The sequence below is a fragment of the Pseudomonas sp. FFPRI_1 genome (assembly GCF_055384485.1).
The window spans coordinates 1,405,924-1,463,594 of record NZ_AP029168.1; the positions used below are offsets into that span (position 1 = coordinate 1,405,924).

45 protein-coding genes (2 of these 45 only partly in view) are annotated in these 57,671 nt (G+C 63.8%); 16 read left to right on the top strand and 29 right to left on the bottom strand.

Features of this window, described 5'->3' with window-relative positions:
- From ACZ5BO_RS06325 to ACZ5BO_RS06360, 8 genes are all read left to right on the top strand, one after another.
- Positions 1 to 222, top strand: partial view of a FecR family protein gene (locus ACZ5BO_RS06325; protein WP_025131661.1) — the final stretch only. Its footprint begins 768 nt before the window's first position; only the last 222 of its 990 coding nucleotides appear in the window; its start codon lies beyond the left edge, outside the window; it ends in the stop codon at positions 220 to 222.
- A gap of 170 nt (positions 223 to 392) precedes the next feature.
- The gene (locus ACZ5BO_RS06330; RefSeq protein ID WP_025131660.1) at positions 393 to 800 is read left to right on the top strand and encodes an ExbD/TolR family protein; all 408 of its coding nucleotides are present in this window, start codon (positions 393 to 395) and stop codon (positions 798 to 800) included.
- A gap of 4 nt (positions 801 to 804) precedes the next feature.
- Positions 805 to 1,569, top strand: a complete 765-nt coding sequence (locus ACZ5BO_RS06335) for an energy transducer TonB family protein (RefSeq protein WP_025131659.1) — start codon at positions 805 to 807, stop codon at positions 1,567 to 1,569.
- Between the two features lie 43 nt (positions 1,570 to 1,612).
- Positions 1,613 to 3,853, top strand: a complete 2,241-nt coding sequence (locus ACZ5BO_RS06340) for a TonB-dependent receptor family protein (protein WP_464698780.1) — start codon at positions 1,613 to 1,615, stop codon at positions 3,851 to 3,853.
- Between the two features lie 28 nt (positions 3,854 to 3,881).
- The gene (locus tag ACZ5BO_RS06345; RefSeq protein ID WP_464698782.1) at positions 3,882 to 4,526 is read left to right on the top strand and encodes a MotA/TolQ/ExbB proton channel family protein; all 645 of its coding nucleotides are present in this window, start codon (positions 3,882 to 3,884) and stop codon (positions 4,524 to 4,526) included.
- Between the two features lie 133 nt (positions 4,527 to 4,659).
- Positions 4,660 to 6,363 (top strand): bifunctional metallophosphatase/5'-nucleotidase, encoded by a 1,704-nt coding sequence (locus ACZ5BO_RS06350; protein ID WP_464698784.1) that lies wholly within the window; start codon positions 4,660 to 4,662, stop codon positions 6,361 to 6,363.
- Between the two features lie 286 nt (positions 6,364 to 6,649).
- Positions 6,650 to 9,085: a TonB-dependent siderophore receptor gene (locus ACZ5BO_RS06355; protein ID WP_464698786.1), complete on the top strand. Its 2,436-nt coding sequence runs from the start codon at positions 6,650 to 6,652 to the stop codon at positions 9,083 to 9,085.
- Positions 9,085 to 10,134 carry a hypothetical protein gene (locus ACZ5BO_RS06360; protein ID WP_464698788.1) on the top strand — a complete coding sequence of 350 codons (1,050 nt, stop codon included), beginning with the start codon at positions 9,085 to 9,087 and terminating at the stop codon, positions 10,132 to 10,134. The genes ACZ5BO_RS06355 and ACZ5BO_RS06360 overlap by 1 nt, the downstream gene beginning before the upstream one ends.
- On the opposite strand, the gene ACZ5BO_RS06365 is transcribed toward ACZ5BO_RS06360, so the two are convergent.
- The 3 genes from ACZ5BO_RS06365 to ACZ5BO_RS06375 all read right to left on the bottom strand — a co-directional run bounded on the left by ACZ5BO_RS06365 (position 10,131) and on the right by ACZ5BO_RS06375 (position 13,655).
- Entirely contained in the window at positions 10,131 to 10,841 is a 711-nt protein-coding gene (locus ACZ5BO_RS06365) for an acid phosphatase (RefSeq protein ID WP_464698790.1), read from the bottom strand. The two genes, ACZ5BO_RS06360 and ACZ5BO_RS06365, sit on opposite strands and share 4 nt — an antisense overlap.
- Positions 10,842 to 11,010: 169 nt before the next feature.
- Complete coding sequence (locus ACZ5BO_RS06370; RefSeq protein WP_464698792.1) at positions 11,011 to 12,285, bottom strand: OprD family porin; 1,275 nt, start codon at positions 12,283 to 12,285, stop codon at positions 11,011 to 11,013.
- 494 nt (positions 12,286 to 12,779) lie between these two features.
- On the bottom strand, positions 12,780 to 13,655 hold the full coding sequence (locus tag ACZ5BO_RS06375; RefSeq protein ID WP_025131650.1) for a helix-turn-helix transcriptional regulator: 876 nt from the start codon (positions 13,653 to 13,655) through the stop codon (positions 12,780 to 12,782).
- 153 nt (positions 13,656 to 13,808) lie between these two features.
- Between ACZ5BO_RS06375 and ACZ5BO_RS06380 the strand changes: the two genes are divergently transcribed.
- Positions 13,809 to 14,708 (top strand): DMT family transporter, encoded by a 900-nt coding sequence (locus ACZ5BO_RS06380; protein WP_025131649.1) that lies wholly within the window; start codon positions 13,809 to 13,811, stop codon positions 14,706 to 14,708.
- A gap of 55 nt (positions 14,709 to 14,763) precedes the next feature.
- Here ACZ5BO_RS06380 and ACZ5BO_RS06385 read toward each other — a convergent pair whose 3' ends face one another.
- The 3 genes from ACZ5BO_RS06385 to ACZ5BO_RS06395 all read right to left on the bottom strand — a co-directional run bounded on the left by ACZ5BO_RS06385 (position 14,764) and on the right by ACZ5BO_RS06395 (position 17,958).
- Entirely contained in the window at positions 14,764 to 15,132 is a 369-nt protein-coding gene (locus ACZ5BO_RS06385; protein ID WP_025131648.1) for a hypothetical protein, read from the bottom strand.
- A gap of 230 nt (positions 15,133 to 15,362) precedes the next feature.
- Positions 15,363 to 16,340, bottom strand: coding sequence for a 2-hydroxyacid dehydrogenase (locus ACZ5BO_RS06390; protein WP_464698795.1), 978 nt, complete (start codon positions 16,338 to 16,340; stop codon positions 15,363 to 15,365).
- A 649-nt stretch (positions 16,341 to 16,989) separates the two neighbouring features.
- Entirely contained in the window at positions 16,990 to 17,958 is a 969-nt protein-coding gene (locus tag ACZ5BO_RS06395) for a LysR family transcriptional regulator (RefSeq protein ID WP_025131646.1), read from the bottom strand.
- 265 nt (positions 17,959 to 18,223) lie between these two features.
- Between ACZ5BO_RS06395 and ACZ5BO_RS06400 the strand changes: the two genes are divergently transcribed.
- The 4 genes from ACZ5BO_RS06400 to ACZ5BO_RS06415 are packed head-to-tail and all read left to right on the top strand — an operon-like array spanning position 18,224 to position 23,015.
- Positions 18,224 to 19,735, top strand: coding sequence for an efflux transporter outer membrane subunit (locus tag ACZ5BO_RS06400; RefSeq protein ID WP_464698797.1), 1,512 nt, complete (start codon positions 18,224 to 18,226; stop codon positions 19,733 to 19,735).
- Positions 19,736 to 19,746: 11 nt separating this feature from the next.
- Positions 19,747 to 21,954 (top strand): FUSC family protein, encoded by a 2,208-nt coding sequence (locus ACZ5BO_RS06405; protein ID WP_464698799.1) that lies wholly within the window; start codon positions 19,747 to 19,749, stop codon positions 21,952 to 21,954.
- On the top strand, positions 21,944 to 22,144 hold the full coding sequence (locus ACZ5BO_RS06410) for a DUF1656 domain-containing protein (RefSeq protein WP_007930063.1): 201 nt from the start codon (positions 21,944 to 21,946) through the stop codon (positions 22,142 to 22,144). Before ACZ5BO_RS06405 ends, ACZ5BO_RS06410 begins: the two co-directional genes overlap by 11 nt.
- A gap of 10 nt (positions 22,145 to 22,154) precedes the next feature.
- Positions 22,155 to 23,015 carry an efflux RND transporter periplasmic adaptor subunit gene (locus tag ACZ5BO_RS06415; protein ID WP_464698803.1) on the top strand — a complete coding sequence of 287 codons (861 nt, stop codon included), beginning with the start codon at positions 22,155 to 22,157 and terminating at the stop codon, positions 23,013 to 23,015.
- Positions 23,016 to 23,458: 443 nt separating this feature from the next.
- Here the strand turns inward: ACZ5BO_RS06415 and ACZ5BO_RS06420 are convergent, their stop codons facing one another.
- From ACZ5BO_RS06420 to yaaA, 18 genes are all read right to left on the bottom strand, one after another.
- Entirely contained in the window at positions 23,459 to 24,484 is a 1,026-nt protein-coding gene (locus ACZ5BO_RS06420; protein ID WP_464698805.1) for an SEL1-like repeat protein, read from the bottom strand.
- Between the two features lie 234 nt (positions 24,485 to 24,718).
- Positions 24,719 to 25,747: a sel1 repeat family protein gene (locus tag ACZ5BO_RS06425; RefSeq protein WP_464698807.1), complete on the bottom strand. Its 1,029-nt coding sequence runs from the start codon at positions 25,745 to 25,747 to the stop codon at positions 24,719 to 24,721.
- Positions 25,748 to 26,033: 286 nt separating this feature from the next.
- A complete protein-coding gene (locus tag ACZ5BO_RS06430; protein ID WP_464698809.1) occupies positions 26,034 to 26,858 on the bottom strand; it encodes an SDR family oxidoreductase in 825 nt (274 codons plus the stop codon).
- A 36-nt stretch (positions 26,859 to 26,894) separates the two neighbouring features.
- Positions 26,895 to 27,359: a hypothetical protein gene (locus ACZ5BO_RS06435; RefSeq protein ID WP_011059362.1), complete on the bottom strand. Its 465-nt coding sequence runs from the start codon at positions 27,357 to 27,359 to the stop codon at positions 26,895 to 26,897.
- 700 nt (positions 27,360 to 28,059) lie between these two features.
- Positions 28,060 to 28,335: a short-chain dehydrogenase gene (locus tag ACZ5BO_RS06440; protein ID WP_258718188.1), complete on the bottom strand. Its 276-nt coding sequence runs from the start codon at positions 28,333 to 28,335 to the stop codon at positions 28,060 to 28,062.
- A gap of 342 nt (positions 28,336 to 28,677) precedes the next feature.
- Complete coding sequence (locus tag ACZ5BO_RS06445) at positions 28,678 to 30,129, bottom strand: mannose-1-phosphate guanylyltransferase/mannose-6-phosphate isomerase (protein ID WP_464698811.1); 1,452 nt, start codon at positions 30,127 to 30,129, stop codon at positions 28,678 to 28,680.
- Positions 30,130 to 30,341: 212 nt separating this feature from the next.
- Positions 30,342 to 31,010 carry an alginate O-acetyltransferase AlgF gene (locus tag ACZ5BO_RS06450; RefSeq protein WP_464698813.1) on the bottom strand — a complete coding sequence of 223 codons (669 nt, stop codon included), beginning with the start codon at positions 31,008 to 31,010 and terminating at the stop codon, positions 30,342 to 30,344.
- Positions 31,011 to 31,025: 15 nt separating this feature from the next.
- Entirely contained in the window at positions 31,026 to 32,201 is a 1,176-nt protein-coding gene (locus ACZ5BO_RS06455) for an alginate O-acetyltransferase (protein ID WP_464698815.1), read from the bottom strand.
- An 11-nt stretch (positions 32,202 to 32,212) separates the two neighbouring features.
- Positions 32,213 to 33,778 carry an MBOAT family O-acyltransferase gene (locus ACZ5BO_RS06460; RefSeq protein WP_464698817.1) on the bottom strand — a complete coding sequence of 522 codons (1,566 nt, stop codon included), beginning with the start codon at positions 33,776 to 33,778 and terminating at the stop codon, positions 32,213 to 32,215.
- A 203-nt stretch (positions 33,779 to 33,981) separates the two neighbouring features.
- Positions 33,982 to 35,097 (bottom strand): mannuronate-specific alginate lyase, encoded by a 1,116-nt coding sequence (locus ACZ5BO_RS06465; RefSeq protein WP_025131634.1) that lies wholly within the window; start codon positions 35,095 to 35,097, stop codon positions 33,982 to 33,984.
- A gap of 8 nt (positions 35,098 to 35,105) precedes the next feature.
- Entirely contained in the window at positions 35,106 to 36,566 is a 1,461-nt protein-coding gene (locus tag ACZ5BO_RS06470) for an alginate O-acetyltransferase (RefSeq protein ID WP_464698819.1), read from the bottom strand.
- A gap of 11 nt (positions 36,567 to 36,577) precedes the next feature.
- Positions 36,578 to 38,167 carry a mannuronan 5-epimerase AlgG gene (gene algG, locus ACZ5BO_RS06475; protein WP_161755382.1) on the bottom strand — a complete coding sequence of 530 codons (1,590 nt, stop codon included), beginning with the start codon at positions 38,165 to 38,167 and terminating at the stop codon, positions 36,578 to 36,580.
- Positions 38,168 to 38,193: 26 nt separating this feature from the next.
- Positions 38,194 to 39,726: an alginate export family protein gene (locus tag ACZ5BO_RS06480; protein WP_464698822.1), complete on the bottom strand. Its 1,533-nt coding sequence runs from the start codon at positions 39,724 to 39,726 to the stop codon at positions 38,194 to 38,196.
- A complete protein-coding gene (algK, locus tag ACZ5BO_RS06485) occupies positions 39,723 to 41,228 on the bottom strand; it encodes an alginate biosynthesis TPR repeat lipoprotein AlgK (protein WP_464698824.1) in 1,506 nt (501 codons plus the stop codon). The genes ACZ5BO_RS06480 and algK overlap by 4 nt, the downstream gene beginning before the upstream one ends.
- Before the next feature lie 9 nt (positions 41,229 to 41,237).
- Positions 41,238 to 42,407: a PilZ domain-containing protein gene (locus ACZ5BO_RS06490; protein WP_464698826.1), complete on the bottom strand. Its 1,170-nt coding sequence runs from the start codon at positions 42,405 to 42,407 to the stop codon at positions 41,238 to 41,240.
- A 35-nt stretch (positions 42,408 to 42,442) separates the two neighbouring features.
- On the bottom strand, positions 42,443 to 43,924 hold the full coding sequence (gene alg8, locus ACZ5BO_RS06495) for a mannuronan synthase (RefSeq protein ID WP_161755376.1): 1,482 nt from the start codon (positions 43,922 to 43,924) through the stop codon (positions 42,443 to 42,445).
- Positions 43,925 to 44,018: 94 nt separating this feature from the next.
- On the bottom strand, positions 44,019 to 45,335 hold the full coding sequence (locus tag ACZ5BO_RS06500) for a nucleotide sugar dehydrogenase (RefSeq protein ID WP_025131627.1): 1,317 nt from the start codon (positions 45,333 to 45,335) through the stop codon (positions 44,019 to 44,021).
- Between the two features lie 812 nt (positions 45,336 to 46,147).
- The gene (gene yaaA / locus ACZ5BO_RS06505; protein ID WP_464698829.1) at positions 46,148 to 46,927 is read right to left on the bottom strand and encodes a peroxide stress protein YaaA; all 780 of its coding nucleotides are present in this window, start codon (positions 46,925 to 46,927) and stop codon (positions 46,148 to 46,150) included.
- A 211-nt stretch (positions 46,928 to 47,138) separates the two neighbouring features.
- Between yaaA and ACZ5BO_RS06510 the strand changes: the two genes are divergently transcribed.
- Together ACZ5BO_RS06510 and ACZ5BO_RS06515 are read left to right on the top strand one after the other, a co-directional pair.
- On the top strand, positions 47,139 to 48,263 hold the full coding sequence (locus ACZ5BO_RS06510) for a polysaccharide deacetylase family protein (RefSeq protein WP_025131625.1): 1,125 nt from the start codon (positions 47,139 to 47,141) through the stop codon (positions 48,261 to 48,263).
- A gap of 345 nt (positions 48,264 to 48,608) precedes the next feature.
- On the top strand, positions 48,609 to 50,003 hold the full coding sequence (locus ACZ5BO_RS06515; RefSeq protein WP_025131624.1) for a PhoH family protein: 1,395 nt from the start codon (positions 48,609 to 48,611) through the stop codon (positions 50,001 to 50,003).
- Between the two features lie 60 nt (positions 50,004 to 50,063).
- Here the strand turns inward: ACZ5BO_RS06515 and ACZ5BO_RS06520 are convergent, their stop codons facing one another.
- Genes ACZ5BO_RS06520 through ACZ5BO_RS06530 form a run of 3 tightly spaced genes read right to left on the bottom strand, consistent with a single transcriptional unit; the run spans position 50,064 to position 54,718 of the window.
- Positions 50,064 to 53,126, bottom strand: a complete 3,063-nt coding sequence (locus tag ACZ5BO_RS06520; protein WP_464698832.1) for a MexW/MexI family multidrug efflux RND transporter permease subunit — start codon at positions 53,124 to 53,126, stop codon at positions 50,064 to 50,066.
- Complete coding sequence (locus tag ACZ5BO_RS06525) at positions 53,123 to 54,274, bottom strand: efflux RND transporter periplasmic adaptor subunit (protein ID WP_025131622.1); 1,152 nt, start codon at positions 54,272 to 54,274, stop codon at positions 53,123 to 53,125. Before ACZ5BO_RS06525 ends, ACZ5BO_RS06520 begins: the two co-directional genes overlap by 4 nt.
- 30 nt (positions 54,275 to 54,304) lie before the next feature.
- Positions 54,305 to 54,718 (bottom strand): VOC family protein, encoded by a 414-nt coding sequence (locus ACZ5BO_RS06530; protein WP_025131621.1) that lies wholly within the window; start codon positions 54,716 to 54,718, stop codon positions 54,305 to 54,307.
- A 46-nt stretch (positions 54,719 to 54,764) separates the two neighbouring features.
- On the opposite strand from ACZ5BO_RS06530, the gene ACZ5BO_RS06535 reads away from it, so the two are divergent.
- Positions 54,765 to 55,691 (top strand): LysR family transcriptional regulator, encoded by a 927-nt coding sequence (locus ACZ5BO_RS06535; protein WP_025131620.1) that lies wholly within the window; start codon positions 54,765 to 54,767, stop codon positions 55,689 to 55,691.
- On the opposite strand, the gene ribD is transcribed toward ACZ5BO_RS06535, so the two are convergent.
- A complete protein-coding gene (gene ribD / locus ACZ5BO_RS06540; RefSeq protein ID WP_464698835.1) occupies positions 55,670 to 56,776 on the bottom strand; it encodes a bifunctional diaminohydroxyphosphoribosylaminopyrimidine deaminase/5-amino-6-(5-phosphoribosylamino)uracil reductase RibD in 1,107 nt (368 codons plus the stop codon). The genes ACZ5BO_RS06535 and ribD overlap by 22 nt on opposite strands.
- Positions 56,773 to 57,671: the 3' portion of a WD40 repeat domain-containing protein gene (locus ACZ5BO_RS06545; protein WP_464698837.1), read on the bottom strand. 805 nt of this gene lie beyond the right edge of the window; 899 of the gene's 1,704 nt are visible here — the last part of the coding sequence; the start codon falls outside the window, past its right edge — the gene reads right to left on this strand; the stop codon is at positions 56,773 to 56,775. The genes ribD and ACZ5BO_RS06545 overlap by 4 nt, the downstream gene beginning before the upstream one ends.

Here is a 57,671-nt window from a genome sequence, read left to right on the forward strand (position 1 = left end):
CAGGGCTGGCTGAACTATTACCACGCGCCATTGGCGGTGGTGGTCGAGGACCTGCGCCGCTATTTCCCCGGACGCATCCTGCTGCTGAACGACGATCTGGCAGCCCGCCGGGTCAGCGGCAGTTTTGCCAGCAAGGACCCGCAAGCGGTCCTCGACTCCCTGCAGGCAGCCCTCGGCTTCCAGCAGCACAGGGTTTTCGGACGATTCGTCGTCCTGCGCTGAGAACCCCGTCCCAGAGCTCCCGAACATTCATCGATATCACCCCGTTCTGTCACTAAAGCGTTACATGAGACGCGGATGATCTGCGCATTCCTGAGCACATGGTCAGGATCGGCGAGGGTTGTGATTCAGCTCTCACAAGGGAGGGAAGGCTGAAGCAGGGGAGCAAGACGATGCGCAGCTGGGATATCGCTAAAAAGAAGAAGGCCCACATCGAAATCATCCCGATGATCGATGTGATGATGTTTCTCCTGGTGTTCTTCGTACTCATCAGTCTCAACGTGATTCCCGCCGTGGGGATCAAGACGCAGTTGCCGGTGGCCAGTACCGCGCAGCAATTGAAGCCGCAAAACAAGGCGGTGATCACCCTGGGCCTGCAAGAGCGCCTGCAACTCGATGGCCAGGACCTGGATGAAGGTGCGCTGCTGGCACAACTCAAAGTGCTCAACGATGGCAGCGAGAAGTTGGTGATCATTATCAACAGCGACCAGGGCGTTGAAGTTAAGCGCCTGGTATCGGTGATGGATTTGCTCAAGGGCAATGGCTTCTCTTCCGTCTCCATCGCTACACGCAAGTCCTGACGCCATGTTTGCCTTATATAAAACCCGCAAGTGGGTAGCGTGCTTGTTGCCGGCTGTTTTACTGGCATTGGTCATCTACGCCAGTCAGTTGCAACGCCTGCAGATCAAGCCGGTGTATGACGAGAGCACGGTGGAGATCGCGCTGATCGACTCTGCCGAGCTGGTGGCCGCGGTCGAGCCGCCACCGCCTGAGCCCGAACCGCTGCCGGTCGAGCCCGAGCCAGAAGTGCTGGTGCCGGACGAAGAGCCGCTGGTGATCGAGCCGCCCAAGCCCAAGCCGGTGGTCAAGCCCAAGCCGCCCGTGCCCAAGCCGCTGGTGGCCAAGCCCCAGCCACCCAAGCCGGCTCCGGTCGAGGTGGCCAAGAGCGTCCCGGTGCCGCAGCCCGCCGTGGCGACGGCGCCGAAACCGCCGGTGGCAACACCGGCCCCTGCACCGGCGCCGGCCCCCGCGGCCCCGGCCAGTGCAATCAAGGAAAGCCTGTACACCGCCGCTTTGCGCAAGGAACTGGAAAAGCACAAGCAATACCCCAGCGGCCGCGAGGCCTCGTTGCAACGTCCCCAGGGCGATGTAGTGATCTGGCTGGAAGTCGATCGGGCCGGCAACGTGCTCGACAGTGGCATCGAAAACAAGGCGCCGAACATGTTGCTCAATCGCGCCGCGCAAACCAGTTTGCGCCGCGTGGAGAAAGTTTCACCGTTTCCTTCGGACGCGTTCTCCGGCAAGAACAAGCAACGTTTTACCGCGACCTTTAGTTACAACGTGGAATAAACCCATCACCTATTAACGAAAGTTGTAAGCAAGGGATTGACCCGTGAAGATCAATAAACTTTATGCCCTGCTTCTGGCATCGGGCCTGGGCAGTTTTGCGCCACTGGTTCTGGCTGACGATTCAGTGGACGTTGGTGCGGTAAACGTGGCCGGTAAACAGACCTTGGGCAATGGCCACATGATCAAGGAAGAGAGCGCCAAAGGGCGTTCCACCGTGACCAAGGAAGCCATGGATCAGATGGCCCCCACCGCCAACGCCGTGGACAAGCTCAAGTACACCCCGGGGATCAACGTCTCCAGCACCGACGCCTCGGGCCTGAGTGGCACCAACTTCACCATGCGCGGGATGAACTCCGACCAGGTGGGGCTTTCGGCCGACGGTTTCCCGATCAACGATTCGGGGGACTACAGCATCTATCCGAACCTGATGGGCGACCCGGAAAACTTCAGCGAAGTCTTCGTCACCCAAGGCTCCTCGGAAGCCGACGGTCCGCACATTGGTTCCAGTGGCGGCAACATCGGCCTGGTGACGGTACGTCCGACCAAGGACTTCGGGGTGTTCGCCAAGCAGTCGGTGGGTTCGAACAACCTGCGCAAGTCCTTCGCCCGTTTGAACACCGGCGACCTGGGCGGTTTCAAGACCTGGGTCTCGGCCTCTCACACCGAGGGTGACAAGTGGAAAGGCAAGGGCACCCTGCGCGCCGACAAGATCGAGTGGAACACCCTGTTCGAAGACGGCAACGGCAACTCCACCAACGCCATCGTCAAATACAACCTGCAGGAAAACTACAACTACAACAGCGTCAGCAAATCGCAGTTCCAGACCCAGGGCCGGCGCCTGGACTACTCGGAAAGCACCGTGTTCAAGAACGGCAGCGTGTCCCAGTCCTACAAGCTCAATCGCAACCCCTTCGAGAGCGTGACCGCCTCGGTGACCCAGCGCTTCCAACTGCGCGATGACTTGAGCCTGACCTTCAACCCCTACTACGTGTGGTCCAACGGCGGCAGCTTCAGCGGCCAGACCGCCACCACCCTGAGCAGCACTTCGAGCAAGGCCGGCAACTACGATCTCCGTGGCCTGCCCAGCGGCACCTACTACCGGCCATCGTGGACCGAGACCTGGCGTCCCGGCATGACCACCAAGCTCAAGTGGGACCTCAACGAAGAACACAGCCTGGACGTCGGCTACTGGTACGAGCGCGCTCGCCAGCGCCAGACCCAGCCCTTCATCGGCATCAAAGGCAACGGCGCACCGGAAAACGTCTGGGGCGACTACAACGGCTCCGACCAACTGGTGGATCGCAACGGCGCCACGGTCCAGGGCCGTCATCAATACACGGTGACCCCGGCGCAGAAACTCTGGGTGCAGGACACCTGGCAGGCGACCCCGGACCTGACCCTCACCGGCGCCCTGGCGTACCAGTACGTGGAGCGCGACGGCAACAACCTGGGCAGCCTCACCGACAAGCCGGAAAAACGTGACGCCAAGTACCACGAGTTTTTGCCGAGCTTCAACGCCAAGTACCAGGTCGACCCGAACAACCAGGCGTTCTACAACGTCACCCGCAACATGCGCACGCCACCCAACTACGTGCTCTACAACAAGGGTGACTCCATCAGCCTGAAACCCGAGCTGAGCTGGAACCAGGAACTGGGCTGGCGCTACAGCGAAGAGAACATGGCCCTGAGCGCGACCCTGTTCTACATCACCTTCAAGGACCGGCAGATCTCCACCACCGACCTCAATGGCGACTATGTAGTGGCCAACGTCGGCGAGGTGAAGAACCGCGGCCTGGAACTGGAGTGGAGCGGCAAGCTGCCGCACGACTTCAACTACTACGCCTCGTACACCTACACCAAGTCCGAGCAGATGGATGACCTGACCAACAAGAACGTGCTGCTGCCCACTTCCGGCAAGCAACTGACCAACGTTCCGGAAAACATGTTCAACCTGAGCCTGGGCTACGACGATTCGCGCTACTACGGCAACGTGGTGGGCAAGTACGTCGGCGCCTTCTACGGCGACCTGACCAACGACGAGAAGATCTCCGGACGCACCGTGTTCGACCTCAACGCCGGTATCCACCTGCCGGTGGACAAGAAGGTGCTGAAGTCCGCGACCCTGCGCTTCTCGATGCTCAACGTGTTCGACAAGGAATACCTGGCGTCGGTCCGCACCGTGTCTTTCAACTCGGTGAAGACCAATGGCCTGGCGCCAAGCACCGCCTACTACAACGTGGGTGAAGAACGCACCGCGATGGTCTCTCTGGAAGCGGCGTTCTGATTCGACTCAGGCACAAGAGGAAATGACGATGGACATGAATCTGCTGCACGACATCACCTTCTACACCATGTACGGCGCGGCCGCGATTGCCGCCTTCATCGCCGTGGAGCGCGGCATCTACTTCAGCTTCAGCCTGCGCCAGGCGAAGAAACTGGAGACCGTGCTCAACCCGAAGATGCACAGCGTCGACGACCTGCCCGCCGAGCTGCGTGAGCGCAACAGCCTGCCCCTGGAAATGGTCGCCGAGCTGTTCGCCCACAAGCAGGGGCTGGCCAGCCACAAGGACCTGGAAGACCTCAGCGAGTCGATCTACATCGCCACCCGCAGCAAGCTGATGCATGGCCTGTGGCTGCTGGAAACCGTGGTCACCGCGGCGCCCTTGCTGGGCCTGCTGGGGACCATCCTGGGGATCATCGACACCTTCAAGGCCTTGGCCGAGACCGGTGTTTCCGACCCGGGCGAGGTGTCCAAGGGCATCGGCACGGCGCTGTACGCCACGGCCCTGGGTATCGCCATCGCCCTGGGCAGCATGATCTTCCACAACCACTTCCAGGATCGGGTCGAGCGCATCACCGACCACTTGAAGATCCTGCTGCTGCGCGCCGGCATGGGCACCGCCCTGAAGGCTCCGCCAGCGCCACAGACGGTCCACGGCAGCCTGCAACCTGCCTGATGGTCTAACCTGCTGCCGCTGTTGCAGGCCTTGATCGACGGCGAAGCCGGCGCTGTTCCCCAGCGCCCTTCGTCGACTGACCGAGGCCTGCGCCAGCGGCTTTTTTTTCGTCGACTTCCCAAGGATTTTTTCCATGTCCCGTCTTCGTCCCATGCCGCGGCTGCTGGGGGCACTGACCCTGGCCCTGGTCACCCTGGCCGGTTGCAGCTCGCTGTCTCAGCCGCCGCAACCGGTGGCGGTGAACATCGTCGCCATCAACGACCTGCACGGCTACCTGCAAGCCAACCCCTTCAGCTACAAGGACCCCCAGGCCCCGGGTGGCGTACGTAAGTTGCAGGCCGGCGGCATCGCCACCCTGGGCGGCATGCTCGGCCAGTTGCGCCAGCAGGACCCGCAGCTGTTGTTCATCGGCGCCGGTGACCTGGTAGGGGGCAGCCCACCGCTGTCGGCCATGTGGGCCGACGAACCGACCCTGGACGCCCTGCGGCAGATGGGCATGAAGCTCAGCGCCATCGGCAACCACGAACTGGACAACGGCAAGGCCGAGTTCCTGCGCCAGCTCAACGGCGGCTGCCAGTCGTCGCGGCCGGACAAGGCCTGCCAGTTCCGCCCGGACTACCCGGGCAGCGGCTTCCCCTACCTGGCGGCCAACCTGATCGACAGCGACACCGGCAAGCCGTTGTTGCCGGTCTACCGCATCGAGGAGGTGCGCGGGGTCAAGGTGGCCTTCGTCGGCGCGGTGTTGCGGGACGTAGCCTCGGTGGTCAGCGCCAAGGGCATGCGCGGCTTGCAGGTCAAGGATGAAGCCGACTCCATCAACCAGCTGATTCCCGAGCTCAATGCCCAGGGCGTGAATGCCATCGTGGCCGTGGTGCACCAGGGCGGCGCGACCCCGGAGCCCTTCGACAAGCCCGACTGCTCGCAACTCGGCGGTGATATCGTCGACGTGGCCAAGCGCCTGGACCCGGCGGTGGACGTGCTGATCAGCGCCCACTCGCACCAGGGCTACCTGTGCAAGGTCGGGCCGTTGCTGGTGACCCAGGGCAACTCCTACGGCCACCTGCTGACCCACCTGACCCTGCAAGTGACCCCGGGCCAGCACCGGGTGGCGAGCATCCAGGCGGTCAACCTGGTGGCCGATCCGGCCCGTTATCCACAGGAGCCGGCCCTGGCCCGGTTGCAGCAGGAAGTCGAGGCCCGCAGCAACCAGGTGCTGCTCAAGCCGGTCGGGCGGATTGCCGCGTCGCCGATTGCCCGGCGCACCGATGCCGCGGGGGAAACGCCCCTGGGCGACCTGATCGCCGATGCGCACCTGGCCGGCGGCCGGGCCAATGGCGCGCAGATCGCCTTCATGAACAACGGCGGGATCCGCAGCGACCTGGCCCTGGAGCCGGGGCAGACCCAGGTCAACTACGGACAGCTGGCGACCCTGCAACCTTTCAACAACAACCTGATCGCCTTCGACCTCAGCGGTCGGCAGATCGAGCAGGTGCTCAACCAGCAGTGGAAGGGCGCGGAGGATGCCAACATCCTCCAGGTGTCCCAGGGCTTCAGCTATCGCTGGGATGACCGGCGTCCGCTGGACAGCCGGGTGGTGCCGGGCAGCGTGCGCCTGAACGGCCAGCCGCTGCAGCCCGCAGGCACTTACCGCCTGGTGATGAACGGCTTCCTGGCTGACGGCGGTGATCGCTTCAGCCTGTTCAAGAGCGGCAGCAACCGCAGCGACCTGGGGGTTTCCGATCTGGACGCGATGCTCCACTACCTCAAGGACATGGACCAGCAAGGCAAGCCAGTGGGTTCCGGCACCAGTGCCGGGCGCATCCAGCGGGTCAACTGATCTTGCGGGAAAGGCGGCGAGGCCGTTGCGCCCGCCGCCATCCCGCTGAGCGCGCCTGGGCGGCCCTGACCTCGATTGCCAACCTCAAAAACCTGCAGCGCGCCGCGCCCTTTTTGGGGCGCTGCACGGCCTGAAACAGCGATTGCCACCCGCCGGCCAGCCCTGGGCCCAGAGAAAATGAAAATATTTTCAAAAAACAGGTGAGGTCATCCCGGTCGACATCCGTGTAGTGCTTGAAAGTGCGATTCATTCGCATCAACGGCGTTTCTACACACGAGTCTCCAGCATGAAGTCCAGGGCACAATCGGCGGCAAACGGTTCGGTAAAACGGTGGTTCGGCGCCTCGGCGCTGGCGGTTTCGGGGTGGGCTCTGCTGCCCCAGGGCGTGGCAGTGGCGGCCCAGGCCGGCGCTGAACAGCACAGCGCAATGTTCAACTTCGCCATCGCGGCCAAGCCGCTGCCCCAGGCCCTCAGCGACTTCACCCGGGTCACCGGGATCAGCGTGGTCTACACCGACGAGGCGCCCTACAGCCTCAAGGCGCCGGCGCTCAGTGGCCAGTTCAGTGCCGAGCAGGCCCTGCAACGCCTGCTGGGCAACTCCGGTTTCACCTACCGGCGCAGCGACGATCACACCCTGATCCTCGAAGCCTTGCCAAAAAATGGCGGCTTGAGCCTGGGCACCACCAGCATCACCACCCAGGGGCCCAACGAGAACACCAGCTACCAGCCGCCGGCCACCACCTCGGTGGCACGTTCCCAGGCGCTGAACCAGGAAATCCCGCAGATCATCAACGTGATCCCGGCCCAGGTGCTGCGCGACCAGACCCCGCGCAACCTGGACGACGCCCTGAAGAACGTCAGCGGCATCACCCAGACCAACACCCTGGGCGGCACCCAGGACGCCGTGCTGCTGCGCGGCTTCGGCGACAACCGCAACGGCTCGATCATGCGCGACAGCATGCCGGTGGTGCAGGGCCGCTCCCTGAACGCCACAGCCGAGCGGGTGGAAGTGATCAAGGGCCCGTCGTCCCTGCTGTATGGCATCCAGGACCCGGGCGGGGTGATCAACATCGTCAGCAAGAAGCCCGAGTTGCAGCAGTCCACGGCCCTGACCGTGCGCGGCTCGACCTACGGCTCGGGCAAGAACGGCAGCGGCGGCGCCCTGGACACCACCGGGCCGCTGGGGGATTCCGGGCTGGCCTACCGGCTGATCGTCGACCATGAAGACGAAGACTACTGGCGCAACTTCGGCACCCACCGCGAATCCCTGGTGGCGCCGTCCCTGGCCTGGTACGGCGAGCGCACCAAGGTGCTGCTGGCCTATGAGCACCGCGAGTTCCTGACCCCGTTCGACCGTGGCACGGCCATCGATCCCAAGACCAACCACCCGCTGGACATCCCGGCTACCCGGCGCCTGGACGAACCGTTCAACAACATGGAAGGGCGCTCGGACCTGTATCGCTTCGAGGTCGATCATGAACTCAGCGATGACTGGAAGGCCCACTTCGGCTACAGCTGGAACCGTGAAACCTACGACGCCAGCCAGGTGCGCCTGACGGCGGTGAATGCCAACGGCACCCTGACCCGGACCATGGACGGCACCCAGAATGCCCTGACCACCGACCGCTACGCCACCGTCAGCCTGGAAGGCAAGGTGCAACTGGGCGGCATGCAGCACGACCTGGTGTTCGGCCTGGATGACGAGTACCGCAAGATCTACCGCGCCGACCTGATCCGCGGCAAGAACACCAGCTTCAACTACCGCAACCCGGTGTATGGCCAGCAAGTGGCCGGGACCAACGTCAGCGCCCCGGACAGCGACCAGACCGACCTGCTGCGCAGTGATTCGCTGTTCTTCCAGGACGCCATCCACCTCACCGACCAGTGGATCCTGGTGGCCGGCGGGCGCTTCCAGGAATACGACCAGTACGCCGGCAAGGGCCGGCCGTTCCACGCCAACACCGATAGCAACGGGCAGAAGTTCGTGCCCCGCGCCGGCCTGGTGTACCGCTACACCGACCAACTGTCGTTCTACGGCAGCTACACCGAATCGTTCAAACCCAACTCCAGCATCGCCCAGCTGGCCGGCGGCAGCGTGGTGCTGGACGGTTCCATCGCACCGGAAGAAGCCAAGTCCTGGGAGCTGGGAGCCAAGCTCGACATGCCAGGGCGCATCACCGCCAGCGCGGCGCTGTTCGACATCACCAAGCGCAACGTGCTGGTGACCACCGCCACGGCTTCCGAGACCGTCACCAGCGTGGCCGGTGAAGTGCATTCCCAGGGCCTGGAGCTGGACCTGACCGGCCAGCTCACCGACCAGTGGAGCCTGATCGGCAGCTACGCCTACACCGACGCCGAAGTGACCAAGGACACTCAGTACAAGGGCAAGCAACTGCAGAACGTGGCCAAGAACACCGGCTCGCTGTCGGCGGTCTACGACTTCGGCAGCCTGATGGGCGGCGACCGCCTGCGGGTCGGCGCCGGTGCCCGTTATGTCGGCGAGCGCGCCGGGGACGCGCCCAACAGCTTCGACCTGCCGGGCTACACAGTGGCCGACGCCTTCGCCACTTACGACACCAAGCTCGAAGGGCAGAAGGTCAAGTTCCAGCTCAACGTGAAGAACCTGTTCGACAAGACCTACTACACCTCCTCGGTGAGCAAGTACTTCGTGTCCCTGGGGGATGCTCGCCAAGTGTCGCTGTCCAGCACCCTGGAGTTCTGATGAGAGCCTTGACCCTGGGTGTACTCCTGGCGTTCTGCGGCGTGGCCCAGGCGGCCGCGCCCGTAGATGAACGCCTCTACCATCGCGAGCAGCAAGTGCAGTTGCCGGGTTCCGGCAGCAGTTGGGGCTTCATCGCCCTGGACCCGACCCGGCCCTATCTGTTCCTGGCGCGGCGGGAAAACAGCCTGAGCGTGTTCGACGTGGACAAGCAGCGCCCGCTGCGGACCATCGAGCATTCGGAGGGCGCCAATGGCGTGGTGTTCGTCCCGGAGCTGGACCGGATGTTGGTGCTCAACACCGACGGCAGCCTGGGGCTGGTGGAGTTATCCACACTCAAGCTGCTCAAGCGCATCGCCGTGACCCAGAGCAACCTCAACAGCGCGGTGTATGAACCGCGCACGGGGCAGGTGATCATCGTCAGCGGGCGTCGGGCCGATCGTTCGACCCTGTTCGTCTTCGATCCCAAAGAAGAGCGGATTACCGCCGCCCACGAGCTGGCGGTGAAGAAGATCGACCCCTTGTTGCTCAAGGGCGATGGCAGTTTCTTCTTGCCGATGCGCGATGAGGGAACGCTGGCGCGGCTGTCCTCCAGCAGCTTCAAGGTCCTGGATCGCTGGCAGTATCCCGACTGCCAGCGGCCCAGCGCCCTGGCCCAGGATGAACAGCGGGGGCGGTTGTTCGTCGCTTGCCGTGGTGAACGGCCAGTGCTGCTGGTGCTGGATCGCGACAACGGCGCGCTGAAAGCCAGCCTGCCGATCACCCGGGACGTCAACGCCCTGGCCTACGACCCGCAGGCCCGGCGCGTGCTGATTGCCAGCGGGGTGGACGCCAACCTCAGCGTCATCGCCCAGCTCGATGCCGACCGCTACCAGGCCCTGGGCACCGTCAGCACCCAGCCCATGGCTTACAACATGGCGTTCGACCCGCGCCGCCAGCGGGTCTATCTGGCGGCGATGGACTTCACCCAGCCGGCGGCGAGCCCGGCCGAACCCAAGCCGGACCCGCTGTTTCATGCCAATACCTTCAAGGTCCTGACCCTGGCGCCCTAGTCGGCGCCAAGTGCCAGGGCTTGCGCTTGCGCCGCACAGTCGCCGCTGGCGCTCAGGCCCTTGGCGCGAATGGCCAGCAGCTCTTGCCGGGCCAGGGCGAAATCGGCCTGGAAGGTCGGGTCGGCGTGCAAGCGTGCCACGGTGGTCGCGCCGATCTCACGGCCTTCATGGATATCGCTGTACCAATGCACGTTGCACACCATGCGGCTTTCCGAATAGGCCCGGCCACGGGCCCACAGTGCGTTGCCGTACTCGGGGGCCAGTTCGCTCAACAGCAGCGCCCAGGCCCAGCCGATTGCACTGTGGCCCGACGGGTAGGAACCATCTGCGGCCAGCTTGGCCTCATCTTCCGGGGTGCAACTGGGCTGCTGGTTGTAGACGAAGGGCCGGGTGCGCTGGTAGCGCTTCTTTGCGCTTGAAGTGGCCAGCCCGGCATCGGCCAGGGTGCGCCGCAAGACTCTGTACAGCGCGGGTGTTTGCTGTTCGCTGATCGGCGCATTCAGCGCACAGGAAAACGTCTCTGCGGCGGCGGGGAACTTCAGGTTGGCATCAATGATGGCCAACTCCCAGCGCTTGCTGCCACGCAAGGCCTGGCTTTTTTCAGCCATGCTCTGGTCCAGGGCGAAGGCTGGAGTCCCCACCGCAGGCGGTGGGGGTAACAGCGCCAGGCTGTTGGGCAGGTCCTGCTGTTCCAGATAACCGATCAAGTACCCCGGTCGGAACTCCGGGATGCTTTGCGGCTGAGCGGTTTGTTTGGCTTCGACTGGGTTGATCAGGCTTAAAAACAATAGGCTGGCCAAACTTTTCGATAGTAGACGTTGCATGTGGATATCACCTCTAAGTGTTTTATTTTTTATGATGCTTCCAGTTGCCCGGTTACTTGATGTTCCAGGTGTAGTTGAACATCAGTCGTGTATCGTCAGTGTCGCGAATGAAGTTCTTGGCGTAGTTGGAGCGATAGAGTGCGCTGCGCAGGCGTACACTTAAATTCTTCAGCGGGCCTTGTTGCACGACATAGCGCAATTCATTATCCAACTCCCATGACTTGCCAATTTTTTGGGTGCCGATAATTTCGGCATGGCTGCCGGATATATAACGGCTGTTGAGACTCAGGCCCGGAAAACCCAGGTTGACGAAGTCATAGCCATAACGAAGTGCCCAGGAACGCTCCTTTGCATTGGCGAAGTCACCCAGTACGGATAAGTTGATCAGGTTGGCATCGGCACCCAGGATGTTGGCATAGCCGGTGTCTCCCAACATTCGCTGATAGCTCACGCCAAGGCTGTGGCCTTGATAGGCGTACCCGAGCAACCCCTGCAGGGCGCGGTTGTCGATCTTGCCGCCTTTGGCATTGCCGTAGTCGTTCATCAGGCTCAAGCGCAGATCGCTGCTGAACGTCCCCGCGCCCCAGGGGCTCTTGTTGGCCAGGGTGAAGACCTGCTGGCGGTAGATATCCTCCAGTTGGGCGACATGTGCGCGAGCCAGCCATTGCTTGTGGAATCGATAGTCGACGCCCGCCATGTCGAAGTGTTCAGCCGTTGCCCCCAGGCCCTGAAAGCGCCGGTTCAAGGGGCTCAGGGTCAGCGGCGTGTATTGCGTGGCGTTGCGCTGCAGGACCCGGCTCAGACGCCCGGCGGTAACCTCCAGGTTGTCGATTTCATTGGAAGTCAGCAGCCCGCCCTGGAAAATTTGCGGAAACAGGCGGCCGTCATTGGGCCTCAGCGTCGGCAGTACCGGCGGCACCAGCTCGCCAAGCTTGAACAGGGTCTTGCTGGTCTTGAGCTTCCCGGCCAGGGCCAGTTTCGAATAGTCATCCTCTGCCCGGCCATTGCGTGCCACCTTCAACAGCCCGGTGCCGGTTCGACCAGGAGCGGAATCCAGCTTGATCCCGAGCATGCCGATGGCGTCGGCACCGACAGCGACGCTGCCTTCGGTGAACCCCGAGTCCAGGCGCAAGAGGAAACCTTGCGCCCATTCTTCGCGGGTGGGCGCCGTGCCTTCGCGATAGTCCCGATTGAAGTAATAGTTGCGCAGGTCCAGGCGTGCGCTGCTGTCGTCAAGCAGTTTGGCGTTTACCGGAATGGCCAGCATCGAGGCACACAGCACCGGCAAGTGTCTGACCCATTGCCGTGGCCAACTTCGTGAAAGCATTTCATCGTCCTCTGTTTTTGTTGTTTTGGAGTAAGGCGATTAACAGCTGAGTTATTGCAGGTTTTTTAAAGCCTATAAGCGAATATCGGGTTGTCTTGTTGGGGTTAAAGTTTGGGTTGATTACTGTGGGTATGGATTTTTCGGCTGCTTCAGTTAATGAGGGCCAGACGGCTTGCACCTTGAGTCTTTGTGTAATCCCTGGCGCTCAAGGCCTAAAGACTAAGTTGAGCCTGGGGTTAAACAAGAACCATCAACTCCATGAATGAAGTGATAAATGAAATTTAAGAATAATTACCTTCTTGTGATCTTGGTTGTCATATAAGAGCTTGTGGGGAAGTGCTCTTTTTGAAAGATGTATGTAAGAGGGTTTTAATTTGTTTGTAAGAATTATCTTTTTTAAGTAAGAAACTTGAACCGCTTACTGATTCAGGCGTGTAAGGGCGGGTGGCATAAGGAAGGGGGCATGCAGAGGCGGGTTTTCGGCAACCCTGACCTCAGCGCAGGAACGCCAGGCGGTAGTCTCCCGGCGTGCCCCCCAGGGCCTGGCGGAAGCGATTGTTGAAGTGGCTGGCACTGGCAAAACCGCAGGCCAGTGCAATCTCGCCCAGGGGCTGGGCAGTGGTGCGCAGCAGGTCACGGGCCCGGCTCAGGCGCCGGGCCAGTACATATTGGTGGGGCGGCAGGCCGAAGCTGGCGCGGAACATGCGCGCGAAGTGGTATTCCGACAGTGCGCACAACCCCGCCAGTTGGCCCAGGCTCAGGGGCGCTTCCAACTGGCAGTCGATGTAGTCCACCAACAGCCGCCGCTGGTGCGCGGCCAAGCCACCCTTGAGCCGGGCCCCCTGGCGCAGGCCCACCTGATGGAGCAGGGCATGGCTGAGCATCTCGTGGGCCAGGCTGCTGGTCAGCAGGCGTTCGCCGGGTTCGTCCCAGTTCAGGCGGACCAATTGGGCAAAGCGCCGGGTCTGCTCGGGGTCGTCGAGAAAGGTGCTTTCGCGCAGTTGCAGTTCCCGGGGCTCGCGATCCAGCAGGGTGACGCAACCCAGGGCGAACTGTTCCGGGCTGAAGTACAGATGGGCCAGGCGAATATCGCCGTTGATCACCCAGGCCGACTGGTGCTCGGCGGGCAGGATGCACAGCTTGCCCGGGCCACCCTTGCTGCCCGGCTGGTCGCGGCGAAAGGTGCCGGTGCCGCCGGCCAGGTAGCAGGACAGGGTGTGGTGGCTGGGCGCCTCATATTCCTGGGCGTCGTGATGGTTGCTCCACAAGGCTGCGGACAAGCCGTCACCGAGCTCGGCGCTGTGCTCCAGGCGAGCATTGGGCGAGCGGTTGAGGGCTTGGAAGACTTGCAGGGTATCCAGTGCGGGCATGGTGGGGCGTCAACATGGGTGCGGTTGCCGGTGTTTTGCATCCTACTCCGTAGCACCCGCGCTGCCAGCCCGGCACCGATAAAAAGCGCAAGTTTATGCAAGCGCGGGCAAGGGGGGCGCTGGAAACTGTGTTCCTTATAGAGGAGTCGCGCCATGAACCTATCGCTGTATCTGCTCACCGTGCTGATCTGGGGCACCACCTGGATCGCCCTGAAACTGCAACTGGGGGTGGTGGCGATTCCGGTGTCCATCGTCTATCGCTTCGGCCTGGCGGCGCTGGTGCTGTTCCTCATCCTGTTGCTCGGTCGCAAGCTGCAGGTGATGAACCGGCGCGGGCACCTGATCTGCCTGGCCCAGGGCCTGTGCCTGTTCTGCATCAATTTCATGTGCTTCCTGCACGCCAGCCAGTGGATTCCCAGCGGCCTGGTGGCGGTGGTGTTTTCCACCGCGACCCTGTGGAACGCGCTGAATGCCCGGGTGTTCTTCGGCCAGAGGATCGCGCGCAATGTGCTGATGGGCGGGGCCCTGGGGCTGTTGGGCCTGGGCCTGTTGTTCTGGCCGGAGCTGGTGGGCCACAGCGCCAGCCCGCAAACCTTGCTTGGCCTGGGGCTGGCACTGCTTGGCACCTTGTGTTTCTCGGCGGGCAACCTGCTCTCCAGCCTGCAGCAGAAGGCCGGGCTGCGCCCCATGACCACCAACGCCTGGGGCATGGCCTATGGCGCGGCGATGCTGTCGATCTACTGCCTGTTCCAGGGCATTCCATTCGAGATGGAGTGGAACACGCGCTACGTCGGCTCGCTGCTGTACCTGGTGATTCCGGGCTCGGTGATCGGCTTCACCGCCTACCTGACCCTGGTGGGGCGCATGGGACCGGAGCGGGCGGCCTACTGCACCGTGCTGTTCCCGGTGGTGGCGCTGAACGTCTCGGCGTTCGTCGAGGGCTACCAGTGGACGGCGCCGGCACTGGCCGGGCTGGTACTGGTGATGCTGGGCAACGTGCTGGTGTTTCGCAAACCCAGGGCCTTGGCGGCAATTCCCGGGAAGCTGGCCTGATTCTCCACGCCGGCCTGTTGCCGCCGGCGGGTTGGCGATCACCGCGGTGGGCGCGTTACTGGCAAGGATCGGACCCATAGTCCTGATGGCCCCGGCCCGGGTAGCATTTCACCTGGGTCGTCTTGTCGGTCACGGTCCAGCGCTCGTTCTCGATGGACAGATTGAATATTGTCTTTTGCGCGAACACCGAGTCATCCAGCAACCCTGACTCCTCGATCTCAACCACTGCCTCGGTCGGGGATTCGCCGGTGACTTTCTGATTCACCATCACGTTGCTGGGTTCTTGCTGGAAGTGGCTGCCCATGGACTCCAGGGCCACCACCAGCGGCGACTTGGCCGTGGGGCTGGTCGCCTGTGCTGGCGATTGCTGATCGCAGGCCGCGAGGAAGAACGCTGGGGCCAGGAGTAGGTATTTCAACTTCATGCAGGGTCTCTTTGGTGGAGTGGCCAGCCTGCGGGCATTGCCTTGAGGGCTGCGCTGGCGGAGATGCATTGGCCGCTGCCAGGCATCGCCGCCGCCTGCAGGTTGGCCAAGCGGGCTTGGCCATCTGACTGGTGGCGCGGGTTTTCGTTCATCGCCCGCCGGCTGCGCCTATATGCGGTTGTGGGTGCGAAGCGGGCCAGTGCTGGGCCGGGGGTATCGTTTGCCGGCTGCTACTGGGGTTTCCACACCTGCGGGTTGACCAGGTCCTGGGGGCGCTGGCCCAGCAGGGCGCTGCGCAGGTTGCTCATGGCGCGCTCGGCCATGGCGTCGCGGGTCTCGGTGGTGGCCGAGCCGACATGGGGCAGGGTCACAGCGTTGGACAATTGGAACAGCGGCGATTCGGCCAGCGGCTCCTTCTCGTAGACATCCAGGCCGGCGCCACGGATCTGGCCCTTCTGCAAGGCTGCGATCAGCGCCGGCTCATCCACCACCGGGCCCCGGGAAATATTCACCAGTATCGCACTGGGTTTCATCAGCGCCAGTTCGCGGTGGCTGATCAGGTGCCGGGTCTTGTCGCTCAATGGCACCACCAGGCAGACGAAATCCGCTTGCGCCAGCAACTGGTCGAGGCTGCAAAACTGTGCCCCCAGTTCCTGTTCCAGGGCGCTCTTGCGGCTGTTGCCGCTGTAGAGGATCGGCATGCCGAAACCCAGGCGCCCACGGCGGGCCACGGCGGCGCCGATATTGCCCATGCCGACGATCCCCAGGGTCTTGCCGTGCACATCGCAGCCGAACAGCGCCGGGCCGACGCTGGCCTGCCAGTGCCCGGCCTTGGTCCAGGCGTCCAGCTCGGCGACCCGGCGGGCGCTGCTCATGATCAGGGCGAAAGCCAGGTCGGCGGTGCTTTCGGTGAGCACGTCCGGGGTGTTGGTGAGCATCAGCCCGCGCTGGTTGAAATATTCCAGGTCATAGTTGTCGTAGCCCACCGAGATGCTCGACACCACTTCCAGCTGCGTGGCGTTTTCCAGCTGCGCGCGGCCCAGCTTGCGGCCGACGCCGATCAGGCCATGGGCCTGGGGCAGGGCTTCGTTGAATTGGGCGGCGATATCCCCGTGCTTGGGGTTGGGGACGATGACCTCGAAGTCCTGTTGCAGGCGTTCGGTCATCTCGGGGGTGATGCGGCTGAAGGCAAGTACAGTCTTTTTCATCGCGTGAAGGCTCGTCAGGCGGGGAGAATGCCAAGCAAGCTAACATTTTTGCCGCCGCTGCCAAAGGGTGCCGGCTCAGGCCGCACAGGCACTGGCTTGTGTAGGCGCTGGCTTGTGTAGGAGCTGGCTTGCCAGCGAAGGCGTCGGCCGGGGCGATGCACGTCTTGCGGGCCTCTTCGCCGGCGAGCCGGCTCCTACGGGAGGGGGCTGGAGGACGGAGGGCGCAAGCGCGTCACCTCGTCGGCGCTGGCTTGTGTAGGAGCTGGCTTGCCAGCGAAGGCGTCGGCCGGGGCGATGCACGTCTTGAGGGCCTCTTCGCCGGCAAGCCGGCTCCTACGGGAGGGGGCAGCAGGACGGAGGGCGCAAGCGCTTCACCTCGTAGGCGCTGGCTTGTGTAGGAGCTGGCTTGCCAGCGAAGGCGTCGGTCGGGGCGATGCACGTCTTGCGGGCCTCTTCGCCGGCAAGCCGGCTCCTACGGGAGGGGGCAGGAGGACGGAGGGCGCAAGCGTGTCGCCTCGTAGGAGCTGGCTTGTGTAGGAGCTGGCTTGCCAGCGAAGGCGTCGGTCGGGGCGATGCACGTCTTGCGGGTCTCTTCGCCTCGCCGGCAAGCCGGCTCCTACAGGGGCGGTTGGCGAGGCCGCCCCTCGGCTCAATTGGCCAGGCGGGCGCCGGTCAGGCTGCTGCTCAGCTCGTAGGCCGCCAGTTCCGCCTGGTGCGCCGCGAGGATTTCCGGCAGGGAGCCGCGCAGGTACTCGACCCAGGTCTTGATCTTGGCATCCAGGTACTGGCGCGACGGGTAGATGGCGTACAGGTTCAGTTCCTGGGAGCGGTACTGGGGCATCATCCGCACCAGGGTGCCGTTGCGCAGGCCCTCGATGGCGGCGTACACCGGCAGCACGCCAACCCCCATGCCACTGATGATCGCGGTCTTCATGGCGTCGGCAGAGTTCACCAGGAACGGCGAACTGTTGATGGTGACCATCTCCTGGCCTTCCGGGCCGTCGAAGGTCCATTTCTCCAGGGGAATCACCGGGCTCACCAGGCGCAGGCAGGCGTGGTTCAGCAGGTCGCTGGGCTTGTGCGCGCAGCCGTTGGCTTTCACGTAGGCCGGCGAGGCGCAGACGATGCTGTAGGTGATGCCCAGACGCTGGGAGACGAACCCCGAATCCGGCAGTTCGCTGGCGAGCACGATGGACACGTCGTAGCCCTCGTCCAGCAGGTCCGGTACGCGGTTGGCCAGGGTCAGGTCGAAGGTCACGTCCGGGTGGGTCTTGCGGTAGCGGGCGATGGCGTCGATCACGAAGTGCTGGCCGATGCCGGTCATGGTGTGCACTTTCAGCTGCCCGGCGGGGCGGGCGTGGGCGTCGCTGGCCTCGGCCTCGGCTTCTTCGACGTAGGCCAGGATCTGCTCGCAGCGCAGCAGGTAGCGCTTGCCGGCCTCGGTCAATGCGATGCGTCGGGTGGTGCGGTTGAGCAGACGGGTTTGCAGGTGCGCCTCGAGGTTGGAGACGGCGCGCGAGACGTTGGCGGTGGTGGTGTCCAGCTGTACCGCGGCGGCCGTGAAGCTGCCGGCTTCGGCAACACAACAGAACGCGCGCATGTTTTGCAAGGTGTCCATGGGGTGCTCTCAGGGGAGATGGCAAATTGTGACACGAAGTTACGGGGGCTTGGATAGGCGACCAAGGGATTATCGCGTTTACGGTAACAAAGATTCACAGGAATCCCACCTTATCGCCGACCGGAGCCCACCCTAGAATTGCGCCGATCTATAGGACCCGGCTTGCCGGTGAAGCGCCTCCAGGCCCATCGCGGTGTCTGGAACGCCGGCCAGCGGGTGCCTAAGAGAGATGTACTTCTCCCCCCGATCTCAGGAATTCGCAGCAGTGCCGCGTCGCATCAGCAGAGGGTTCAAGACCCTCAGTGTTTGGACTTTATCGTTAGCAATCAGCGGCTGCATCGGAACCGGAGGCATTGCCCCACAGGGCAAGACACTTCCCGCTAATACATTGGCCACCGACGAGGCGATCCAGAGCGCCGCGCAGGACGCCCACTGGCCCAGTGCCCAGTGGTGGCAGGCCTATGGCGACCCGCAGCTGGACCGCTGGATCACCCTCGCCGTGCAGGGCAGCCCGAGCCTGGCCATGGCCGCCGCCCGGGTCCGCCAGGCCAAGGCCCTGGCCGGCATTGCCGAGTCGGCCGAGTCGCTGCAGATCAAGGGCGACGCCACTCTCAAGCGCCACAACTGGCCCACCGATCAGTTCTACGGCCCCGGCGCCCTGTCCAACAGCACCACCTGGGACAACAACGCCGCCCTGGGCATGAGCTATGCCCTGGACCTCTGGGGCCGGGAAAGCAACAGCACCGAGCGCGCCGTGGACCTGGCCCACATGAGCGTGGCCGAAGCCCGCCAAGCGCAGCTGGAACTGGTGAACAATGTGGTGCGCAGCTATATCCAGCTGTCCCTGCACTTCGCCCAGCGCGACGTGGTCCAGGCTACCTTGAAGCAACAGCAACAGATTCTCGAACTGGCGCAACGGCGCCTGGACGGCGGCCTCGGCACCCATTTCGAGGTCAGCCAGGCCGAGGCACCGCTGCCGGAAACCCATCGCCAGCTGGACGCCCTGGACGAAGAAATCGCCCTGACCCGCAACCAATTGGCGGCCCTGGCCGGCAAGGGCCCGGGGGAGGGCGCGCAGTTGCAGCGGCCGACGCTGTCCCTGGGCGCGGCGCTGAAACTGCCCTCGGCCCTGCCCGCCGAACTGCTGGGGCAGCGCCCGGACGTGGTCGCCAGCCGCTGGCAAGTGGCGGCCCAGGCTCGCGGCATCGATGTGGCCCACGCTGGCTTCTACCCCAACGTCGACCTGGTGGGCAGCATCGGGTTCATGGCCACCGGTGGCGGGGCCCTGGAGTTCCTCACCGGCAAGAAGCTCAACTACAACGTCGGCCCGGCCATCAGCCTGCCGATCTTCGATGGCGGGCGCCTGCGCTCGCAGCTGGGTGAAGCCGCGGCCGGCTACGACCTGGCTGTGGCCCGGTACAACCAGACCCTGGTGGAGGCGCTGAAAAGCATTTCCGACCAGCTGATCCACCGCGAGTCCATGGACAAGCAGCAAGCCTTTGCCGCCGAGTCGGTGGCCGCTGCGCAGAAGACCTACGACATCGCCACCGTGGCCTTCCAGCGCGGCCTGACCGACTACCTGAACGTGCTCAACGCCCAGAGCCTGCTGTTCCATCAGCAGCAGATCCAGCAGCAGGTACAGGCCGCGCGCCTGACGGTCCAGGCGGACCTGGTGACGGCCCTGGGCGGCGGGCTTGAAGCCGGCCGCGACGTCCCCACGCAAGACCGCCTTGAGGCACCCAAGACTCCCGCGGCCCTGGCCGTGTTCGACCACTGAAGCAGGCTCCCATGACTTCCTTGCCCGCCCCTTTGCGCTGGCTGTACTCCCTTGAATGGCGCCGGGGTTTCTTCGACTGGGCGCGCAGCGACGGCGTGACCTGGGTTTATATCTTCAAGGTCCTGGCCGCCGCGTTCCTCACCCTGTGGCTGGCCATGCGCCTGGAATTGCCGCAACCGCGCACCGCGATGATCACCGTGTTCATCGTCATGCAACCGCAGAGCGGCCAGGTGTTCGCCAAGAGCTTCTACCGCTTTCTCGGCACCCTGGCCGGCTCGGCGGTGATGGTGGCGCTGATCGCCCTGTTCGCCCAGAACACCGAGCTGTTCCTCGGTTCCCTGGCGATCTGGGTCGGCATCTGTTCGGCCGGTGCCGCGCGCTACCGCAACTTTCGCGCCTACGGTTTCGTCCTCGCCGGCTACACCGCGGCCATGGTCGGCCTGCCGGCCCTGGCCCACCCGGAAGGCGCTTTCATGGCGGCGGTGTGGCGGGTGCTGGAGATTTCCCTGGGGATTCTCTGCTCGACCCTGGTCAGCGCCGCGATCCTGCCGCAAACCGCCAGCGCCGCCATGCGCAACGCCCTGTACCAGCGCTTCGGGGTGTTCGCCCTGTTCGTCACCGACGGCCTGCGCGGGCGCAGCCAGCGCGACAGCTTCGAAACCAGCAACGTGCGCTTCATTGCCGAAGCCGTGGGCCTGGAAGGGCTGCGCAGCGTCACCGTGTTCGAAGACCCGCACATGCGTCGACGCAACGGCCGCCTGAGCCGCCTGAACAGCGAGTTCATGGGCATCACCACGCGCTTCAACGCCTTGCACCAGTTGCTTGAACGCCTGCGCAGCAGCGGCACCGATCACGTGGTGGCGGCCATCAAGCCCGGCCTGCAGGACCTGGCGGAACTGCTCGACGGCTTCTCCGGCCGCGCCCTGACCAGCCCCGACGCCGCGCGCCTGGCCACGGCCCTGGCGGCCTACAAGGCCGAGCTGCCGGCGCGGGTGCGCAGCTTGCGGGCGGCCTTCCAGGAGAGTGGCCCGAGCGACGCCGAGCAGCTGGATTTTCACACTGCCTACGAGCTGCTCTACCGCTTCGTCGACGAGATGCACAGCTACGCCCAGACCCACGCCTCCCTGGCCGACCACAGCCACGAACGCGAGCGCTGGGACGAGCCCTACACCCCGCAGACCAACTGGCTGGCCTGCGCCGCCTCGGGCATCCGCGCGGCCTTCGTGCTGGTGGTGCTGGGCAGCTACTGGGTGGCCACCGCCTGGCCCAGTGGCGCCACCATGACCCTGATCGCCGCCGCCACCATCGGCCTGTCGGCGGCCACGCCGAACCCCAAGCGCATGGCGTTCCAGATGGCCTGCGGGACTTTCATCGGCGCCCTGGTGGGCTTCGTCGAAATGTTCTTCGTGTTCCCCTGGATCGACGGCTTCCCGCTGCTGTGCCTGATGCTGGCGCCGGTGATCGTGCTCGGTTCATTCCTCGCCTCGCGGCCCAAGTACGCCGGGGTCGGCCTGGGCCTGCTGATCTTCTTCAGCACCGGTTCGGTGCCGGACAACCTGACCATCTACAACCCCTACACCTTCATCAACGACTACATCGCCATGGTCATGGGCATGCTGGTCTGCGCCGCGGCCGGGGCGATCATTTTGCCGCCCAACAGCCGCTGGCTGTGGCGGCGGCTGGAGCAGGACCTGCGCGGCCAGGTGGTATACGCCATCAGCGGCAAGCTCAAGGGCCTGGCCTCAAGCTTCGAGAGCCGCACCCGCGACCTGCTGCACCAGGCCTATGGCCTGGCGGTGGGCCAGCCGAAGGTGCAGAGCGAACTGCTGCGCTGGATGTTCGTGGTGCTGGAAGTCGGCCACGCCATCATCGAGCTGCGCAAGGAACAGGCGATTCTCCCGGTGCACCCGGCCTATGCCGAATCCCAGCCCTGGCGCCAGGCGATTCGGGTCATGGGCCGCTCTCTGGTGCGGCTGTTCCTGCAACCGAGCCAGAGCAACCTGGAGCGCGGGCTGATCGCCGTGGACCACGCCATCAGCCGGGTCCAGGCCACCGACGAGCCCTTCGCCCCGCACTTCGACACCTCGGCCCTGCGCCGGGTCAAGAGCTACCTGCACTTCATCCGTACCTCACTGCTCGACCCGCAATCGCCGCTGGCGGCCTATGCCGTGGCCAAGCCGGCGCTGCCTGCACCCCAAGGACTTGAACATGCCTCGTGAAATCGCCTTCCACGGCGTTTACATGCCCACCATGACCCTGATGTTCTTCATCGCCGCGGCCCTGGCCTGGGCCCTGGACCGGTTCATTTCCGGCTACGACCTGTATCGCTTCTTCTGGCACCCGGCGCTGCTGCGCCTGAGCCTGTTCTGCTGTCTGTTCGGCGCCATGGCGCTCACTGTCTACCGTTGAGACCCCCGCGATGAAAAAGTTTTTCAGCCTGCTCGCCACCCTGCTCGTGCTGGCCCTGGCCCTGTGGATCGGCCGCACCCTGTGGGAGCACTACATGTACACCCCCTGGACCCGTGACGGCCGGGTGCGCGCGGACATCATCAACGTCGCCGCCGACGTCACCGGCGAAGTGGTGGACGTGCCGGTCAAGGACAACCAACTGGTGCGCAAGGGCGATCTGCTGATGCAGATCGACCCCGAGCACTACCAGATCGCGGTCAAGCAGGCGCAGTCCCTGGTGGCGTCGAAAAAGGCCACCTGGGAAATGCGCAAGGTCAACGCCCGGCGCCGCGCCGACATGGACAACCTGGTGATCTCCAAGGAAAACCGCGACGACGCCGGCAACATCGCCGACTCGGCCCTGGCCGACTACCAGCACGCCCAGGCCCAGCTGGAAGCGGCGGAACTCAACCTTGCGCGCACCCAGGTGCGGGCGGCGGTGGATGGCTACGTCACCAACCTCAACGTGCACCGCGGCGACTACGCACGCATTGGCGAGGCGAAGATGGCGGTGGTCGACATGAACTCGTTCTGGGTCTACGGCTTCTTCGAAGAAACCAAGCTGCCCCACGTGCGCGTGGGCGATAAGGCCGACATGCAACTGATGAGCGGCGAAGTGCTCAAGGGCCACGTGGAAAGCATTTCCCGGGGCATCTACGACCGCGACAACCCGGAGAGCCGCGAACTGATCGCCGACGTCAACCCGACCTTCAACTGGGTGCGCCTGGCCCAGCGCGTACCGGTGCGCATCCACATCGACGAAGTGCCGGACGGCGTACTGCTGGCGGCCGGCATCACCTGCACCGTCGTCGTCAACCAAGAGCCTCAATAGGCGCGATCTGGCACGTGTAGGAGCTGGCTTGCCAGCGAAGGCGCCAGCCCAGGCGATGCAAGACTCAAGGGCCTCTTCGCCGGCAAGCCGGCTCCTACAGGGAACTGCACGGTCTATCTAACTGCTGTAGGAGCTGGCTTGCCAGCGAAGGCGCCAGCCCAGGCGATGCAAGACTCAAGGGCCTCTTCGCCGGCAAGCCGGCTCCTACGGGGAGCTGCACGGTCTATCTGACTGCTGTAGGAGCTGGCTTGCCAGCGAAAGCGTCGACCCAGGCGATGCAAGACTTGCGGGCCTCTTCGCCGGCAAGCCGGCTCCTACAGGGAGCTGCACGGTCTATCTGACGGCTGTAGGAGCTGGCTTGCCAGCGAAGGCGCCGGCTCAGGCGATGCAAGACTTGCGGGCCTCTTCGCCGGCAAGCCGGCTCCTACGGCAGTGGGGCGCGGTTATTTGTAGCTTTTCTGCATGATCGCCAGGGACTTCTTCGCCGCCGCTTCCAGGCCGTCGTCAACGTGGTTGATGGTGGCCACCAGCTTCGGGTTCTGCAGCACGTCGACACCGGGGTAACGCTGCTGGGCCAGCCGCGAGACGATGATGTACTGGGTCACCGCGTAGTGCAGCTTGAACTGGCCGCTGTCCCGGGCCTTGGCAATGGCCGCTTTGACAAAGGCCTGGCGCTCGGCCGTGGTCATGCCCTGGAACAGGTCGGGGAGATCGAAATGGATCTCGGCGGAGAAAATCGCCACTTCCTCATCCCGTGCCTCGTCGTACATCACCTGCTTGCTGGTCACGCGCTTCTTGAGGTCGGCAAAGCGCTGTTCGCCTTCGGCCAGTTGCTCCGGGCTCATCTTGCCTTTCAAGGCATCCAGCTGGCTGGTGTCTTCGGTGTTGTCGATGATCTTCAGCCAGGCATAGGCCTTCACCAGGTCGCCGGATTCTTCGGCGGCGTCGGCCAGGCTCTGCTGCGGCTCCGGGTTGCCGTGCAACGCCGAGCGCTCCAGCCAGCGCACCGCCAGGTCCCGGTCCTTGGGAATGTCCTTGTCGCCGAACCAGTAGGTGGCGTACATGCCGTACTCGGCGCACCAGTCGTTCTGCGAGGCCGAGTAGGCGATGTAGTTGAAGGACTCGCGGTCGCGCTCGGCCTTGGGCTTGTCGGTTTCCTGGTCGGTGGTGGTGGACAGGTAGCAGAAGGCCCGGGTGTAGTGCGGCGCGGCCATGGCGAAGCAGCCCTTGGCGTTCTTGTAGTCCTCGATCTCGTTCAGCTTGTAACCGATGCCGTACAGCAGATCAGCCTCCATGGCCGGGTTGCAGTATTCGTTGGCAGTGACCTTGGGCAAGACGCTTTCCAGGGTCAGCTTGGGCAAGGTGTCATTCAGTTCGGGGACTTTCGGTTCGGTGTTTTCCGGAGCCGTGGAGGCGCAGGCCGCCAGCAAGGCAGCCAATGCCAGTGGCAGCGCGTTGAACAATTTCAATGGATATTCCCTGATCGGCGAATGAAAAAGACGCGCATGAAATCAGGCAGGGACAGGACGGGAGAGGGTGGAGCGTTAGCCATTCCGTGCTTGGGTGTCGACGCCAGCGATTCCATGCTGCATGAGCCCGGGGGCTCAAGGTCGCGCATTCTACTGGGATTGAGAGGGCGTACAACCGAAACCGCAGCAGCTGTTGGGCCGCGGCTGAAAACCCAGTAGCGTCAGGCGCTCCGGTTATGGTTTGCGCTTGGCCAGGATGGCCTTGGCCTTGGCTACGGTGTCTTCCACGCTCAGGTCATCGTCCACCAGCAAGGCCTGCAGCGCTGGGTTCTGCCACAGGTCCACGGCAGGTCCGGTGCTTTGCACCAGGCGCGAGATCAAGGCGTAGGACACCAGTTGGCCACGTGTGTGGAATTTCGGGTAGAGCTCCTGCATGTCCACCAACTGGGCCACGAAAGCATGCCGTTGCGCAGGCGACATGCCCGCGAACACCTCCGGGTAGCTGTAGTACAGATCCCCCGTGCCCAGGGCGATGAGGTCCTGGCGCAGGGCCTGCTCAATATCCTTTTTGGGGGTGAGTTGGCTGAGTAGCCGGGTGTAGTGCTGCTCGCCTTCGGCCATCTGCTGAGGGCTCATCTTGCGTTTCAGCGCGTCGAGCGTTTGGGCGTCATCCAGGGTACGGGCCCAGGCGTAGGCCTGCGGGAGATTGTCCTGTTCGCTGCTACGTACCATCTCCTGTTGCGAGTCCTGGTCGCCGTGGCGGGCGGCGCGTTCCAGCCAGGCCATGGCCAATTCCTTGTTCGGCGGCTGGTCCAACTTGCCGACGTTGTAGATGTCGTACAGGCCAGCTTCCGCGCAGGACTCATTCTTCTTCGCGGCGTAGGCGGCGTAGTTGAAGGCTTCGCTTTTGTCATAGTCGCGTTGCCGGGAGCCGACAATCTTGCCCAGGATGCACAGGCTGGAGGTGGAGCGGGGGGCCGCCATGATCAGGCAACTGCGGGCCATGTCTATTTCCTTGCTCGCCATCAAGGTACGGGCTGGGCCATACAGCACCTCGTCCTCATCGATCAGTCGCATACCGAGGCCGAGCAGCAATTCGCTGTCCATGTCCGGCGTGCAGTAGGGGTTGGCCTCGACCTTGGGCAGGGTCTGTTCGAGGCTCAGGTCGGGCAAGGTTCGGTTCAGTTTCTCGTCCGGTGACGAGGCATCGCAGCCCAGCAGCAAGGCGAACAGGATCAACGGCAGTGCACTACGACATTTCAATGGGGCAGATCCCTGATCGGCGAATGAACAAAGGCGCGCAGGGCCACCACTGTAGGAGCTGGCTTGCCAGCGAAGGCGTCGGCCCAGACGATGCAAGACTCAAGGGTCTCTTCGCCGGCAAGCCGGCTCCTACGGAGAGCTGCACGGTCTATCTGACTGTTGTAGGAGCTGGCTTGCCAGCGAAGGCGTTGGCCCAGGCGATGCAAGACTCAAGGGCCTCTTCGCCGGCAAGCCGGCTCCTACGGGAGGCACGCGGTACACCCGAGCTGGCTTGCATGCGTGGGGGTCAGAGCTTGGCGCTCAGGCCAAAACGCTTCATCAGTCCCTTCTCCAGCAAACCCTTAGGCAAAAGGTTGGCCAGCAGAGGCAAGGCACGGCTGCCATTGCCCAGACGCACCAGGCGCGGCGGCTTGTCCTGCTGCACGGCCTTGAGCAAGCCGGTGGCAAACTCGCTGGCCGGTGTGGGCTTGTCCTGGGAGGCCTTGGCCCGGGCGCGGATGCCGTCGCGCAACGGCCACCAGGGCGATTGTTCGTTGAGCAGTTGCTCGGCCTCATGCCCGGCGTTCTTGGCGAAGCTCGAAGCGATGGCCCCGGGCTGCACTTCCATAACCCGGATACCGAACGGCGCCAGCTCCATGCGCAGGGCATCGCTCAAGGCGTGCACCGCAGCTTTTGATGCGCAATAGGCGCCGGCAAAGGGCGTGACCAGCACCCCGGACACACTGCCGATATTCACCACCAAGCCACGGCTGCGGCGCAGCACCGGGAACATCGCCCGGGTTACCCCGACCACCGAGAACACATTGGTTTCGAACTGGCGCTGCATGGCTTGCACGCCACCGTCCAGCAGTGGGCCCATGGCACCGTAGCCGGCGTTGTTGATCAGCACATCGAGGCCGCCGTACTGCTGGTTGATCTCTTCGCTCAGGGCGCCCAGGGCCGGGCCGTCATTCACGTCCAGCTGCACTGCGGTGAAGCCGGCGGCCTGCAGAGTGGCGACGTCCTCGGCCTTGCGGGCGGTGGCGAGCACGGTGTAACCGGCAGCCTTGAACTTTTCTGCCAGGGCGCGGCCGATGCCGCTGGAACAACCGGTGATCAACGCTACGGGCATGGCGCGGTCCTTGTGCTGGGTGAGGGAGGGGGTGAATCAGTCGGAGAAACTACCCTGTAAACGCTCGGCGCGAAACTCCAGGGTTTGCGGGCGATAGCCCGGGCGCAGCGGCGGCAGCGGCAGGCAGTCCTGCCAGTTGGCACCGGCCTGTAACTCGCCGGGACCGCGATAGCGCGGGGCGCTGTACTGGTTGTCAGCAAGGTTGACCGTGTCCCCCGGAGCATAGGCGGCGACCCGCCAGCGCAGTTCGACCAGAGGCACTTTGTTGCCGTTGTTGAGCTTGAGCTGCAGCGGCCGGTCGGCGGGGCAATGTTCCGGGGCGTAGGTCAGGCGCAGCTCCAGGCGCGCCAGTTGCTGGGCTTCGCGGTTGTCCAGCCAGACCACCCAGCAGGCCACCAGGGCCAGGCCGAACGCGGCAGCGAGGGACACGGGAAGGGCTTTGGCCGGGTAGCGCAGAAGCAGGATCAGCCAGGTGATGACCAGCAGAACGCCGATGAACATGACGCGAGCCTCGGGGAAAAGGAGGGGACATCCTACCTAAGCGTAGGTGGGGTTGGCGATGGAAGATGGCTGTTGTGTGTGGGCGACTTCAAAGCCTTGTGGACTACGTACATGGGCCCCCGCTGTTACCGCAGCGGCTACAGATGAGGCGCCGCAGGCCGGGATGTTCCCAACGCCAGCGGCTTGGACATAAACTGCGACGCCTTTGTCGTTGCTCCGTATCGAACCTGGACTAGCCTCTGACCGTCGCTGCCAATTCAGCGGCCGGGCTTGGTAACCCGTTCTGATCCAGGCGCAGCAGCGCCGTATTTCACTCGTGCAATGGCAGCTGTGCGTGGGAGGGTTCGTCCCTGCCGGGCTCCTGTATCTCCGGTTTACCAACCTGCACGCAGCTGCCACCCCTTCGCTTGGTAACCCGTTTTGATAGCTGCAGCAGCGCCCCATTTCGCTATTGCAAGTTCGTTGTGCACCTGTGTACTTGTGCAATGGCAGCTGTGCGTGGAAGGGCTTCGTCCCTGCCGGGTGCCTGTATCTCCGGTCGACCAATCCGCGTACGGCTGCCCCCCATCGCAGGGCTGTGCATTTTGTGGTGCAGAGGGGCGCGACAGTGATCGATGAGGTGGGGTTGGAGATGAAGGAGAGAGGATAGGCTTGCAGATCGTTCCCCCGCGTTTGAAGGAGGGAACGATCACGGGGCGTTTTAGTTCAGATACTGACTGCCACGAATTCGCCGACCCAACACATCCAGCAGATCACAACCATCGCGCAACAGAATGGCGCTGGCGTGAGCGATCTGTGTCAGGTCGGTGGCATCGGCGTGGCGGCTGTCCATGTGCACGATGCTTTCCATCAGTTGAGTTACCGCGAGGATACGGTAGGCGGCGCTGGCATGGAGTTCGTCCAAGGGCGCTCGGGTGTCGATAAACAGGGTGGGGGTGGAGGATTCGTTGCTGGTTAACGCGATACGGTCGGCCATGGTGGGCTCCAAAGAAACAGTGTTGGAAACTGCGTTCCTGAGAAAACAACCGAGCCGTCAACCTCGATCACGAATGAGTCGTGACAGGCGCGAGGATAGGGAGCGAGAAGAGGGCGGTCAACCCGATATGTGTAGCCTCGAACGACCTTTTGTATCCACAGATGGCTGTTGATTTGGCTTGCCGCTTGAAGCTTGCCACTTGCCCCTGCTTCTGAAAAAAAATCCCCCTGTCCAACCGCCTGCGGATAGGGGACGCAGGCACCTGGAAAGGGGGAGCACAAAGGTCTTGCTAGCACGACTCCCTGCTTTTACTTGCAGCTTGCCGCTTGAAACTTGCCGCTGTTACTGAGCTATGGTCTTCACCGAAACACCACGTTCCACCGGAGTAGAACGCCCGTAGATATCCTCAAACCGCTCGATATCGTCTTCGCCCAAATAGCTGCCCGATTGCACTTCGATGATCTCCAGCGGAATCTTCCCTGGGTTGCGCAGGCGGTGCACCGAGGCAATCGGGATGTAGGTGGACTGGTTCTCGGTGAGCAGGAACACGTTCTCGTCACAGGTGACTTCGGCGGTGCCGCTGACCACGATCCAGTGTTCGGCGCGGTGGTGGTGCATCTGCAGGGACAGGCAGGCCCCCGGCTTGACCGAAATGTGCTTGACCTGGAAGCGTCCGCCCATGTCCACCGAGTCGTAGGAACCCCACGGTCGGTAGACCTCGCAGTGGTTCTGGGTCTCGCTGCGGCCTTGTTCGTTGAGGGTGTTGACCATCTGTTTCACCCCTTGGACCTTGTCCTTGTGGGCAATCATCATGGCGTCCTTGGTTTCGACGACGACGATGTTCTCCAGGCCGATCACCGACACCAGTTTGCCGTTGCCGTGGATCATGCAGTTCTTGCTGTCCTGGATCACCACGTCGCCTTTGCTGACGTTGCCGTTGGCGTCTTTTTCATGCACGTCCCACAGCGACGACCAGCAGCCTACGTCGCTCCAGCCGGCGGTCAGCGGGACTACGCAGGCGCGTTGGGTCTTTTCCATCACCGCGTAGTCGATGGAGTTGTCCGGGCAGCAGGCGAAGGTGGCGGCGTCGACGTCCACGGTGTCCGGGTCCTGCTGGCTGCGTTCCAGGGTCAAGAGGCAGGTGTCGTAGATGTCCGGATCGTGTTTCTTCAGCTCTTCGAGGAAGCGGCTGGCGCGGAACAGGAACATGCCGCTGTTCCAGAAGTAGCCGCCGGCCTGGACGAACTCGGTGGCGCGTTTTTCGTCGGGCTTTTCAACGAAGTGCGAGACCCGGCTGACTCCCTCCGGGAGCAGGGCGTCGTTGCTGGACTTGATGTAGCCGTAGCCGGTTTCCGGTTTGGTCGCCGGTACGCCGAACAGCACCATTTCGCCACGCTCGGCGGCCACGGTGGCCAGGGCCAGGGCCCGTTGCAGGGCTTTCTGGTCGTCGAGGACGTGGTCGGCGGGCAGCACCAGCATCAGTTCGTCGCGGCCTTCGTTGACCAGCATCATCGCGGTCAGGGCCACGGCGGGCGCGGTGTTGCGGCCGAAGGGTTCCATGAGGATGCGCTGGGATTCGAGGTTACGGTTGGCCAGCTGCTCGTTGACGATAAAGCGGTGGTCCTTGTTGCAGACCACGATGGGGGTGTCCATGCCTTCGAACACCAGGCGCTCCAGGGTCTGCTGGAACAAAGTGTGTTCGCCGGTCAGGGCGAGGAACTGCTTGGGGAATTGCTTGCGCGAAAGCGGCCAAAGACGTGAGCCGCTACCACCTGACAAGATCACCGGAATCATGTTGTTACTCCTTCAAATATCGTATGGGTTAGAGCTACTGCGTTCTGTCGTTTCACTCTTGTTTTTGTCGCGTGCCCGGATGCGTTGCCTGCCCTCTGTAGGAGCCGGCTTGCCGGCGAAGGGGCCTTTGAGCCTTGTGTCGGGCTTGAGGACGCCTTCGCTGGCAAGCCAGCTCCTACGAGAGGCGGGTGCGGCGCGCATCCGGAAATTCGTTAGCGGGTGGAGACGGGGCGCTTGACCCACACCGGCGACAGGCTGCTGCCGTTGCCGGTGACGTAGAGCACCGCCGCTTCGCCGCGCTCCAGGGCCACGGGCTTGAGGTCGCTGACCTTTTTCTCGCCGTCATACAGGGCGAAGCTGACCTTCACCGGGTTGATTTCGCGCTCGCCGCGGCCCTTGGCCTCCACGGACTTGACCACGTCGGTCTTGCCGTCGGCGGTCTTCAGGGTCAGGGCCTGGTCGCTGAGGTTCTGCACCCGCACCAGGGACTTCTGCTTGTTCTTGAACGGCGGCTCTTCGATCAGCTGTGGCTGGCCGCTGGCGTTGTTGACCAGGGTGTAATAGTGGTCGGCCGCGAGTTTCACCGGCACGCTCTGGCTGCCCACCTTGGCGGTGTAGTCGCCGCCGGGCATGAAGCTGAAGTCGCTGCTGGCCAGGGGCGCGACGTCGTTGACGTTGGTGCTGCCCACCGTGGCGCTGACTTCGCTGTTGCTGGCGTTGTACAGGCGCACGAAGGTCGAGCCCTTGGGCGCGGTGGGGCCGTACAGGGCGGCATCGCCACCGGCGAATACCGGAGCTGATAGCAGGCCCAGGCCCGCGGCCAATACGGCAGCTTTCAGGGATTTGGCAGCGAGACGACGAGGAGTAGTAGTGAAAGTCATGAGTGTTACCTCTTTTCAGTTTTGCGCCCGGTCGGGCGTCTCGGATTTGTTGAGTACAGCTACGTTCTGTTGGCGAGCACCGGCTTGCTTGAGCTCTGCGACCCACTGCGGGTCGGCGTCGCCGATTTCGTTGTTCACAGGCAGATAGCGTTCAGGGAATTCCCAGATCAGCACCTGGGGCGGGTTGTTCTTGAAGTCGTCGCTTTTCAGGTAGCTGAGCATCGGCAGGATCGGCCCGTGGCCGTCTTCGGCGTAGCTCAGCACGTCGCTGTGCAGGGCCTGTTTCAGGGCGCCGACGAAGTTCCAGCTGGGGTTGGCGCTGTAGCTGGTGCCCACCAGGGTCACCGGTACTTCGTGGTCGGCGAACAGTGCGTCGTCGGCGGCCGGCTGTTCGTCGCTGGCCCGGGTCACGCGTTTTTGCAGGGGCTCTTCGGCGGGCATCAGGTTCTCGAACAGCGGGTCCAGGGGCAGGAAGCGCCGCAGGTCGCCCTGGTGCTCCACGGTCTCCTGGGTTTCGGTGACGAAGCGTTGCGGCTGGCCGCTGAGCGGGCTCTTGGCGGCGATGGTCTGGGCCAGTTGCCGGGCGACGACTTCGGCGCCCGCCGGGGTCCAGTGGGTGTCGGTGCGCAGGAACACTTGCTGGCCCTGCTGCTTGGCCTGTTGCAGGGGGCCCAGCAGGTCGGGGGCGAGGATCTTGTCGGCGGCGACCCGGGCGTGGAAGTCCTGGTAGAGGTTGGCGTGAATGCGCGCCGGGCGCACCTCGTCCATGTGTTCCGGGTACAGGCGCACCTTGGCCGGAACGATGGCCATCACCAGTTTCACCCCGTGCTCTTTCAAGGTCTGGCGCACGCCTTCCACCAGGGCGTAGTTGCCCTGCAGGTTGAGTTCCTCGTTGACCACCGGGTTGAACTCTTCATCGCTGTACAGCCACTGGTCGCGGCCCAGCACCACCCCCGGGCGGCCTTCGTTGAACAGCTTGAAGTCCAGGGCGGCCCAGAGGTTGGTGCCCAGGCGCTTGATCGGGAACTGGTCGTCGTAGTGGGTTTCCACCGCCTTGGCCCAGCGCCCGTTGAGCACGGTGGCGTCATTGTTGGTGCTGAAGCCGAAGAAGCTGCGCGCCGACCACAGCCCGAGGACCATCAGGGTCACCAGGAACAGCGCGATGTAGAACACACGTAATGAGCGGGTCATGGGCAGATCCCTCAGAACTGGAAGTAAAGGAACGGCGAGAAGCTTTGCGCCGAGAGTTTGAGAATCGAGGCGATGAACAGCAGCAGCACCAGGGCGCGCATGGCGTAGCGCGACCAGTCGGCAGTCCAGTAGGCCGGCTGCACCTGGGCCTCGCGGCCGACGATGTAGCCCGGTTGGTGGATGCTGCCGGGATTGTCCCCGGGTACCGCCTTGATCAGGCCGGGCTGGGCGCTGGCCGGGCCGTCGTCTGGGCTGTCGACTTCAGGCTTGGCCTTGACCGGCGCCGGGTTGCGGTACAGGTCACGCAGGCCGAAGAACGCCAGGGTGGCGTAGGCCAGGACCAGGGTCGCCACTTGCAGGCCGGTGAGGCTGGCGCGGTTGAGTTCCGACAGCGACCAGTCGCCGAAGCTGAACATGGCGCCGTACATGCGGCCTGCCACGTGCAGGTTCTCGGCGCGGAAGATCACCCAGCCCATCACCACCAGCAGAAAGGTCAGGGCCCAGCGCACTGGGTTCAGGCTGCGCGGCGTGGTGTTGATGCCCAGGGCCTTTTCGATGGCCAGCCACATGCCGTGCCAGGCGCCCCAGACGATGTAGGTGAAGTTGGCGCCGTGCCACAGGCCACCCAGGAGCATGGTCAAGAACAGGTTGCGGTAGGTGATCAGGGTGCCTTTGCGGTTGCCCCCCAGGGTGATGTACAGGTAGTCCCGCAGCCAGGTGGAGAGGCTGATGTGCCAGCGCCGCCAGAACTCGGTGATCGACTGGCTGATGTAGGGCTGCTTGAAGTTTTCCATGAAGCGAAAACCCATCATCAAGCCCAGGCCGATGGCCATGTCGCTGTAGCCGGAGAAGTCGAAGTACAGCTGCGCGGTGTAGGCCAGGGCGCCGAGCCAGGCGTCCCCGGTGGTGGGGTTGTGCAGGGCGAAGCAATGGTCGGCGACCACCGCCAGGGTGTCGGCGATAAACACTTTCTTGATGAAGCCCTGCATGAAGCGGGTGCAGCCTTCGGAGAACTTGTCCAGGGTGTGGGTGCGGTTGTTGAACTGGTCCGCCAGGTCGCGAAAGCGCAGCACGGGGCCGGCGATCAGGTGCGGGAAGATCGCCACGAACGCCGCGAAGTCGATCAGGTTGCGGGTGGCCGGGGTGTCGCCGCGGTAGACGTCGATGATGTAGCTGATGGACTCGAAGATGTAGAACGAGATGCCGATCGGCAGCAGCACGTGGGTCAGGATGAACGGCTCAAGCCCCATGGAAGTCATGATGGCGTTGATGCTGTCGACGCCGAAGTTGGCGTACTTGAAGTAGCCGAGGATGCACAGGTCTACCGCCACCCCCAGCAGCAGCCAGCGCTGGGCGGGTTTGCTCCTGACCCCGGCGGCGCCGACTTTCAGGCCGATCCAGTAGTTCCACAGGGTGACCCCGGCGAACAACGCCAGGAAGTCCACGCGCCACCAGGCATAGAACACGTAGCTGGCGATCAGCAGCAGCAGATTGCGATAGCGTTGCCCGCTCAAGTAGTACAAGCCGAGAAAGATCGGCAGGAACAGGAACAGGAACACATTGGATGAGAAAACCATCCCGATCTCTCCATGTTTAACCAATAGTCAGAGGCCGGAGCCCCCCCAAACCCCCCCGTGAAAACCGGGGAAGCGGTACTGCGTGTAGCGCGCCCTGTGTAGGAGCCGGCTTGCCGGCGAAGGCGTCCTTGGATGTGACGGAGTCCTTGAGGGCCTCTTCGCTGGCAAGCCAGCTCCTACGGTGGGTCGTTTGCGGGTGGTGCTCAGGAACCTTTTTCGTGGGCCGGGTCGTAGACCTTGGTCAGGTCGCCCCCCAGGCGGAAGGTCTTGAACGGCTGCATCTTGTGCTTGCGCTCCAGCACATCCGGGGCGCAGGTGTAGAGGCTGCAGTAGGGTTCCAGCCAGGCGAATTTCGAATCGACCTTGAGGTCGGTCATGTCCTGTTGCTTGCCGTTCTTCTGCTCGAAGGTGTCCGGGTCCTTGACCCCGGCCAGCACCCGTTCGCCCAGGCGCTTGAGGGCGCCGTGGTTTTCCTGGCGCAGGTCCACACCGTTGACCTGGGCGAAGCTGGCAATCATCGCCAGCGGCGGCAGGGCGTAGTTGTGGTAGGCCAGGGCCCGTTGCTGGCGCTTGAGTTCGTTGGGCAAGAAGCCGTCGGCGTCGATCTGGTTGGCGCCGACCTTGTATTCCTTCACTGCCCAGTCGAACAGGTCGCGGCGGTTGGTGGCCACGGCGGTAGCCATTACCGACCAGGCGGCCCAGTAGGAGTGGTTGTTGGTCTTGTCCAGGGGCAGGTTGTCCCAGTCGCTGACCACCTGGTCGGCCATCTTGCTGAACCAGGCTTCGATCTTCTGCGCCTGTTCCTGGTGGGTGGCCAGGGGGTGGGAGTCGGAGAACTTCAGCCGCAGGTAGGCCGAGGCCATGCTGCCCAGGGCCCATTTGCGCATGGACTTGCCGGTGTGGTTGAAGTCCCTGGACATCAGCGCATCGGCCTGGGCCCAGGCGCTGAGCCAGGCGAGGGTGCAGTCCAGCTGTTCCGGGCGGCCGTCGCGCATGAACTGCATGACCCGCTTGCTGGTGCCGCGCTCGATCTTGGTGATGTCCGCGGTGGTGTCGCGAAAGGCCTGTTCGGACTGCACATTGAGGGTGGCCCGGGCCTTGTCCGAGCCTTCGTACTTGCTGCGAAACTGCAGGGCGCCGGTGTAGGGCGCCGGCATGGCGTCGCAGCCCTCGCTGTGGTCGCCGCTCTTGAACTTGTCCACCGGGGCGAAATAGCCCTGGGGCGGACGCAGCGGCGCGGCGGCCTGGGCGCTGCCGGTAACGATGGCCAGCCCCAGCAGGCTGGGGATCAACAAGCGTTTCAAGTCTGTGCTTTGCATGGGAAACCTCATTGCCCGATCTGCGCGGTGCGTTGCTCGGCGCTCGGGAATACGTTGCGTTTGCAAATTTTCGCTTCGACCTTCTGCCCCGTCGTGCCCGCTTCCGGGCCCTGGATCTCGACCGCCAGCAGGTTCTGTGCGGCCCAGTCTTGGTCCGTGCGCAGTTCGAAGGCGAAGCGCCCGTCGGTGTCGGACGTTTCCGGTTTTTCGATCTTGATGTCCTCGTGGCGCCCGTTCATGTACCAGAGGGTGGCTTGCAGGGTTTTCACCGAAGGGTCGGCGAAGCGGATGTCGACCTGATGGCCGCTGTTGCGCAGGTCCAGGTTCTTGCTGTTGACCAGCAGTTCATTCTTGCCGGGCTTGAGGGTGGTGCTGCCGGTCATCTGCGCATCCTTGCCCTCGCAGCCGTTGTCCAGCAGGGCCATCATCTGCCGGTAGATGGTTTCCTGGTCCAGGCGGTACAGCGGCGAGAATTCCCAGATGAGGATCTTCGGCGGGCTCTTCTGGAATTCATCGCTGCCCAGGTACTGCAGCATCGAGCCTTCCAGGCCGCCGCCGGGGAAGGCGACGTTGAGAATGTCGGCACCGATGGCTTCTTCAAGGAAGCCGGCGAAGTTGTAGTTCTTGCCACTGTGGCTGGTGCCCACCAGGGTGATCTGTGGGTTGCCGGAATCGCCGAACAGGTCGCCGTCGCCGGCTTCGCCCTTGGGCTCGGTGGTGAACTGGTCCATGTACTGGATGGCGTAGCTGGTGCCGCACAGCTGCCCGGCCATGTTGTGCAGGGTGCCGGTCTTGCCCATGCGCCCGGATTTGCGGGTCTCGAATTCACGCCGTGGCACGTCGGCGAAGGCCGGCAGTTGCTTGACCTTGTCGGCGACGATCTGCGCCGTGCGCTGGGCGCCGTAAGGCGTCCAGTGCTGGTCGCCGCGGAAGTAGAAGTCGTGGGCCGGCAGGGTCTCGGGCAGCTGTTCGTTGGTCAGCGGCGAGAGGTCCGGCACCACGTAGCCCATCTGCGCGAAGCGGCCGAGCATGGCCTTGTAGTTGCTCAGGGCCTTGTCGTAGTCGAAGCGGGCTTTTTCCGCCGGGTTGAGCTTGTTGCGGTTCACCAGGCCGCGGGTCGGTTGGTAGACCAGCACCAGCTCCACGCCCTTGCTCTTGAAGGCTTGGTGCAGCTGCTTGAGGCGGCGGTAGCCTTCCGGTGTGGTGTTGAACTCGGTGCGCAAATCTTCCTGGGTACGGAACAGCCAGTCGCCCTGGGCTTGCACCAGGGTGGTGAAGTTCTGCTGGTAGCGGGTCACGTAGTTTTTTGCATCGTGGGCGGCCGGGCACAGGTTGCAGCACGGCTCGGCCTTGAAATTTGGCGCGGCGCTGGTGGCGCTGCTTTCGTCGGCACGGGCGCCGGCGCTGGCGGTGAGAATCCCCGCGGTCAGGGCCGACAGGCCCAGGAGTTTGATCCAGTGTGGGTGCATGACAGTCATCCTCAATCCCGCATTTCGGTCTGGCGTTCGACGGGGTCGATCAACACGGCTTTCTGCTGGCGCACCAGCAGGTCGAGAATTTCATCCTGGCGCTCGCCCAGGACTCCGGAGAAGCTGATGCCGCTGCTTTTGGTCGGCGCCAGCATGGAGACCCGGTACAGCTCCACGCTCAGGGGCGAGTCGATGGACATCGGCCCGCTGCCGTTGGCCGCCAGCTCGCCGCCAACCACGATCAGCGAGACCTGGGCGTCGAACGGGTCGAGCTTGATGTCGCGGTCGGTGTCGGACAGGTCCTTGATGTGGCCGTAGACCCCGGTCAGGCCGTTGGCCATGGCGATGTTTTCGTACAGGCGGATGTTCACGCTGTTGCGAATGCGGATGCCGTGGCGGCGGTTGCTGATCACCTTGTTGCCGTAGATCAGGTTGTCGGCACTCTCGTAGAGGGTGATGCCGTCGGTGTGGTTGCGGTAGATCTCGTTGTAGGCGATCAGGTTGTTGACGCTGTTACGGTCGATCACCAGCCCGGAAAGGTGGTTGTCGTAGCTGCGATTGTTGAAGATGAAGCTGTCGTTCACTTCCCGGGAAATGATGATGCCGTGCTTCTTCTTGGTGCCGTGGACGCTGTTGTCGGCAATGATCAGGCCGTGGGAACGGTCGTGGGGGTCGATGCCGTAGACGATGTTGTCCTTGTAGGTGTTGCCCTTGAGCACGAAGTCCCGGGTCTCGTAGCAGTAGAAGCCGTACCACATGTCCGAGAAGGTCGAGCCGATGATCCAGCCGGTGGGCTCGGGGCGCTTGAGGACCTTGGCCATGTTCGGCGTGTACTGGGAAATGCTCACCCCGTAGGACTTGGAGTTGGCGTAGCCGAAGCTGGCCATCGTACTGTTGACGATGTAGGTCTCGGTGCCGCCCCAGGCCAGCAGGAACGGGCGGAACTCCTTGGGCGAGCGGAAAGTCGCCGGGCCGTTGTCCTTCTCGCGCCAGCCGGTAACTTTGCTGTCACGCACGAACAGCTGGCCGTCGTTGACCAGGAATGAGCCGCCTTCCTGGGACAGGCGCAGCTCCTGGGTCTGCTGGTCGATTTCCAGGATGCCGTGGCGGCCGACGACGATGGGCACGCGCGCCAGGTAGACCCCGGGCGCGGTTTCGCTGATGTACTGCTTGGGCAGCTTGCCCACCAGTTGCTTGAGGTTGACGTAGCCGTCGTCGATGAAGATCGCCTGGGGAATGCCGTGCTGGCGCACCACCCATTCGGCCATCTTGTTGTCGCCGCCGATAAAGTCTTTCAGGGCGTCTTCCTGCATCATCCGGCGCACGCTGATCTTGCCCGGCTTGCTGCGCACGATCTTCGCCGCGGCCGCTTCGGCGGTGTAGCCGGAGAGGTCGGGCAGGGTCGGCTTAGCCAGGGCCAGGGGCTCGGTGGGGGCACTGCTGACGGTGTAGGTCTTGGCCTGTTGCAGCTCCTTGGCGACGATTGGCGCCTTGGCCGCTTCAACGCTGGCGAAGGCGCTGCTGCCGGCCAGCAGCAGGGCGCCGGCCAGCAGGCTCAGGGAGCCTTTGTAGCGCTGGCTGTTGTGGGGGTAGCCATTCATGTCGGGCACTCCTTTGGCGGCTTGCATCAGAAGCGCCAGATCACGTCGATAAAGGCGCGGTGCATGTAGGAGTCGACCTCTTTGCCGTAGGCATCGCCGGGCTTGAACACGCCACCACGAAAACGCACCAGGGCCGAAGGTTCATCGATCGACTGGCTCAGGGCCGCCGGCAACAGGCCTTGCTTGAAGTACTTGGTGACCACCAGGTCCATCTCCTGGCCGAGGTCTTTCTTGCCGTCCATGAGTGGCAGCGAGGTGCTGCTGAGCAGGGCGCCGGTGGTGTCGTCGTAGTTGTTGTCCACAGCGTTGATGCCGTTGCTGCCCACCGGCTTGTTGCCGTCCACGCGCCAGAATTTGTGGTAGACCAGGCTGGCGTCGTAGTCCTCGCGCAGTTGCCAGGAGCCGAACAGGGTGGCGGTCTGGGTGTTGTTCATTTCGCCCCGGAAAGCTTCGCCGAAGCGGTGCACCCGGGAGCGGGTGCCGGTGTAGTTGGAACGGTTGCTTTGCAGGCCGTTCTGTTCGTACTCGGCGCTGGCCCGGGCATAGGCCGCGCCTACTTGCCAGTTCGGGTCCAGGCGCAGGCGCACCCCCAGGTCGGTGGCCCAGCCGTCGAGGTTGTCACCGCGCTTGGCTTGGGTCGGGCGGCTGCCGTCGGCGTTCAGCGGGTTGACCGTGTCGCGGTCGCCGCGCATGCCGGTGAGGCTGGCCCAGTAGTTGACGGTATTGGTGTTGCGCCAGTTATAGGCGTCGCTGTTGGCTTCCAGGCCGAGCCAGGTCAGGTCGCCGTTCTGTTTCTTGTCCAGCGGGTCGCTGGCCACCCCGGGCTCGGCATAGTCGAGCTTGCCGTCGTCGTGGCTGTGGTGGGCGCGGATGCCCACCCACTGGCCGGGCGTCCACTGGTAGGCGGCGTCGGCGTACAGGTGCAGGCGATCCTTGTCCTTGGGCGCCAGTTCCTTGAGGTCGGTGCGGTATTCGCTGAAGCGCTCGGCGGCCCCCAGGTTGGCCCGCAGCAGGGTGGTGTCGAAGGTCCAGTTGAGGGCTTCGATATTGGTGTCGCGCCATTGCCCGTCATCGTTGCGCAGGCGCTGGCGACCGAACTTCAACTGCTCGCCGGGGTAGGCGGTGAAGCCGCTGTAGCCGACCCAGAATTCGCGCATGGCCAGGTAATTCTTCTTGGTCTTGCGGTCGTCGTTGCTGGATTGCTGGCTGGCGTCATCGCTGGACTGTTGCAGGGTGTCGGTTTCGATCACGTCGGTGGAGGTCACCGCCTGGCCCATGGCGTAGGCGCTCCAGTTGCCGCTTTCGCCGTAGACCCAGGGCCGCAGGTCGAGGCCGATGCCGTTGACGTCGCCACCGCCTTGGGTGCCGAGGTCGCGATCGTCCTCGGACTGGCCGGTGATCTTCACTTCCAGGCCGAAGTTCTTGGTGTCGGTGAGGGCGGCCAGGGTCGGGTTGGACCAGATCATGGCAACACCCAGGGCCATGCCCAGTTTCGACAGGCTGAAGCGCTTGCCTGCGGCAGCGGCTACAGGGGCGTTGTTGAATGGGGTGAGCTTCATAGGGATTCCTCGCCGTCTTCTTCCTGCAGGGCGTGCAGTTGCAGCGTGTTCTGGGTCAGGGCGCCACGTACCGCCTGCTCCTGTTGCAGCAGGCGCTGGGCTTCGGCGCGCTGGCCGGGGGGCAGTTGTTGATCCAGCTGTTGGGCCAGTTCGTTGGCCTGGGGCGTGTCCTGGGTCTTGGCCAGCTGGCTGAAGACGTAGGCGTTGACCGGGTTGGGCGCGGTGCCGCGGCCCTGGGAAAACAGCTGGGCAATGGCGAAGTCGGCGCTGTTCTGGCCGTTGCGGGCGGCGGTCAGCAGGTGGTCCAGGGCTTTTTGCGGATAGACCTGGCCCAGGTAGCCACGGCGGTAGATCTGCCCCAGGTAGTAATCGGCGGCCACTTCCTTGCCCACGGCTTTCTGGAAGTGTTCTTCGGCGACCTTGGCGTCGGCCGGGACCCACTTGCCTTCGTAGTACAGCTTGCCCAGCAGCAGCTCGGCCCGGGGCTGGTCGGCGGCACGGCCGTTGTCCAGGTACTCCATCATCTTGTCGACGTCACCCAGCTCGGGGAAGTCGTAGAGCAGTTGCGCCAGGCTGACCCAGGACGCCGGGTAGCCGGGGGCGACCTGTTCCAGCAGGGCCTGGGCGGTCTTTTCGTCCGGCTTGCCGAGGCTGGCATCCCCCAGCACCCGGGCCACGCTGTCGACCCGCTGGGCGCTGATGGCGCCGCGGCTATAGCCGGCCTGCAACTGCTTGATCAACTCGGCCTGCTGCTCCGGTTGGCCGCGTTTCTGGTAGACGGTGGCCAGTTCTACGTAGCAGATGTCGGTGCTGTTGAGGGCGGCCTTGCAGATGCTTTCCACCTGGTCCAGGTGCTGGTCGTAGGTGCCCTGGGTGCGGTACAGCAGGACCTGGGCCAGGCCGGCTTCCGGGTAGCCGGCGGTACGCCATTGGCTGATTTGCCGCTGGGCGTCGACGTTGGGGAAACTGTGGGGGTATTGCAGGTACAGCATCGCCAGGGGGATCAGGGTGTTGCCTTCGCCATTGGCAAAGGCTTTTTTCAGCAGGCCCTCGGCTTCGTGCTGCTCGGCTTCGGTGGAGCCGGGCTTGGCCACCAGCAGCCGACCCAGGCGTGCCTGGGCCCGTGGCGAGGTGTCGGCCGCGGCGCGGTAGGTGGCCTCGGCCTGCTTGATCTGCGCCGGGTCGCGGCTTTCCACCTGGATGTCGGCCAGGCCCACTTGCGCTTCGCTGTAGCCCAGGTCTGCCAGCTGGCGGTAGTTCTGCTGGGCCAGGGCGGTGTCGCCGCGCTTCAGGGCTTCGTTGGCCAGGCGCTGGTCCGGCAGGCCGGCGCAACCGGCCAGGCTCACGGCCAGCGCCAGGGAGCACAGGGCCAGATGGCGACGGCCTGGGGCGCTTTCGCGAGCAAGCTCGCTGCTACGGGGGGCGGCGTTGCTCGGGTAGGAGCGAGCTTGCTCGCGCTCGAGTGCGCGGCACTCGCCAATCAAAAGGCTAGTCACAGGCATGTCCTCCGCTCAGAGACCGGCGGCCATGGCTTTGTCGATCAGCCAGTTCATCGAAGGGCCGCGGTCGCTGCTGACTTCCACCGGGCGGCCGGCGAAGGCGCTGCTCAGGGGGGCGTCGGGCTTGATCTGCACACGGATGTCGGAGGACAGGTCGTTGCTGTTGAGGCTGGCGCTGCTGACGATGGTGCCGCGGCGCACTTGATCCTCGCCGGCGATCTGGAAGTTGACCTTGGTGCCCGGGCGCACGTCGCCGAACTGGCGGTAGGAGAACCGCGCCTCGACGTTGGCCTGGCTGTTGCGCGGCACCAGTTGGAAGATCACGTCGCCCTTGCTGGCATACTGCCCGTCGGCCACCAGTTGCTGGGCCACGGTGCAGTCGCAGGGGGAGGTCAGGGTGCCGGTCATCTGCTTGCCGAACAGTTCCTCGACCTTGGCCGGCTGCAGCTGGTTTTCGTCCAGGTGGCCCTTGAGCACGTCCAGCATGCTGGTGCTGAAGCTGGCCAGGGGCGCGCCCTTGGCCACGCTGCCATCGGTCTGCACCAGGCTCTGTACGGTGCCGTCGCGGGGCATGGTGACGTTCATCCCCGGGACGTTGACCAGCCCGGCCTGGGCGTGGCTGACGAAGTACATGCCGTACACCGACTTGAGCACGAAGCCGAAGGCGGCGAGGCCGACGATGAAGATCCCGGCGCTGAAGGTCACGGCCCGCAGACGCCCCATCGCGGTCATGCCGCTGCCGCTGTCCTTGGTCTTGCGCGCCTTGGTGAAGTTGTCGCGCTGCAGGGTGGCGAGCACGTCGCCCATGCTGACGATGTCGCCGGCCAGGTGCGAGGTGATCAGGTGGCGCAGGGTGGAGATGTCCTGGGGTTCGAGGTTCTGGAACTGGCAACCGACGCGGCCGCTCTGGCGGTCGAAGGAGCGGATCTGCAGCTCGACGTCCATGGCCAGGCCGAGGTTGTCGATGACAAATTGCAGGCGGCCCTTGTGCACGGCGCCCACGGTCAGCATCTGCTGCCCGGCGTTGAAGCTCAGGCCGCCGGCGGAGAGGTCGTGGACCCGCACTTCAAGGGGCTTGGCCTCGGTCCCGAAGAAGCGCAGCTTGGCCGGGATCTTGACCCGGGCGTGCTGGCGTTGGGCTTCGGATTCATGCACTACGTTGACGTTCACGGCGGTGTTCATAGAGTCGATTTCCTAGTTAATTCAGGCAAGTCGGGTCAGACCATCAGCAGCAGCACGGCGACGAACACGCTGCCGGCGGAGAAGGTCATGGTTCGAGACGACCAGGTGTTGAACCAACGTTGAAAGCTGGCGAGATCACGGGTCAGTTTGGTGTCCTGGCGGGTCCAGGATTGCTGGTCGAGGCGGAAGAACACGTAGATCTTCACCAGCGCGCCGACGATCTGGTTGTAATAGAGAATCAAGGGGTAGGCCGGGCCGATGCGGTGCCCCGAGCAGGACAGCAGCAGGGTCAGGATCAGCCGGGTAATGCCGATCCACAGCAGGTAGGCAAGGATGAAGGCGGTGCCGTACTTGAAGCTGGCGATGAGGGCCACGGTCAGGCCCAGCAGTGAGGTCCACATCGACACGCGCTGGTCGAACAGCACCACGCTGGTGAACAGCCCCAGGCGTTTGATGCCCAGGCCCAGGGCCCGGGCGTTCTGCCGCAGGTTGTTGCCGTACCAGCGGAACATCAGCTTGCGGCTGGCCTTGATGAAGCTCTTCTCCGGCGGGTGCTCCACGGTGTTGATCGCCGCGTCAGGCACGTAGAAGGTGTCGTAGCCCAGGCGCATCAGGCTGAACCAGCTGGACTTGTCGTCGCCGGTGAGGAACTTGAAGCGGCCCAGGCGCCAGTGCTGCAGGGAGTCGCTTTCGACGTCGGCGATGAAGTCCGGGTCGGTGACCACGGTGGCGCGGAACACCGACATGCGTCCGGTCATGGTCAGCACGCGCTTGGACAGGGCCATGGAGCACATGTTGATGTGGCGCTGGGCGAAGCGCAGCTTGTGCCATTCGCTCATGATGTAGCCGCCGCGCACTTCGCAGAACTCGTTGGTGGTCAGGCCGCCGACGTTGCCGAACAGCTGGAACCAGGGCACGGTCTTGCGCACCACGCCTTCGCCGAGCACGGTGTCGCCGTCGATCACCGCCACCACGGCGCGGCTGTCCGGCAGGTGGCGGGAGATGGCGCGGAAACCGAAGGCCAGGCCGTCGCGCTTGCCGGTGCCGGGGATGCGCACGAAGTCCAGCTTGACCCGCTCCGGCGGGTTCATCCGCGCCCAGAGGCTTTTCACCAGCAGCTCGTCGGACATCTCCACGATCGAGCAGACCACGGTGGTGGGGAAGCCGCAGTCGATGGCTTCACGGATCACCGAGCCGTAGACCTGGGCGGTGGTCAGTGCGTCGATCCGGAAGCTGGTGACCATCAGGTACACATGGGACGGGTCCGCCGCGCTGCCGAGCTTGCGCACCTTGCGCCGCAGGTGCGGGTAGACCACGTAGAGAAACAGCATGCCGCGGACAAAGTGCGTGGCACCCATCGAGTAGCGCCAGATGCCCACGGCGCCAATCAGGAAAATGAAGTCCTTGGACTGTGAGTCGAAGGTCGAGGCGGGCAGCAACAAGGCCATGCCCATCAGCAAACTCAAGTAGAACAGCCAACCGGCGGCCTGAAGCAGGCCGTGCTTTAGCCTGTGCATAATCTGCATCCTAAAATCAGTTGCAAGCTCCAAGCCGCAAGCTCCAAGCGTGGAGCTCTTGCTTACGGCTTGAAGCTTGAAGCTTGCCGCTGCTTTACCAGCAGATGCCTTCGGTACGGCCTTTGCTGCAGGTGGCCTTGGACATGAAGCCCACCAGGTCGATGACCTGCTTGCCGTGGGGCACGTCTTCGGCCAGGGCGCGGAACTTCTCGTCGCGGTTGCCGAGGATGATCACGTCGGAGTTGCCGATCACCGCGTCGAAGTCCGAGTTGAGCAGGGACGAAACGTGGGGGATCTTCGACTCGATGTAGTCTTTGTTGGCACCGTGGACTCGGGCGTACTCGACGTTGCTGTCGTAGATGCTCAGGTCGAAGCCCTTGCCGATGAGCATTTCCGCCAGTTCCACCAGCGGGCTCTCGCGCAGGTCGTCGGTGCCGGCCTTGAAGCTCAGGCCCAGCAGGGCGACCTTGCGCTTGTCGTGGCTGGAGACGATGTCGAAGGCGTTCTGCACCTGGGATTCGTTGCTGCGCATCAGCGAGTTGAGCAGCGGCGCTTGCACATCCAGGGCGCCGGCGCGGTAGGTCAGGGCGCGCACGTCCTTGGGCAGGCAGGAGCCGCCGAAGGCGAAGCCGGGGCGCATGTAGTACTGGGACAGGTTGAGGGTCTTGTCCTGGCAGACCACGTCCATCACTTCACGGCCGTCCACACCCACCGCCTTGGCGATGTTGCCGATCTCGTTGGCGAAGGTGACCTTGGTCGCGTGCCAGACGTTGCAGGTGTACTTGATCATCTCGGCCACTTCGATGTCCTTGCGGATGATCGGCGCATCGAGCTCTTCGTACAGCGCTTGCAGCACGTCGCCGGAAGCCTGGTCGAACTGGCCGATCACGGTCATGGGCGGGAAGTCGTAGTCCTTGATCGCGGTGCTTTCACGCAGGAACTCGGGGTTCACCGCGACGCCGAAATCCACCCCGGCCTTCTTGCCCGAGCAGTCTTCGAGAATCGGGATCACCACGTTCTTCACCGTGCCCGGCAGCACCGTGCTGCGCACCACGATGGTGTGGCGGGTGGCTTTGTCACGCAGGACGAAACCGATCTCGCGGCACACCGATTCGATGTAGTCCAGTTCCAGGTCGCCGTTCTTCTTGCTCGGGGTGCCGACGCAGATCATCGACAGGTCGGTATCGCGGATGGCTTCGGCGAAGTTGGTGGTACCGCGCAGACGAGCGGTCCGGATGCCTTGTTCCAGAAGTTCACCCAGACCCGGTTCTACGATCGGTGATTTACCGGCGTTGATCAGGTCGATCTTGTCTTTGGAGATATCTACGCCAACCACTTCATGGCCCCGTGCAGACAGGCAACCGGCACAGACTGCACCGACGTAACCCAAACCAAATATGCTGATGCGCATCGCATTTACCTCTGTGTTATTCACGCCATTAGATGGCCGGAGTTAATGTTTGCCAGCTGTTGTTGCGCACTCGGAAGTACAGCGAAGTACGCTGTAGTGCCGTGTGCAGGCAGACTAAGTTCCGAGTGACTAAATAAATGCACTCAAGTTGTGCGCAACCGATCCTTGTTGTTTTGACTTGCCCTTGAATGTTGCCGACGCTCCTGCTGCAGGTCCCTGGAGAAAAACCATCCGCGTTCCGGTGGATGGCTGGATGCCACGTGGTGCGGGCTTTCCAGTTGATTTCCCTGGTCCTTGAAGGCCAGCTGTTCCTTGGCTCGTTAGGGGATAGTTGAAGTGCCTTATCTCCGTTTTTTAGCCTTTAGTTCAAGTTTGTGACTGATTGGTCAAACCAATGTTGCAACTTGGTTAGTTTCTAATGAGTCCGTGTAAGTCATCTCCTACAAACTCGTTGAGAATCGTTACCGGTGGTATGAGCAGTGTCTGAGGGCATAGTTCCTGCCCGCTCATCCTGTTTTTCGAAATTTCTTGAAATATTGAGAAAGATGGCACTGCTCTCAAATTGATAGCACTAACGGTTTGAGCCTTTAGTCATGGGGAGTTGAAGCGCGGGGATATTTTTATGCCACTACCGGATAAAAAAAGTGGTGCCACTACTGAAAAAAATCACGGCTGTCGAGTGAAAGAAAAGTTATAGAAATAGATGAAAGTTCTATGGCGCCAGAAAATTGGCTTATTAAAGGCGGGGAATGTGCGGGTGATCACATTCTGGCGCGCTCGTTACAGGGAAACGAGCGCGGCAGGGGAACGCTTTATTCCGGTGCGTGGTCGCGCAGGAATACCAGGTTGTCGGCTTTGGACTGCTCCGCGCTGAAGCGGTAGCCCTGGATGTCGAATTGCTTGAGCTGGGCGGGGTCGTTGATGCGTTCCTGGATCACGAAGCGGCTCATCAGGCCCCGGGCCTTCTTGGCATAGAAGCTGATGATCTTGTACTGGCCGTTCTTCAGGTCCTTGAACTCGGTGTTGATGATCCGCGCGTTGAGGGCCGTGCGCTTGACCGCCGAGAAGTACTCGTTGGACGCCAGGTTCAGCAGCAGGTCGTCGCCTTGCTCGGCCAGGGCCTCGTTCAGCCACTCGCTGATGCGGGTGCCCCAGAAGGCGTACAGGTCCTTGCCCCGGGCGTTGGCCAGCTTGGTGCCCATTTCCAGGCGATAGGGCTGCATCAGGTCCAGGGGGCGCAGCAGGCCGTACAGGCCGGAGAGCATGCGCAGGTGCTGCTGGGCGTAGTCGAAGTCCGCTTCGCTGAGGGATTCGGCGTTGAGCCCGGTGTATACGTCGCCCTTGAACGCCAGCAGCGCCTGCTTGGCATTGGCCGGGGTGAAGGCCGGGGTCCAGCTGCCGAAACGCGCGGCGTTGAGCCCGCCGATCTTGTCGGATACGTGCATCAGTTCGCTGATCTGCGCCGGGGTCAGTTCCCGCAGCTGCTGGATCAGTTCCTGGGAGTGGTCGAGGTATTGCGGCTGGGTGAAGCGTTGGGTGACCGGCGGTGTTTCGTAGTCGAGGGTCTTGGCGGGTGAAATCACCATCAGCATGGGGTCGTCTCCTTTAAGCGTCGGGGGATTCTAGGGGTTGGGGCGTTCGGACTCCACCTATGATGGCGATAGTCATGACCGCTGATCGCGGTTCGCCGGCAAGCCGGCTCCTACACGACCCTGCAGGAGCCGGCTTGCCGGCGAAGGGGCCCTGATTCCTGGCACAGATCGGCTATAGTGCCGCGCGGGTTTTGTTCTGGAGGCATCCCTTTTGCGTATCGCGTTTTTGTTCTCGGCCTGGCTTTTGAGTTTCGGCGTACTGGCGGCGCCCAATGACGTGGCGACCCTGGATCGCAGCACCTGGCCGGAAAAGCTCGACAATCCGACCCTGTTCGACGTTGCCTCGCGGGCCGAGATCCTCACCTTTGCCCGTGCCTTGCTGGTCAGCGAAGCCTGGGACGAGGCTTCCCTGAAGCAGCGCCTGGGCTTGCGCATGATCAACATGGAGGCGATCAACGAGCTGCGCGTACAGCTCTGGAAGCGCCTGCTGGACAACTACAACTTCGCCCAGCAGAGCTGCGACCAGGACGCTTCGTTCTGCTACCTGGTGGAAAACATGCAGCAACTGCGCAAGCAGGCCGGCAAGTTCCACCTGGCGGAGGATTCCTACTACGCCCGCTGGGGCGAGCCGAGCCGGACTTTCCATGAGCAGTACCTGGACGAGCTGCTGCGCAAGGCTGCACTCGCGCCCCAGACCAGCAGCGAGGTGCTGCGCTACGGCGACTACGAACGCAATGGCGACGAGCTCAACGACCGGCTGTTTCTGCTGACCTTCGACAGCGCCGCCAACCTCGCGCCGGACAACACCCCCTGGCTGACCAGCTACCTGCGCAAGGCCAATCTCAGCGCTACGTTCTTTGTCCTGGGCAACGACATCCAGAACCGCCTCGACAAGGCTTCGGTGGCCAGCCTGCAAGCCTTGTACTCCCGGCAATGCGTGGGCGTGCAAGGCTGGGAGTTCCGTTCCCACAGCCACTGGCAGGACTGGCAGTACTCGATCCAGCGCAGCGCCGAGCTGGTGAAGAGCAAGTTGCCGGAAAACTATGTGCCCTTGTTCCGCCCGCCCTTTGGCCAGCGCCGGGCCGACGCCCAGGACTTCTTCAATGCCCAGGGCATGCAGGTGGCCTTGTGGGACATCGACGCCCAGGACGGCCCCGGCAAGCTCAAGGCCGAGGACAGCGGGCAGCGGGTGTTGACCCTGATGTTGCTGTGGCGGCGCGGGGTGATTGCCTTCAATGCCAAGCAGGATGGGGTCAAGAGCACCTTGCCCTGGCTACTGGCACAGACGGCGCAAAGCGGAATCGGTTGGGAGGAATGCCAGGACGCTTTTCGCTGAAACGGTAAACCGTCCGAAAACAGGGAGGATGGTGGGGAAAAGGGCCGGATTTCGGCGGGATTTCGAGGCAGGCGGACTTCCGACTTTAACGGGGTGATGGCAGCTCGCCAAGGGCATTTCGTCACTCTGAAAAATAAATTTCAAAAAAGCGTCAAAGTGCTTTTTCCTGTCACGGTTTTTGGAGTATTACGAACTCAGACCGCCGAAACCTGCAACACAGGTGGCGTCTCCCAAGACTCCTTGTGTGTGCAGGTCACCTGAACCCCGCGGGTGAGTTCGGTGGCCTTTCGAGGCGCGATACCCCATGGTATTGCGTCGACTGGCTCCCACATAAGGTGACCGAGTATGGATGACCACGGACGTAGCCCTTCTTCCAATCAGCCAATCCTTTATGTACTCGATACCAACGTATTGATTCACGATCCCAATGCCCTGCTGAACTTCGAAGAACACCACGTCGCCATCCCGATGACCGTGCTTGAAGAACTGGACAAGCTCAAGAGCGGCCATCACAGCGTCGCTGCCGAATGCCGGCAGGCCATCCGCCTGATCGACAAGACCCTGGGCGAGGCCTCGCCCGAGGATGTCGAACTGGGCGTGCCGATCCAGCGTGGCAAGAGCGGGCCCAAGGGCTTGCTGTCGATCCTCATGAGCAAGCGCAACGAGCCCAACAGCCTGTTGCCGGACAACCTCAACGACAACATCATCATCAATCAGTTGATCGACCTGCACGCGCGCAACAAGGACCTGCCCGTGGTGCTGGTGACCAAAGACATCAACATGCGCCTCAAGGCGCGGGCCTGCGGGATCGCCGCCGAGGACTACAGCACCGACCAGCTGGTGGACGACGTGTCCCTGCTGCCCAATGGTTTCCACAACATGAGCGGCTCGTTCTGGGACCGCGTGAGCAAGGTCGAAACCCGTCAGGACCACGGCCGTACCTGGCACCAGGTGCAACTCATCGACAACCTGCCGGCAGTGCATATCAATGAATTCATCATCGACGAACAGGGCTTCGTCGGCTGGATCAAGGAGATCCGCGCCGATGTGCTGCTGATCCTCGACCTGCATCAGGAGCCCCTGTTGCACCAGGAGGCCTGGGGCCTGAAACCGCGTGACATCTACCAGGGCCTGGCGCTGTTCGCCCTGCTGGACCCGGATATCCACCTGGTCAACCTGTCCGGCGCCGCCGGTTCCGGCAAGACCATCCTGGCCCTGGCCGCGGCCATCGAACAGACCATGGTCAGCAAGCGCTACCGGCGCATCATCGCCACCCGCAGCGTGCAGGGGCTGGACCAGGAGATCGGCTTCCTGCCGGGCACCGAGGCGGAGAAAATGGAACCCTGGCTGGGGGCCATCACCGACAACCTCGAAGCCTTGCACATGGATGACGAGAACACCCATGGCAGCGTCGACTACATCCTCAGCAAGGTGCCGCTGCAGTTCAAATCCCTGAACTACATCCGCGGCCGCAGCTTCCAGCAGAGCCTGATCCTGATCGACGAATGCCAGAACCTCACTCCGCACCAGATGAAGACCATCATCACCCGTGCCGGCGCCGGTTCCAAAGTGGTGTGCCTGGGCAACCTGGCACAGATCGATACTCCCTACCTGTCGGCCACCAGCTCGGGGCTGACCTACCTCACCGAACGCTTCAAGGACTTCCCCAACGGCGTGCACATCACCCTGCAAGGGGTGCCGCGCTCGATCCTGGCGGAATACGCCGAAAGCCACCTGTAACCCGGCACTGCAACGCAACGGGCGGCCCTTGGGCCGCCCGTTGTGCTTCCAGGTTCCGGCTCAGGCCGGCTGTTGCAAGGCCTCCTGCTGCGGCTGCGCACGGTGGGCGCGGGCCAGCAGGGTGTAGATCGACGGCAGGACGAACAGGGTGAACAGGGTGCCCACCAGCATGCCGATGACGATCACCAGCCCCAGGCCGAAGCGGCTGCTGGCTCCGGCGCCGGAGGAGAACAGCAGCGGTACCAGCCCCACCACCATGGCGGCGGTGGTCATGAGGATCGGCCGCAGGCGGATCCGCGCGGCGCGGACAATCGCCTGGGCCGCGGAGCCGCCATGGGCCGCCCGCAGTTCGTTGGCGAACTCCACCATCAGGATCCCGTGCTTGCTGATCAGGCCGATCAGGGTCACCAGGCCGATCTGGGTATAGATGTTGATGGTCGCCAGGCCCAGCGCCAAGGGGATCAGGGCGCCGCAGATCGACAGCGGCACGGTGATCAGGATGATCAGCGGATCGCTCAGGCTTTCGTACTGCGCGGCCAGCACCATGTAGATCACGATGAGGGCGAACACGAACGTCAGCAGCAGGGCATTGCCTTCATGGATGAACTGGCGCGAATCGGCCTGCCAGTCATGGCTGAAGCTGGCGGGCAGGGCCCGGCTCTGTTCCTGCAGGAACGCCACGGTCTGACCGAGGCTGACGCCCGGGGCGGGAATGCCCTGGAAGGTCGCGGCGTTCTGCTGGTTGAACTGCTTGAGTTTGTTGGGCTGGATATTGTCGTGCAGGCTGACCACGGTCGACAGGGGCACCTGGGTGCCGCTGTCGGTGTCGATGTAGAAGTCGTTGAGGGCCTGGGGCGTCAGGCGTTGGGAGGCGGTGCTCTGGGGGATCACGTCGTAGGAGCGTCCCTGCAGGGCAAAGCGGTTGGTGTAGTTCTCGCCGATCAGCACAGCCAGGGTGGTGCCGATGTCCTGCATGCGAATGCCCAGGCTGTTGGCCTTGCTGCGATCGATGCGCACCTCGGTCACCGGGTTGTTGAACTCCAGGTCGCTGTCCACCACCGCGAACAGGCCGCTGGCCCGGGCCTTGCTCTTGATCTCTTCCATGGACTGGTACAGCGAGCGGTAGTCCTCGGTGCTGCGGATCACCAGTTGCACCGGCAGGCCGCCGGTGGAGGCGGGCAGGGGCGGCAACTGAAAGACGAAGATCGAGTTGCCTTCCACTGCGTCGACCTGCTGCTGCAGCTGGCTCTGGATGCTGGCGGCGCTGCGCTGGCGCTGGGACCACTCGCTGAAGTTGACCCCGGCGAAGCTGGCGGCGACGCCGTCGGTGCCGTTGATGATCCAGGTGCTGACGGTTTCCGGCAGGCCTTGAAGTATCGCGTCCAACTGGTAGGCGTAACGCTCGACGTAATCCAGGTTGACGTGTTGCGGCGACTTGATCGCCAGCAGCAGGTTGCCCTGGTCCTCGTTGGGCGCCAGTTCCTTGCTGGCGTGGCCGTAGAGCCATGGCAGGCTCAGCAGCACCAGGGCGGCAAACGCCAGCACCGCGCCGCGCCAGCGCAGGGAGCGGGTCAGGCCGCGTTGGTAGCGCCGCGACAGGTTGTGGAAAAACTGCTCGGCCCAGCGGCTCATGCGGCCTTCCTGGGAGTCCGCCGACAGCAGCTTGGCGCACATCACCGGGGTCAGGGTCAGGGCCACCACCCCGGAAATCAGCACCGCGCCAGCCAGGGTCAGGGCGAACTCCTTGAACAGGGCGCCGGTCAGGCCGCTCATCAGGCCGATGGGCATGTAGACCGCGGCCAGGGTGATGGTCATGGCGATGACCGGGGAGGCGATTTCCCGGGCGCCGACCAGGGCCGCCTGCAGTGGGCTGCGCCCTTCCTTGAGGTGGCGGTGGATGTTTTCCATGACCACGATGGCGTCGTCCACCACCAGGCCGATGGCCAGCACCATGGCCAGCAGGGTCAGCAGGTTGATGCTGAAGCCGAACAGTTCCATCAGGGCCAGGGCGCCGACCATCGACAAGGGAATGCTCACCACCGGGATCAACACGCTGCGCACCGAGCCCAGGCACAGGTAGATGATCACCACCACGATCAGGATGGCCTCGATCAGGGTCTCGATGACTTCGATGATCGAGGCCTCGATGAAGTGCGCGGTCTCGAAGGCCAGGGCCACTTCCACATCCGGTGGCAGGGTCTTCTGGATCTCCGGCAGCAGCCGCTTGATGTCGGCGACGATCAACAGCGGATTGCCCTTGGGAGTGGCGTACAGGCCCAGGTGCACCGCTGGCTTGCCGTCCATCAAGGCGCTGGTTTCATAGGCCGCCGAACCCAGTTCGACCTGGGCGATGTCCCGCAGGCGCAGGAGGTGGTCGCCACGGTTGCTGATCACCATGTCGCGAAACTCGTCCAGGCTGCCCAGGTCGGTGTTGACCTGGATCGACGAGATCACGTACTGACCCTTGATCTGGCCGGGAGCGGCCTGGAAGTTGTTGGCGCGAATCGCCTGTTCCACCTGCAGCGCGCTGACCCCGTGGCCGGCCATGCGTTGCGGGTCGAGCCACAGGCGCATGGCCAGGCGCTGGCCGCCGAAGGTCTCGACCTTGGCCACGCCCTCGATGCTGGAGAACAGCGGCTGCACCACCCGGCTCAGGTAGTCGCTCAGTGCCGAGGCGGACAGCGTGCGGCTGGCAAAGCCGACGTAGGCCACGGCCGTGGCATCGCCCGCCGAGCGTTCGATCACCGGGTCGTAGGCCTGCTCGGGCAGGCGGTACTTGACCTGGTTGACCTTGGCGATCACCTCGCTCAGGGTCTTCGACGCGTCCTGGTTGAGCGCCATGCGCAGGGTGATCAGGCTGCGGCCCTGGACCGAGGACGAGCTGACATAGTCCACGCCTTCCACGGAGGCCAGGGCCTGGTTGATCGGCTGGGTGACAAAGCCCTGCATCAGTTCCGCCGGGGCACCGGGGTAGTCGGTGGTGACGCTGATCACCGAGCTTTCCAGCAGTGGGTACTGGCGCACTGGCAAGTGGTTGTAGGCCTTGAGGCCCAGCAGCAGGATCGACAGGCTGACCACCAGGGCCAGCACCGGACGGCGGACAAACAGATCGGTGAACTTCACGGTCGTTCTCCCGTGGCAATGGCTGCCGTACCGCGGGTCGAGTCGCCGAGCACGCTGTGCTGCACCGCCTCGATGGCGGCGCCATCACTGAGCTTGATCTGCCCGGCCGTCACCACCTGTTCGCCTGCGGCCAGGCCGCTGTCGATCACCACCCGACCGTCACGTCGCTCGCCGGTCTTCACCGAGACGCGGCGGACTGTCGGCGGGGCCTGGGGATCCTGGCCCGGCTGGACCACGAACAGCTCCTCCCCGTAGGCGTTATAGGTCACGGCGGTTTCCGGCACGCTCAGGGTCTCGCGGGGCATCGGCTGCGCCAGGCGCACCCGGGCGAACATCCGGGGCAGGGCGGCGGCCGGTGCGTCTTGCAGGCGCGCCTGGACGCTGAGGGTACGGGTGCGATCGAGGAACGGGTCGAGGGACGTCACCACGGCACTCAGCGCCTGACCGGGCAGGGCGTCGAGGAACACTTCCAGTACCGCTCCCGGCTTGACCTGGGACAGCGCCTGCTCCGGCACGCTGAAGTTCAGGTACAGCCCCTTGTCGCCAATCAGGTTGATCAACACGTCGCCGGGGTTCACGTACTGGCCCAGGTGCACCTTGCGGATGCCCAGGGTGCCGGCGAAGGGCGCACGGATGGTGCGCTGTTCGATCTGTGCCTGGAGTGCCTGCAAGGCCCCCTTGGCGGTGGACAGTTCGGTCTGGGCATTGTCGAACGCCTCCCTGGAGGTGGCGTTGACCGAGACCAGGCGCCGCGAGCGTTCCAGCCTGATCCGGGCGTTCTCCATCTCGCCTTGCAGGCGCAACAGGTTGCCTCGCTGCGGGGCATCGTTGAGCTGCACCAGCACCTGCCCGCGCTCGACCCGCTGGCCAGACTGGATCGGCAGGCCGACGATGCGTCCACCGATTTCCGCCGGCACGCTGACTTGCTCGATCGCCTCCAGTTCGCCGATCGCTTCCAGGTAGCGGGTGAAAGGCTGGGTGCTGGCGGTCGCCACGGCGACCTTGATCGGCGCCTGGCTGTAGGCTGGGGTGTCGGGCCGGGTTCCGTGCCACAGCCACCAGGCCAGGCCGCCGAGAAGCAGCGGCGCGCCGATCAGTACCAGCCGCGTGCGCAGGGCTGGGTGCTTGGTTACAGCGACGGGCAGCATGACATTCACTCCTTGAAGTCGATTGCAGTTTCAGTAGATCGGCCAGCAGCCGGGGGTCAGCAGCTCGACAAGGTTCTGGTCCGGATCGCGGAAGTAGATGCTCGAGCCGCCCTTGGGCCACTCGGTGCGCCCCTCCAGGGGAATGCCGGCGCGGGCCAGGCGTTCCTTCCAGGCCGGCATGTCCTGCTGGTCGATGGCGAAGCACACGTGGATGCGCCCGCTGGCGTCGTGGGGCGGGATCTCGCCGCCGCTGAGGTATTTGGTCTGCAGGGAGGCCCCCCGCTTGAACAGCAACAGGGTATTCTGGTCGCCGATGTTGAGCGCCACCAGAACATCGCTCTTGACCATGACCTCCAGTTGGAAGGTTTGCGCGTAGAATTGCTGCGCAATGTCGAGATCGTTCACGTAGAGGGCTGTTTCAATAATTCGTTTGAGTTGAAGCATGTGTTGCTCCTTTTGGGACGTTGCTCCCTGAGTTGGAAATGACAGGATGGTCACGGTCTTACTGCGTAATATCGATTTGAACCTGTTGGTGGTGCTTGACGCGCTGCTGACCGAAAAACACGTCACCCGCACCGCCTTGCGCCTGCACTTGAGCCAGCCGGCAATCAGCCACTCGCTGGGCAAGTTGCGCGTGCTGCTGGACGATCCGATCCTGATTCGCCGCGGCAGCGAACTGGTGCTCAGTTCCCTGGCGAAGAACATCCAGGAACCGCTGCGGGAAATCCTCAGCCAGATCGAAACCCTGTTCGGTAAGTCCATCGACTTCGACCCTGCCAGCTCCCAGCGCATCTTCACCCTGGCAATGTCCGACTATGGCGCGGCGATCATCCTGCCCAGCCTGCTGGTGCGTTTGCGCCGCGACGCGCCGAACACCACCTTGCTGGTCACCCAGGACAGTCGGCACGGCATGTTCGAGCAGGTGTCCCAGGGCAAGATCGACCTGGCCCTGGGGGTGTTTCCCAATCTCTCGGGCGACATCTCCACCGAGGTGCTGTTCGAGGAAACCTTCTCCTGCCTCCTGGACCGCCGCACCCTGCCGGCCGATGGCGTACTGGACCTGGACAGTTACCTGGCCCGGCCCCACATCCTGGTGTCGATGGACGGCAGCGCCAATGGCGAGGTGGACAGCCTGCTGCGCGACGAGGGGCTGCAGCGGCGGATTGCCGTCAGCGTGCCCCACTGGCGCACTGCGCCGAGCATGATCCATAACACCGACCTGATCCTTACGGTGGCGACCCGGACCCTGGACGATGCACTGCTCAATCAGGACCTGGTCCAGTTGCGACCGCCGCTGCCGATTCCGCCGTTTCCCTTTGTGCAGATCTGGCACCAGCGTTTCGACAATGAGCCGGCCCATGTCTGGTTGCGCGAGCAGGTCAAGCAGGTGGTGGCTCATAGCGCGCTCGGCGGCTGAGCCGGGCGCAGGCGCAGGCGCAGATCCGGCCCCAGCTGGCTGACGTCGTACAAGCTGAAGTCCAGGGTCTGTTCCAGACGCTCGAACAGCGGCAGGTGCACCAGTGGGCGTGCCAGGTCGCCCAGCAGGCGCGGGGCGACGTACAGCAGCAGCTCATCCACCAGTTGCGCCTGGAGCAGGCTGCCGGCCAGCGTCGGTCCGGCCTCGACCATCAGGTCGTGCAAGCCGCGCCGGCTGAGATCGAGCATCAGCTGCTGCAGGTCCAGGCCCTGTTCATCTGCGGGAAGGCCCAGCACTTGCGGGTTGTCCGCACTGGCCAGGGGGCTGTCGCGGTGCACCACATGCAGGCTCGGCGCCTGGCCGTCGAATACTCGGGCCGTCGGCGGCACCCGTCCCTGGCTGTCGAGGATCACCCGCACCGGCGGCAGGGCCTGGGCCGAGGACAGCTGGCGCACGGTCAGTTGCGGATCATCGGCGAGGACCGTGCCACTGCCGGTCAGGATCGCCGAACTGCGGGCCCGCCAATACTGCACATCGGCCCGTGCGCGGTCGCTGGTGATCCACTTCGAACGCCCGTTGTCCAGGGCCGTGCGCCCGTCCAGGCTCATGCCCATCTTCAGTTGGACCCAGGGCCGCTGGCGCCGCACCGTGGATAGAAACCCCCGGTTCAGTTCCTGCGCCGCTGATTCCAGCAGGCCGACCCGAACCTCGATCCCGGCGTTGCGCAGGTGGCTGATGCCCTGGCCGTTGACCTGCTTGAACGGGTCCTGGTGGGCCACCACCACACTGCTCACACCGCTGTCGATCAGGGCCTGGTGACAGGCCCCGGTACGCCCGACATGGCTGCAGGGCTCCATGGTCACGTAGGCGGTGGCGCCCCGCGCCAGGCTGCCGGCCTGGCGCAGGGCGAACACTTCGGCGTGGGGCCCGCCCGCCTGGCGATGCCAGCCCTCGCCGACCACCTGCGAGCCGTGGGCGATCACGCAGCCCACCCGCGGGTTGGGCCAGGTGGAGTGGCTGCCCCGCTCGGCCAGCAGCAATGCATGCTGCATGTGCTGGAAGTCGAGCTCGCTGAAATAGCTCATGAGCGCGACGACTGGGCGGCGGCCGGAGGGTTGATCGGATAGATCCGGCCATCGTAGGCACTGGCCAGGAAACCCTCGCCGCTGGCATCGTGGATCAGGCACGAAATGCCGCTGGCGGTGGGTTTCTCGACGCTTGCCCACACGCGCTTGTCCAGGTCGAAGACTGCCACGGTGCCGCCGTAGCTGCCGGTGGCAATCAGTGAACGGTCCTTGGAGATGGCGATGCACTTGATCGAGTGGCTGTGGGGCGTGTCGAACACCTCGCTGGCCCCATCGCGCCACAGGCGCAGTTTCAAGTCGCGGCCAATGCTGGCGAACCCGCCCTGGATCTGCGTGCAGCCGTTGGAAATCCGCTCGTGGGCCTTGTCCAGGTAGGTTTCCAGTTCGAAGTCGGCGATCCGGAAGAACGCCGCCGCCGCAGTGGCGCAGACGCTGAACAGGTAGGTTTCGTCGGCGGCGATGCCCTTGATGGCGTTCTCGTGCATGCGCACCTCGGTGAGGAAGCGCGGCTGCTGGTGTTCCAGGGAGAAAATCAGCGCCTCGCCGGTGTAGGTGCCGATGGCCGCGTGCAACTGACCGTCCTTGATGAAGGTGGTCCCGCAGTTCAGGGGCGAGCGATGCTGATGCAGCACGGCGCCGGTACGGGCGTCGAACACGCTGCCCATCTGGCCGCCGGTGAGCACGCTGTCGCCAAAGGGCAGCAGGAAGTTGCACAGGCTGCCGGCGTTGACGCTGGCCTGGCCGTTGATGTGCAGGGTGCCGGCATCGCCGATGCTGTAGACGTCTTCGCCGACCACGGCCACGGCGTTGAGGCTGATCGCCGGCTCGATACCGTCCAGATCCCAGGTCTGGGTGGCAAAGTCCCAGGTGGCGTAGCTGGAGCCGAAGGTGACGA

Bases quoted from the DNA above. Each gene is read 5' to 3' on its own strand.
- ACZ5BO_RS06440 (WP_258718188.1), bottom strand. From the start codon at position 28,335: ATGGCCGACCGTATCGCGTTAACCAGCAACGAATCCTCCACCCCCACC.
- ACZ5BO_RS06530 (WP_025131621.1), bottom strand. From the start codon at position 54,718: ATGCTTCAACTCAAACGAATTATTGAAACAGCCCTCTACGTGAACGAT.
- ACZ5BO_RS06515 (WP_025131624.1), top strand. From the start codon at position 48,609: ATGGATGACCACGGACGTAGCCCTTCTTCCAATCAGCCAATCCTTTAT.
- ACZ5BO_RS06450 (WP_464698813.1), bottom strand. From the start codon at position 31,010: ATGACTTTCACTACTACTCCTCGTCGTCTCGCTGCCAAATCCCTGAAA.
- ACZ5BO_RS06490 (WP_464698826.1), bottom strand. From the start codon at position 42,407: ATGAACACCGCCGTGAACGTCAACGTAGTGCATGAATCCGAAGCCCAA.
- ACZ5BO_RS06385 (WP_025131648.1), bottom strand. From the start codon at position 15,132: ATGAAGTTGAAATACCTACTCCTGGCCCCAGCGTTCTTCCTCGCGGCC.
- ACZ5BO_RS06375 (WP_025131650.1), bottom strand. From the start codon at position 13,655: ATGCCCGCACTGGATACCCTGCAAGTCTTCCAAGCCCTCAACCGCTCG.
- ACZ5BO_RS06335 (WP_025131659.1), top strand. From the start codon at position 805: ATGTTTGCCTTATATAAAACCCGCAAGTGGGTAGCGTGCTTGTTGCCG.
- ACZ5BO_RS06350 (WP_464698784.1), top strand. From the start codon at position 4,660: ATGTCCCGTCTTCGTCCCATGCCGCGGCTGCTGGGGGCACTGACCCTG.
- ACZ5BO_RS06445 (WP_464698811.1), bottom strand. From the start codon at position 30,129: ATGATTCCGGTGATCTTGTCAGGTGGTAGCGGCTCACGTCTTTGGCCG.
- ACZ5BO_RS06330 (WP_025131660.1), top strand. From the start codon at position 393: ATGCGCAGCTGGGATATCGCTAAAAAGAAGAAGGCCCACATCGAAATC.
- ACZ5BO_RS06395 (WP_025131646.1), bottom strand. From the start codon at position 17,958: ATGGACACCTTGCAAAACATGCGCGCGTTCTGTTGTGTTGCCGAAGCC.
- ACZ5BO_RS06480 (WP_464698822.1), bottom strand. From the start codon at position 39,726: ATGAAGCTCACCCCATTCAACAACGCCCCTGTAGCCGCTGCCGCAGGC.
- ACZ5BO_RS06360 (WP_464698788.1), top strand. From the start codon at position 9,085: ATGAGAGCCTTGACCCTGGGTGTACTCCTGGCGTTCTGCGGCGTGGCC.
- alg8 (WP_161755376.1), bottom strand. From the start codon at position 43,924: ATGCACAGGCTAAAGCACGGCCTGCTTCAGGCCGCCGGTTGGCTGTTC.
- ACZ5BO_RS06500 (WP_025131627.1), bottom strand. From the start codon at position 45,335: ATGCGCATCAGCATATTTGGTTTGGGTTACGTCGGTGCAGTCTGTGCC.
- ACZ5BO_RS06435 (WP_011059362.1), bottom strand. From the start codon at position 27,359: ATGTTCATCGGCGTTCTGCTGGTCATCACCTGGCTGATCCTGCTTCTG.
- ACZ5BO_RS06370 (WP_464698792.1), bottom strand. From the start codon at position 12,285: ATGCTTTCACGAAGTTGGCCACGGCAATGGGTCAGACACTTGCCGGTG.
- ACZ5BO_RS06470 (WP_464698819.1), bottom strand. From the start codon at position 36,566: ATGCACCCACACTGGATCAAACTCCTGGGCCTGTCGGCCCTGACCGCG.
- ACZ5BO_RS06455 (WP_464698815.1), bottom strand. From the start codon at position 32,201: ATGACCCGCTCATTACGTGTGTTCTACATCGCGCTGTTCCTGGTGACC.
- ACZ5BO_RS06535 (WP_025131620.1), top strand. From the start codon at position 54,765: ATGGTCACGGTCTTACTGCGTAATATCGATTTGAACCTGTTGGTGGTG.
- ribD (WP_464698835.1), bottom strand. From the start codon at position 56,776: ATGAGCTATTTCAGCGAGCTCGACTTCCAGCACATGCAGCATGCATTG.
- ACZ5BO_RS06465 (WP_025131634.1), bottom strand. From the start codon at position 35,097: ATGCAAAGCACAGACTTGAAACGCTTGTTGATCCCCAGCCTGCTGGGG.
- ACZ5BO_RS06410 (WP_007930063.1), top strand. From the start codon at position 21,944: ATGCCTCGTGAAATCGCCTTCCACGGCGTTTACATGCCCACCATGACC.
- ACZ5BO_RS06390 (WP_464698795.1), bottom strand. From the start codon at position 16,340: ATGAAAAAGACTGTACTTGCCTTCAGCCGCATCACCCCCGAGATGACC.
- yaaA (WP_464698829.1), bottom strand. From the start codon at position 46,927: ATGCTGATGGTGATTTCACCCGCCAAGACCCTCGACTACGAAACACCG.
- ACZ5BO_RS06415 (WP_464698803.1), top strand. From the start codon at position 22,155: ATGAAAAAGTTTTTCAGCCTGCTCGCCACCCTGCTCGTGCTGGCCCTG.
- ACZ5BO_RS06525 (WP_025131622.1), bottom strand. From the start codon at position 54,274: ATGCTGCCCGTCGCTGTAACCAAGCACCCAGCCCTGCGCACGCGGCTG.
- ACZ5BO_RS06380 (WP_025131649.1), top strand. From the start codon at position 13,809: ATGAACCTATCGCTGTATCTGCTCACCGTGCTGATCTGGGGCACCACC.
- ACZ5BO_RS06345 (WP_464698782.1), top strand. From the start codon at position 3,882: ATGGACATGAATCTGCTGCACGACATCACCTTCTACACCATGTACGGC.
- algK (WP_464698824.1), bottom strand. From the start codon at position 41,228: ATGCCTGTGACTAGCCTTTTGATTGGCGAGTGCCGCGCACTCGAGCGC.
- ACZ5BO_RS06405 (WP_464698799.1), top strand. From the start codon at position 19,747: ATGACTTCCTTGCCCGCCCCTTTGCGCTGGCTGTACTCCCTTGAATGG.
- ACZ5BO_RS06355 (WP_464698786.1), top strand. From the start codon at position 6,650: ATGAAGTCCAGGGCACAATCGGCGGCAAACGGTTCGGTAAAACGGTGG.
- algG (WP_161755382.1), bottom strand. From the start codon at position 38,167: ATGAATGGCTACCCCCACAACAGCCAGCGCTACAAAGGCTCCCTGAGC.
- ACZ5BO_RS06460 (WP_464698817.1), bottom strand. From the start codon at position 33,778: ATGGTTTTCTCATCCAATGTGTTCCTGTTCCTGTTCCTGCCGATCTTT.
- ACZ5BO_RS06430 (WP_464698809.1), bottom strand. From the start codon at position 26,858: ATGCCCGTAGCGTTGATCACCGGTTGTTCCAGCGGCATCGGCCGCGCC.